Source organism: Oricola indica (assembly GCF_019966595.1).
GTDB lineage: Bacteria > Pseudomonadota > Alphaproteobacteria > Rhizobiales > Rhizobiaceae > Oricola > Oricola indica.
This window is the reverse complement of sequence record NZ_JAINFJ010000001.1, coordinates 567678-625348: the sequence shown is the minus strand read 5'-3', so window position 1 is coordinate 625348 and position 57671 is coordinate 567678. Positions and strand designations below refer to the sequence as shown.

Genomic DNA, 57671 nt, shown 5'->3' with positions numbered 1-57671 from the left:
GCGCAGCTTGCTGGTCAGCCAGTTCATGCCATGCGTGACCCAGATGAGGCCGAAAGTGTGAATGACGACCGTCAGCGAAATGATCAGCGTGCCGAGTACGAGATTTGCGATCATTGGCGGTTCTTATCCAAGCAGCATTGCAAGTCAATCTGACTTCGCATGCCCTGCGAAACCTTGCCGCAACGGAAAGAACCCGTTCACCATTTGCGGGTAGGCTTTGGCCGCGAATCCAAGGAGATCGCCATGCTACAGCGCCTATTTTCTCGCGGCGCGCCTCGTGAGCGCATCGAACACGCGACCGCGCACGGCGCCGAGACCGAGCAACAAGAGGTACTGCGCGAGCGCAGTACCGCGATTCTCGAGAGGCTCGAGCGCAAGCAGGAAGAGGCCGAGAAGGCCGAACTGGCGCGGCGGCTCGCGGAGCGTGAAGCCGCGGAACGTGAAGAGCATGAGGCGGCCGAGCATGAAGCCGCCGAGCGCGAGAACTACGAAGTTGCCGGGCAAGCGGCGCAGGATAATCAGTCCGAAGACGATGTCGATCGCGACGACGCGGTTGCGGAGACGGACGAGCAGGCTCCCGTTTTCGGTGAGGACGACGATGCACCGGCAATGATGGCTGACGCCATCGACGATGCGCCGGATGTGGCGTTCGACGACAGGCCACAGGATTTCGAGGCCGACCCCGAACCGGCAGAGCTGGACGCGGCCGACGGCGCCTTCGCCGGGCAAGAGGAACCTGTCGCCGAAACGGCGGCGCCGCCGGAAAACGATGCGGTTCCGGCGGAAAACCATCGCGAAACGGATGACCTGTTCTCGGACAGCGAGCCGCTTCGGCCGGTTATCCTGCCCCACACCATATCCAACCTGCCGGGCGAGGATGGAGCCGTGCATTCGCATGCCGGCCATGCCGCGTCGAGCGATGATCCGGAAGTCCATGAGCAATTGCGGCGCAAGGCCGAAGAGGCCAGGGAGCGGATCGCCAAGCGGCTGAAAGCCATGAAGGACGAGGAAGAGGCCAAGGCTGCGTCTGGCCGTCTCGATTTCGGCGAAGACACGCCGCCGATCGCGCCCGGTCTCGACGAGGACAACTGACATCCATCACATCGCACGGGGCGCTTGACGGCGGCAGTCTGCGGCTGTAAATGACCCGAACCGTACCGTACGGTACTTGTTTGGATTGCCGCGTATGCTTGCTCCGAAAACCATGGAAACGACTTCAGCCGACGACGGCGCGGAGAGCTTCGGCCCGCGCCAGACGGACGTGCTGCAAGCGGCGCTGGCGCTGCTTGTCGAGGGTGGCGACAAGGGGCTGACAACCGCGCGGCTGGCGCGGGCCGCGAATTGCTCGAAGGAAAGCCTCTACAAGTGGTTCGGCGACCGCAACGGCCTGCTCGAGGCGATGATCACCTATCAGGCATCGAAAGTGCGGATCGCGGCATTGCCGCGGGTCAAGCCGAGCGCGGAGGAGTTTCGCCACCAACTCGCCGGCTTCGCCAGCGATCTGCTGACCGTGCTGTCCGGGCCGACTTCGCTTGCCCTCAACCGGCTGTCGATCGGCGAGGCGGGGCGCGAAGGCGCGCAACTCGGCGGGTTGCTGATCGAGCGCGGACGCCGCGCCATCGAAAACCGCGCCATGCGCCTGCTGGATGCCGGCCGCGACGCTGGGCTGATCGCGTTCGACAATCGCGACGCGGCGTTCAATGCGCTTTACGGCCTGATCGTCGGCGACATGCATGTGCGCATGCTGCTCGGCGACGCCGTGCCGCTGATCGCCGATGCGTCGGCGCTCGATACCCAGGCGGCGCGTGCCGTCGACCAGTTCTGGCGGCTCTACGGGGTCGCGGAGGAGACTAACCCGAATACAAACTGAACACGTCAAGGGAAGGAACCGATCATGCGTGTCTATTACGATCGCGACGCCGATCTTAATCTCATCAAGTCGAAGAATGTGGCCATTATCGGCTACGGATCACAGGGCCGCGCGCACGCGCTGAACCTGAAGGACTCCGGTGCACAGAACGTGGCCGTTGCGCTGCGCGAAGGCTCGGCGACCGCGAAGAAGGCCGAGGCCGATGGCTTCAAGGTCATGTCCGTGGCGGAAGCCGCCGGCTGGGCCGACCTGATGATGATGGCAACGCCGGACGAATTGCAGGCAGGCATCTACAAGGAGCATATCGCGGCGAACATCCGCGACGGTGCGGCGATCGCCTTCGCGCATGGCCTGAATGTCCATTTCGGCCTGATCGAGCCGAAGTCGTCGGTCGACGTCGTCATGATCGCACCGAAGGGCCCCGGCCACACCGTGCGCGGCGAATACCAGAAGGGCGGCGGCGTGCCGTGCCTGATCGCCGTCCATCAGGACGCATCCGGCAATGCGCATGACCTCGCGCTTTCCTATGCCTGCGGCGTCGGCGGCGGCCGCTCCGGCATCATCGAAACCAACTTCCGCGAAGAATGCGAGACCGATTTGTTCGGCGAGCAGGTTGTCCTGTGCGGCGGTCTGGTCGAACTGATCCGCGCCGGCTTCGAGACGCTGGTGGAAGCCGGCTATGCGCCGGAAATGGCCTATTTCGAGTGCCTGCACGAAGTGAAGCTGATCGTCGACCTCATCTACGAGGGCGGCATCGCCAACATGAACTACTCGATCTCCAACACGGCCGAGTGGGGCGAGTACATGTCGGGTCCGCGCATCATCACCGAAGACACCAAGGCCGAGATGAAGCGCGTCCTCAAGGACATCCAGTCCGGCCGCTTCACCTCGGAGTGGATGCAGGAATGGCATTCGGGCGCGGCACGCTTCAAGGCCACCCGCCGCCTCAATGACGAGCACCCGATCGAGCAGGTCGGCGAAAAGCTGCGCGGCATGATGCCGTGGATCAAGTCGAACGCGCTGGTCGACAAGGAAAAGAACTAGGTCTCGCGCGAAGCGTGGCCTGAGTGCTAACAGACGGGGCCGTGGAGCGATCCGCGGCCCTTTTTCGATCTCAATGCCTGCCCGGAAGGTTTGCCATGACGATTGCCGACGATATCGAGATGCTGAAACGCCAGGAGGAGGCGCTGCGGTTCGACGCGATGAGCGACGAGGATGCGTGGAGGCTGGGCTCGCTGATGCGGTCGCGCGCGGTCGAGAAGGGATTGCCGCTGGTTATCGACATCCGTGTCGCCGGACGGCCGCTGTTCTATACCGCGCTCCCGGGCACGGCGCCGGACAATCCGGAATGGGTCAGGCGCAAGATCAATGTGGTGATGCGCTACCACAAATGCTCCTACCGGGTCGGACGCGAACTCGCTGCGAGCGGATCGACGCTCGACGAGGATCGCGGCGTGTTGCCGATCGAGATGGCGCCGCATGGCGGCTGCTTCCCGATCCATATCAAGGGAACGGGCATTGTCGGCACGGTCACCGTGTCCGGTATCCCGCAGCGTGACGACCACGGGTTCGTGGTCGAATGCCTGTGCGACTATCTCGGTGTCGATCCAGCGCCGCTGGCGCTCGGCCCGGAAGGCTGATCGCGCGACGGTTTTGCGGCGTCAGTTGGTGACTGCGTTCAGACGCAGCGCGGCGACGCCGACGGCGATGTTGATGCCCTGCTGCGACTGAAGGCTGACCGGCTGCAGCGCGAAGGATTTTTCCAGACCGCCGACGAGCACGTTCGCACCAAGGCCGACGACGAAGGAGGCCGAGGCGGTCGCGCCGCCATAATTGCCGGCAAGGGCGCCAGGCGCGTAACCGTTCACCGCGGGGGCGACGACCGCCCAGCGGAGTACCGCATTCTCCGTCGTGCCGAGATCGAGGCCGTATTTCTCGATGGTTCCCGTATATGTCTCGGGCGTCCGCGCTGTCGATGCCGGGGTGAAGGTGCATTGGAGATTGCTGGTCGAGGCTAGCACGAGATTGACGCCACCCTCGACCGTGCAGTCCAACATGCCGAGTTCGACCCGCGCGCCTGCCATTGCGGGAGCGGCGAGACCGGTCGCCAGCGCGGCGGACAGGATCAGCGATTTGGTGCGTTTCATTTGGTTGCCCTTTTGTGTTCGGTTGCCGTCCGTGTCTCGCAGAATTGTGGCGTTGTTGCGCCGGAAACCCGTGCGAAATATAGGTCAGCAATGTTGACATATATTGCGTGAAAGCGCATGGTCGCCTCCCCACCTCAGGAGACAGGGCCGTGACGCAACATTTCCGCTTCGCCGCGCGCGAAACCCGCATGAAGGCGTCCGAGATCCGCGAGTTGCTGAAGCTGCTCGACCGGCCGGACATCATCTCGTTTGCGGGCGGAATTCCGGATGCGGCGCTGTTTCCGGCCGACGATTTCCGGCAGGCCTTCGACGCGGCCCTTGCCGGCGACGCGGCGAAATCGGCGCTGCAATATTCGCCGAGCGAGGGCCATGCCGGCCTGCGCGCGTGGATCGCGGGCGAGATGGGGCGCATCGGCGTCGATTGCGGCCCCGAGAACATCCTGATCACAGCCGGATCGCAGCAGGCGCTCGACTATCTCGGCAAGCTGTTCCTGTCGCCGGGCGACACGGCGCTGGTCACATGGCCGACCTATCTCGGCGCCTTGCAGGCCTTCAATGCCTACGAGCCGACCTACGACCGGCTGGAGCCGATGGCCAATCGCGACGCGCAGGATTATGCCGACCGCGCGGCGGAGCAGGGCGGCGCGGTGAAATTCGCCTATATGTCGCCGGACTTCGCCAACCCGACCGGCGAGACGATGACGCACGAGCAGCGCGAACGGGTGCTCGACCTTGCCGACGCGCTGGACATCGCGGTGATCGAGGACGGGGCCTACCAGGCGCTTCGCTATGACGGCGATGCGATCCCGCCGATGCTGGCGCTGGAGATCGCGCGCAAGGGCGATATCGACGCTTGCCGGACGCTCTATTGCGGCTCGTTCTCGAAGACGCTGTCGCCGGGCCTGCGCGTCGGTTGGGTCTGCGCGTCCCGCGAGATCGTGTCGCGGCTGGTGATCCTCGTCCAGGCGGGTGGGTTGCATACGGCGACTCTCAACCAGGCGGCGGTCGACCTGGTGGCCCGGACCGTTTTCGACGAACAGGTCGCACAGGCGCGCTCCGTCTATGCGGCGCGGCGCGACCGGATGCTGGCGGCGCTGGCGCGCGAAATGCCCGACGGTGTCGAATGGACGAAGCCGGAAGGCGGCATGTTCATCTGGCTCACCCTGCCTGCGGGGATGGACGGCGCGGCACTGCTCGTCCGGTCGCTGGACAGCGCAGGCGTGGCTTTCGTTCCCGGAAGCGCCTTCTTCGCCGATGGCTCCGGCGCGAACACGATCAGGCTTTCGTTTTCCTGCGCCTCGGACGAGATGATTGATACGGGGATCTCGCGGCTGGCCGGGCTGATACGCGCGGCGTAAGGCCGGCGACGCGATGCGAAAAAGGGCCGCGGCGATAACCGCGACCCTTCCGGCGTCCGTGCCAGGGATTGAAAAGGACGCCTTATTCGGCCGGTGCAAGCGCCGCGGTGTCGTCGTGCCGCTCGGTCGTGATCAGCTTGCCGCTCAGCTGGAAGAAGACCTTGATGGTCAGCGCCTGCAGGACGACCAGCGGGGCATAGGCGACGAAATAGGCGACCGAGAACTTGTCCATCACGCCGATGCCGAGAAGGCCCGCATTGATCAGGAAGTTGGCGAAGACGAACAGCGCGACGCCGGGGCAGATCAGGGTGAAGGCGCCGGAAGACCGCTTTTCGCCGGAGACATACTGCTCGAAGTAACGGGCGCGCTTCATCACCGCGAAGCCGACAAGGCCGAAGACGAGCTGGATCGAGAACAGGGTCGCGAGCATGGCGAATTTGTCTCCGGCAGCCCATTCGGCGCCGAAATTGTGCTCCAGCGCCATCTTCATGCGATAGACGGCGATGCCGACCACCGTGACGAAGGGGATGATGATCCACAGCGTCGGGACGGTTTCCGGGTTGGCGCGATGCTCCATCATCGAGCGGAAGCCCATGACCATGAAGATCGCGGCGAACAGCACGGCGGCGACGAGGAAAAAGCTCGCGCCCATGAAGCCGACCACGGAGGTGACGGGATTGTGGCTCATGGCCGTGGCGGCGGAAAACCCGACGCCGATCATGGCGAAGGCGAAGACCGACAGCATGGTGGCCAGCGAGTTGTTGTTGGCGCAATGAAAACCGCCATCGACCAGCACACGGCTCATGAAGTCCGCGAAGAGACGCAGCGCGTAGACGCCGATCAGGGCGAAGGCGAGCAGCGCGGCCGGGAACAGGAATTCCACGATTCCCCAGAGGCCCGGAACGAAGACCGCGCCGATGATGAAGCCCACATTGACGCTCATCGCCAGCGTCAGCGGGATCGACATCAGCTGGGTTTCGGCATTGCCCGTGCGCAGCTTTTGCGCGGCTTCGGTCTGTTTCCACGCGTTGTAGCGCGAGAAGTTCCAGACGAGCAGGCGCACATGCAGCACGGAAAAGACCACGATGCCGGCAAGGGAAACCGCGATGAGTGCCTGCATGGCGAGCGAACCAGTCTGGAACGCGGCCATCAGGGTGGAAAAGGACGGGATGGGCTGACCCGCATGGGGCGTCATCCACATGATGTACATGAAGAACGACACGGCCAATCCGCCAGCGCCGAGCGCGGCGAGGAAATAAAGCGGATTGTACGGTGCCGGGGCTGCTTTCGATAACGACATGGTCGAACCTCCAGTTTGTATATTCGGTTTTGTTTATATAAGAGATTGCGCATATAAATTGATCCAGATCAAAATCAATGTCGCTTCGGCGCGGGTGCGTCAGTCTTACGCATCGGCTATGGAGGCTCCGGCGATCTGGAAAGGGTGGCGAGAATGCAAAGCGGGATCTTGAGGCCGGAAACGGTGCGCCTGGCGGTTGAAGGCGGAAGGCTCTCCTATGAGGCGCGAAACCGCGCGGCGATCGACGCCTATTGGGCCGATTGCAAGGCCGCCAATTCGCGGCTGTGGAACGGGCCGTTCTTCATGTTCGAGGAGGTGTCGGTCGGCGGGAGCGTGTTCTCCGGGCGGGGACGACGCACGGATTTCGCGACCTTTCTCCACTGGCGCGACCACGGCCGCCCGCCGGAGGCAGTGCATGTGACGGGGACATCGCTGCCGATGACGGCGGATGGCGCGCTTTTCGCGGTGCGCATGGCGGCTCACACGGCCAATGCCGGCGCGGTCTATTTTCCGGCGGGCTCCTTCGATGCGGAAGATATCGTCGATGGCGGGTTCGACGTGACCAGCAACATCGCGCGCGAATTGGCCGAGGAGACGGGCCTCGTCTTCGACGAGAGCATGGCCGAAGGCGCGTATACGGTGGTGGCCGACCGGGGGGCCTTCCACGTTGCGCGGCGCAGCCGGCTGCCGGGCGATTTCGATGCCTGCCTCGATCTCATGCGGCGTCACCAGGCGCGGACGGGCGACGATGAACTCGAAACCGCGATCGCCGTGCGGGCCGGTGGCGAGGGCGCGGACCTGCTCAAGCCCTATGCGCGCATGCTGGCCGATTGGCACTTCGAAAACGCGGCATTTTCCTGTAGCGGATAGGCAGCTTCAGGGAGAATCGCATGGCAAGGCGCTACGCAATCTACGATGTCTTCACGGACCATGCACTGGCGGGCAACCCGCTGGCCGTGGTCTTCGATGCCGAGGGGCTCGACGACACGGCGATGCAGGCGATCGCGCGCGAGTTCAACCTGTCCGAGACGGTTTTCATCGGCCCGGCGGATAATCCGGCGCATGCGGCGCGGCTGCGCATCTTCACGCCGGGGCGCGAATTGCCGTTCGCCGGGCACCCGACGGTCGGCGCGGCGATCGCGCTCGGGTCCGAGGCGTCTGACGATGCCGGCGACCGGCGGCTGATGGTGCTGGAGGAGGCGATCGGTCCGGTCCGCTGCGCGCTGCGCATGGATGACATCCCCTATGCGGAATTCGACCTGCCGGCCTTGCCCCGACAGCTGCCCTTCGAGATCGACAAGGCGGCGGTCGCGCTGGCGCTCGGCATTGATGCCGACGAAATCGGCTTCGAGAACCACCATGTCAGCGTCTGGTCGGCGGGCAACAGCTTCGTCTTCGTGCCGCTGGCGGGGCTGGGTGTCGCCGAGCGGATACGGATCGATCCGGCCACATGGCTCGATATCGCGCCGGCGGTGGACGGACACAAGGCATCACTCTACGCCTATTGCCGCGAGACGATCCGCCACGACTGCGCCTTCCATGCGCGCATGTTCGCGCCGGAGATGGGGCTTGCCGAGGATCCGGCCACCGGATCCGCCGTGGCCAATTTCGCCGGGGTGATCGCGCATTTCGATGGGCTGGCGGAAGGCCCCTCCGCGTTCTTGATCGAACAGGGCGTGGAGATGGGACGACCGTCGCAGATCCGCCTCGAGATCGACGGTCGCGGCGGGGCGATCCACGCCGCGCGGATCGGCGGCCATGCCGTCAGGGTCGCCGAGGGAACACTGACGCTCTAAGGCCCTTTACAAACGGCCGAAGCAAGACTAGATAGCGCGCTCCGGCGGGTGTGTAGCTCAGATGGTAGAGCAGCTGACTCTTAATCAGCGGGTCCACGGTTCGAGCCCGTGCTCACCCACCAATTTCTTCAAAAGAATCAATAATTTGTATGGACGGACGTCCATACTCATTATTTGCGAAATAGTAATATAACGAAAATTGGCGTTCGTTCCCTAGAGGGCGACTTGCGGCACCTAAGCGCTGGAAGTTAAGAATCGCCAATGGCCTATCTGAAGAACCAGCACTTCGTTCCCAAAGCTCATTTCAAACCTTTTAGTTTAAATGGGGAGGCCAACTCAATTAATATTTTTAATATTCGTTCCCGGCGCGTAATTAATAACGCTTCCGTATCAGGTCAGTGCTCTAAGAATTATTTCTATGGCAAAGACAGAAATATTGAGAAGGCTTTTAATTCTATCGAAGGTAGATACGCCACGATAATTCGTTCTTTAGAGCTTGGGGATTCTGTATTTGAGAAAGGCTACCTTCGCGATTTACGTAGCTTTATGTTCATACAGTTCCTGAGGACAGAGCAAGCTCTAAAAAGAACAGGTCAGTCAAATCGCGAGATGGCTGACGTTGTTTTTAGAGATGTCGATAAAATGGAAAGACCTCCGCTTTTAACAAAGGAGGAGATAATAGCGATTTCTATGTCCATTTTTATCGAGAAGCACGATATCTTAGATGACTTGAAAATGGTGATAGTTCGCAATAATACTCCTTATGAATTTTATACATCAGATGATCCTGCCGTTATTACAAATAGATATCACATCAGGGAGAATAATAGGACGAATTTTGGGCTAACGAATTCCGGCGCCATTTTTGTTTTGCCGCTGAGCCCGGATAAATTGTTCCTTTGCTATGATGGATTTGTCTACACAATCCCAGGAAAGAGTGGGATGTTTGTAGAAATAGACAACACGGAGGATTTAGATGCTTTCAACCAACTGCAGATACTTAATTCAAGTCAGAATATATATTTTAAGGATCCTTCAATGGGCGAGCGCGTGAGTGAGCAATATCGACAGTGGAGCGTGCATCGTGAAGAGCGGAGATTTGAGATCAACCAGTTTGTCCCAGACGATGAAGTGCCGGGCCGCTATAAGATCGGAACAGAGGTTGAGGTAAGCGAAGCTCGTGAAACGATGCTCGTATCATCGCAAGTCCGATTTCGGCCGACTATTTGGCCAAGAATTTTAAAGTGGCGTAATCCGCCCCGAGTGGTCAAAACCGGAACTGGTCTTGGGACGATAAGGCCGGGCACACGCGATTTCGGCTAGAGACGTATCATCGCCGTAAACGTCCCCTCAGTAGGGCGGACCTTCTCCGTGCCCCGCAAAACCGCTCCCTCGTCATTGTCGAGAAATGCACCGACCGCATCGCTGACGGACACTAGCCCAAAGTCGCTATGAACGAGTACGGTGTTGCCGTCACCATCGTCTGACGGTTTCACCTCGAATTTACGGCCCTGCCGAAATAGCGCCGCGCCGCGCAGCAGCGTTTTCTTGACGCCCGGCCGGATCAGATCGGCGCGGATCGTTCCTCGGTCTTCTCTTTGTGAAGGCGGGCAATTTCAGCATCCGCTGCCGCCACGCGCCCATCGAAGTCGACTTTGAGTTCGTCCCGTTCCGCAACGTTTACCTCTACAACGCCCGGAACTGGCTCGTCGCCCTGCCAGTCAATGCGTTCCTGTCCGGAATCTGGCCGATCGACCCGCTAATCCTGCACTTGTTATTCCGACACCAGCACGTAATTGGGTTTCGACACGCTAAGCGCGATCGGCGGGCGAAGTGGAAAAGTGATCGAAAGCGGCGCGCCGGAGCAGGCCTTTCCTGACCCGGAGAACGCCTGCACTCGTTAGCTCGTTTCCTCGTTTCTCAGCTGTCGGGGCAAGCGCGCTCTGCCTCCTCTAATCGCCAGACTCGTCAGCATTGCAAGCGGGCGGCGGCTGCGATGAAGACGTCAGTTGATCTCGAAGGGCGTCTCGGCGATGCCGCTGGACTCCGTGCGAATCCTGAACAACGAGCCGGATAGCGGCGCTTCGCTGAGCCGTTGCGACGAGAGGCGGATGCGTGCGGAGGTGACGAACAGATCCTGAAGGTCGGGGCCTCCGAAGATGCAACTTGTGGGGCGGGGCACCGGCAGGGGAATACGTCTGTCGATCTTTCCGTCCGGCTGATAGCGATTGATCGCCCAGCCATCGTAATGCGCGATCCACAGAAAGCCGTCGCGATCCACTGTCAGCCCGCCCAGACGGCCTGCTTCCTGCGGGACCTCGATAAGGATGTCCCTTCGGCCGATTTCGCCGGTTGCCAGGTCGAACTCGTAGCGGAACACCTGGTTTCGGCCAGAATCGATGAAGTACATCAGCTTGTCGTCAGGGGACCAGGCGATGCCGTTGCTGATTGCGAAGCCCGTATCGACCGCGACTGCGGACCCGTCTCCGGTGATACAGTAGAGGCTTCCGTGGCCGGGCGTTCCGTCGATGGCCATGCTGCCCACCCACAGGCGCCCCGCGCGATCGACCTTTGCGTCGTTCAGCCGGTTCGAACTCAGACGTGGTTCGGGATCGGAGAAGGGCGTCAGTTGGTGCGACTGGAGGTCGAGCATCTGAACGCCCTTCTGTGTCGCGACGATCATGCGGTCGGTCTTCGTGTGCGCGACGGCGCTCAGCATGCAAGGGAAGCGGACGACCTTGTTGTGCTGGAGATCGGGGCTGAAGATGTTGAGCGAAGGTTCGAGGATGTTCACCCAATAGAGCGCGTTCTGTTCGGGAACCCAGAGCGGGCCTTCGCCCTGGATGGCCCGGGTCTCGTATGCGCAGGACACCTCGTCGGGAATGCTCTCCTTCGGGCGCGGCGGTGTCGAGACGGAGAAGGGCTGGGTGTACATGCCGGCATTGCCGGCAATGCGGCGCGCGGCGTCGATGAGGTCCCTGCCGATGGCGTCCAGCTTGTCCCAGTCCAGCCGGAACGAGGGACCTGTCACGGTCAGTGCCCCGACCGGCCGGTTGCTCGCGTCAAGGATAGGTGCGGATACCGAGGCGATACCCTGGACCCGCTCCTCCATCGACGTGGCGTAGCCTCTCGCAGTCACGAGGTCGATGTGGCGCCGCAGCTCCATCTCATCCGTGATCGTCGACGGCGTGAGTTGCTCGAGGTCGAGGCGGGAGAGAATTTCGGAGCTTTGAACCGGCTCCAGCTTGCTGAGCATGGCCTTGCCGGCGGAACTCGCATGCGCCGGGGCGCGGCTGCCGACCGCGCTGGCAACCCTGAGCTCGCTCGTCGCGTCGACCTGGTCGATATAAAGCACCTCATAGCCGTCCAGCACGGAGAGCCTTGTCGTTTCGCCCAGACGGTCGCGCAAGGCGATCAGTTCACTGGAGGCCGCGCTTCTCAGGTCGAAGCTCTCCCAGACCGTATGCGCCAGATCGAAGAGCTTCGTGCCCAGCAGATAGGACTGGTCGGACGGGTCGTGGCGCAGATACCGGCGATCGACCAGCGCCTGAAGAAGACGGTATAGCGTGCCCTTGGAAAGATCGGTCGCCGCAAGCAGATCGGTGATGCGTGGCGGCGTCCTCGATTCGGCGACGGCATCCATGACGCGGAATGCCTTGTATAGAAGCGCAACACCGGGGACTTCCCGATCCTGTTTCGTGGTTTTGCTCGATTCCTTGCTCACGTCGAATGCCTCGGCAGGTGGCTATGGTCGTTTTCACAGTCTTCACGGAATCGGACTTGCCCCGATGTTTCCCGAGAGTGGCATAATATGGAAGCTTTGACCAAATGTCAGCCAGTCGTTTCATGATGTTGAAATTGCTGCCGTAGCTTCCAGAGTCCGTGCATTTGCTGCATTTCTCCATCCCCCATCGCGCCTTCATGTGGAGCCCTAGCATGCGCGGAATGAATGGAGGCTGAATTTTGTTTCTCAAACTATGGACATGTCGTCCATATTATGCGATTTCGAATTATGCGCTTCCGATGTTTGTGGCCGGCGTGGTTCGGCCGGCATGGGAATGTGCAATTGTTCGGATGTTCGACCGGAGTTCCCGATCGTGCCCGAGCCTGGCTAACGAGCGAACGGGAGGTTTTCGCCAATGAAACAGCTACTCGCAGCAACCTGCATAGCGGCACTCGCGCATATTGGAGGTGTTGTCGCCCCTGCGTCAGCAGCGGATGTCACCATCCGCGCGGCGCATGTGTTCAACACATCTTTCTCGTCTCACCTCGGTGTGGTGGACTTCGCCGAGCGGGTCGCAGACAAGACAAACGGCGCGGTCGAAGTGAAAATCTTCCCGGATGGTCAGCTCGGCAACGAGCGTGAACTGCTGGAAGGCGCGACGCTCGGCTCGCACGACATCTCGCTGACCGGCGCCGCCGGCTGGGCGATCATCAATCCGAAGCTCGGCACGTTCGAGTTGCCCTTCCTCTATCGCGACATGGACCACCAGCAGAAAGTCTTCAACGGCGATCTGCGCGGCGCGGTCGATGAGATGTTCGACGAGAAGGGGCTCAAGTTTCTCGCCTATTTCGCCTACGGCTTGCGCAGCACGCTGACCGCCGATGCGCCGGTCGATACGCTGGAAAGCTTCAAGGGCCTGAAGATCCGCGTTCCGGAAGTGCCGATCTTCGTGAAGACCTTCGAGGCGCTCGGCGCCAACCCGACGCCGATCAATTTCGGTGAAATCTACACAGCGCTGCAGTCCGGCGTCGTGCAGGCGGTCGAGGGGTCTCCCGAATCGATGCTGGCGCAGAAGTTCACCGAGGTGACCAAGTACTTCTCCCTGACCCAGCACCAGTCTCCGCCGATCCTGGTGGCGATGAACAAAGCGGCGTTCGAACGTCTGAGCCCGGAGCATCAGGCTGCTGTTCTCGAGGCGGCGCAAGAGGCATCCGACGCCCTGTTCGACAAGGTCGTCAAGGCCAATGCCGATGCGGTCGAGGCCATGAAGGCCGACGGTGTGGAAGTCGTCGAGGTCTCGGATGCCGAGCGCGAAAAGATCAAGCAGGCCGTCCAGCCCGTCTATGAAGAGCTCGGCGCCCAGTACGAAAGCGGCGAACTGCTCGGAAAGATCGCAGCGGTCGAATAAGCTCCTCCCGGAGCCGCCCGGCACGCATCAGATCGCTGCGTGCCGGGCAATCGGGAAACTCGTTCAAGGAATTCGGAAATGACCTGGTTTCATTCGTTCGCTTCTGCGGTGGTCGCCGCAGTGGAATGGATCGTTGCGATCCTGTTTGCGATCTTGATCGGCCTGACGGGCATTCAGGTTTTCAATCGCTTCTTTCTCAATGACTCGGTCGCCTGGGCGGAGGAGGTCTCCAAGATCCTCCTGTTCTATATCGTGTTCCTTTCGGGGTCTCTTGCCGTTCAGCGCAAGGCTTTCTCGGCCTTCGATACCTACCGGTCCCTGCCTGCGAAGCTGCATGTCGCCGCGCTCGTTGGCATCAACGTGATCATCCTGGCCTTTCTTTCGGCTGCGCTGTTCTTCGGCGTGAAGATCGTCTCGCTGACGATGACACAGATCACGCCGGCGCTCGAACTGCCGCAGGCCATCGTCTACGGCGCTGTTCCGCTCGGAATGACGTTCATGATCGTCGTCACCATTGACCGCATTATCGCCGTCCTCGACGGACGCGAAGAGGCGTAACCGTCATGCTGTTTCCTCTCTTTGGACTGTTCTTCCTGCTCACGCTGATCGGCTTGCCGATCGTCTTCGCCATCGGTGTTGCCGGGGCGGGCACCTTCCTGTTCTTCTCCGGGCAGCCCGGTTTCGTGGTCGCCCAGAAGATGATCGGCGGGATCGACAGTTTCCCCTTTCTGGCCGTCCCATTCTTCGTTTTCGCAGGCATCTGCATGGAAGCGGGCGGCATTTCGCTGCGCATCGTGAATTTCGCCAACTCGCTTGTCGGCGCCATTCGCGGCGGCCTTGCGCAGGTTGCGATCGTCACCAGCATGATCTTCGCGGGCATTTCGGGGTCTGGCGTCGCGGATGCGTCCGCTGTCGGGTCGGTGCTGATCCCGTCGATGCGCCAGAAGGGATTCAACCCCGCTTTCTCGGCCGCACTGATCGCTGCGGCAGGCTCGATCGGCATGATCATTCCGCCAAGCATGCTGATGATCGTCTATGGCAGCCTCACCGGCGTATCGATCGGTGCGCTGTTCGTGGGTGGCATCGTCCCGGGCGTCCTGATCGGCCTTGGACTGATGATCTACTCCTATTTCTACGCAAAGAAGGAGAACTATCCGGTTGAGCCGTCCGCGAGCTTCGGCGAGTTGTGGCGCAGCTTCCGGTCCGCGTTCTGGGCGCTACTGACACCGGTGCTGATCGTCGGCGGTATCCTGGCTGGCGTCTTCACGGCGACCGAGGCGGGCGCTGTCGCGGCGATCTACGCCTTCGTCATCAGCGCTTTCGTCTATCGCGAATTGCCGCTTGGGGAGCTGAAGGAAATCTTCGTCAAATCGGCGGTCGTCACGGCATCGGTGCTGCTCGTGATCTCGTTTGCAGCGATCTTCTCCTACATCATGGCCATCGAGCAGGTTCCTGCAGCGATGCGCGGCTTCCTGTTTTCCATTTCCTCGAACAAGTTCGCCATTCTGGGACTGATCGTCGGCATGCTGATCATTCTTGGCTGCGTGATCGAGACGATGGTGATCATCATTATCCTGGTGCCGGTGCTGGCGCCGATTGGAGCCGCCGTGGGGTTCGATCCGGTGCAGTTCGGCGTCCTTATGGTGATTGCGCTCAATCTGGGCGGCATCACGCCTCCGGTCGGCGTGCTGCTCTTCCTCACCAGTTCGCTCGCGGGAACGGGGCTTGCACGGACGAGCCGGCATATCGCGCCGATGATTCCGATCTTCATCATCGTGATGGCTTTGATCGCCTTCGTGCCGCAGACCGTCACCTACCTGCCCAGCGTGTTCATTCGGTAGGGGCGGGGAGATGTTTCACAGCGGCGCCAATGCCCTCAGATTCAATGGTGATTTCACCTACAAGGGCTTCCGGCTCTCCATTCTGGAGAACGAGCACTGGCGGGTTTCGGTGATGCCGGAACGCGGGGCGGAGATCGTCTCGGCCTGTTACAAGCCGAGAGACTTCGAGGTGTTCGGGCACATGCCCGAGCGCATGGCCGACCGCCACGGTTTTCCGCCTTCGGCGACACCGGCCGGTTCCGCCTTCGTCAACGGCTTCGCCGGCGGCTGGCAATCGGTCTTTCCCAATGGCGGCAGTGCCTGCAGCCATGATGGCGCGGCCCACGAGATGATGGGCGAGGGATGGCGGCTCGATTGGCGTGTTACGGAGTGTTCCAATGACGGCGACAGCCTGAGCGTGTCATTCGAGGCGGCAACGTCGCAGACGCCGTTCAGCCTTGTTCGCACGGTCCGGCTGCGAGACGGAGACCCGGTCTTCGACGTGGTCGAAACGGTGACCAATACATCGCGCCAGTCGATGGATTTCATGTGGGGGCAGCACCTGACTTTTGATGCCGAGCGCTATGGAGACGGCGACTGGGCGCTCGATGTCGCGGCGACGCGTGCGGAAACGAATACGGGCTCCGTACTCGATCCCGATGCCCGGCAACCGGGCATGCGCCGGAACATGTTTCCTGTCGGTGGCGACTTCGCCTGGCCATCGCTGGAAACGGCCGGCGGAGCACAGGTCGATGGATCGCGGATACCGCGCTCCGGGACCACCGAGAACTGCGACATGATCTACTTGCACGGCAATGACGGCTGGTTCGCCCTGATGAACCGTCGGCAGGCCTGCGGGCTCTACATGCGCTGGCCGGCGGCGCAGTTGCCGTATCTCTGGTACTGGCAGAATTTTCGCGGCTCGTACGGATATCCCTGGTTCGGGACCGGCAACATCTTCGCGCTCGAACCCTTCACCAGCTACCCGGCTTACGGTCTCGCCGAGGCCGTGAAGAGGGGCGTTCACTACACGCTCGATGCGGGGGAGACGGTCACGTTTCCGATGAATCTCGGCTGGATCGAGGGGCATTCACGCATTTCCGACGCGGGAGATCTTCCCAAGCCTCGCGCACACACTTCCCTTATGGAGAATTGATCACATGAAAATCACAGAGGTTCGCCCGATCCTTCTTTCGCAGGTCTACACCGATGACGAGGTGTGGGGCTGGTCCGGCGGCGAGGTTCGGGTGTGGAACAGCACGCTGGTGCAGGTCTTCACCGACAAGGGCGTCTACGGTCTCGGCGAGATGGGCACGGGTCATTATCTGCCGGAAGCCGCCAAGGCGATCTGCGACTCGATTTCGCCGATGCTGATCGGCAAGGACCCGTTCGAGATCGAGGTCCTGCAGCGCAAGCTCTACAAACTCGGCGCGAATTGGGGCCGTCGCGGCCTCGCGATGGGCGTTATCAGCGGCATCGAGAACGCGCTCTGGGACCTGAAGGGCAAGGCGCTCGGTGTACCGGTGCACAGCCTGCTCGGCGGCAAGCATCGCGATCGGATCCGCGCCTATGCCAGCGGCGGCATGACCCAACCGCTTGAATCGCTGAAGGAAGAAGTGGCGAGTTATCGCGAGCGCGGCTTTACGGCCGTGAAGGTTCGGGGCGGCATTTCCGCGAAGAGGGACGTCGAGATCGCTCGCGCGACACGCGAGGCCGCAGGGCCGGACATGGATGTAATGCTAGACGCGGGGCAGGGCTACGTGCCCGAACCGTGGACCGTCCTGGAAGCAATCGAGGTTACCAAGGCGCTCGCTGAAATCGACCTGTTTTTCCTCGAGGAGCCGGTGCGGACCGACGAGATCGACAGCTATGCGCAAGTGCGCGCGGCCAGCGCGGTCCCGGTAGCGGGCGGCGAGAACGGCTGCTCGATCTACGAGTTCAAGGCGCTGGTCGATGCGAACGCTGTCGATATCCTGCAGCCGGACGTGACCCATGCCGGCGGCATCAGCGAGGTGAAGCGCATTGCCGAATACGCGGCGCTCTATGGCAAGCCGATTGCGCCGCATGTCTTCCGCACGGGCGCTTCGCTGACCGCGCACCTGCATCTTCTCGCGGCAATCCCGAACGCGCTGATCTGCGAATACCAGCAGATCGCCAATGGTCTGCGGGAAGACCTTCTGGTGGAGCCGATCGAGATGGTGGACGGCAATCTGATCGTGCCGGACAGCCCCGGTCTCGGCATCCACATCACCGACGAAATCATCGAGAAATACGCCTACAAGCCCGGTCATATCCAGCGCTTCAAGGTCGAGTCGGACTGATCGTGCGATGACCTGCGAAATTACTCCCCTGTCCTTCGCCGAGATCGAGGCGAGCGAGGCCGTGCTGTTCGAGGGCGGCGCGCCCTCGACGCTGCGACCCATCGGCTGTTTCTGCTGGCTGCTCAGGGCACCGGACTTCACCGCGCTGGTGGATACCGGGATCAGCGATTTCGGGGTCATCAACGCGACAGTGAAGACCAATGGACGCTCATGGCAGGCTGCGGGCCGGCGGCCAATTCAGGCGCAACTGGCGTCGGCCGGCCTTTCGCCCGACGATATAGACGCGGTCATCCTGACGCATCTTCACTACGACCATGCGTCGAATGTGGATGTTTTCGGACGAGCGCGCTTCTTTGTCGGCGAGCGGGAATGGGGCTGGGCGCGGGGCGAAGGCGCACGGGCCGCTCTGCCGCAGCTTGCAGGAGCGCTGGCGTTCCTCGAGGCATTGCCCGCGGATCGCCTTTCGCTGCTGCCGGACAGCGCCGAACCGCTGCCGGGCGTACGTACCCGCCATGTCGGCGGTCATACGCCGGGAAGCATCATGGTCGAATGTGAAACGGATGCCGGGCGCGTGATCATGCCCGGCGACGCGATCTTCCTGCTGGACAATCTCAGGCGGAAAACCGCGATCGGGCTGACGTCGTCGCCCGAGGAGTCACGGGCAGTGATCGACCTGCTTTCGGATTTCGACGGCATCGTGCTGCCAAGCCACGATCTCGATGCCGCGCGGCAAATCAACGGAACGGGAGCGCAATCATGCTGATCGATCTTTCGGGCAAGACCGTGCTGGTGACCGGCGGTTCATCGGGCATCGGGCGGGCGATCGCGAAATCCATGCTGGATGCCGGCGCACGGGTCTTCATCACCTATCTGAGTCAAGCGAACGATGCGGCCGGCTTCGTGGAAGATGCGCGGGCGCGGGGCCGCTCCGCGGAGGCTTTCGCGCTCGATGCGGGGAACACGGAGGCGATCCGCACCCTCTTTGCCGAACTCGATCAGGAGAAGGGCGGCGTCGACATCCTCGTCAACAATGCCGGCATCGTTTCCTATGTCGACTTCCTGACGCTGGAAGAGTCCGAATGGGACCGCATGCTCAACGTCAACCTGAAGGCGGCAATGTTGTGCGCGCAGTTGACGGCGCAATCGCTCGTACGTCGCGGCAAAGGCGGCCGGATCATCAACATTTCCTCGATTTCCGGCCGGCGCGCCGAGCCGCGCCGGACGCATTACTGCGTGTCGAAGGCGGGAATGGACATGCTTACGCGCGGTCTCGCCCTTGAACTGGCAAGCTACGGGATCACCGCGAATTCCGTCGCGCCGGGCACGATCCGCACAAACATGACCGAGACGGCGCTCTCCGATCCGGATCGCCACGACACGATCGTTTCGCGCACACCAATGGGCCGTATCGGCATACCTGACGATTTGGCGGGCATCGCGACGTTCCTGGCTTCGGACCACGCCGCCTTCATCACCGGTCAGGTGATCCATGTCGACGGCGGCCAACTGCTTTAAACCATACAAGGAGAATGAAATGGACGAACCTTTCCAGGGCGTTTGCCCGGTGCTCAACACGCCGTTCAAGGACAATGGCGATGTGGACCACGAAGGTCTGGTTAACATCGTCGATTACGCCATCGACAAGGGATGCCGGAGCCTGTCGATCTTCGCGATGAACAGCGAGCCGACGAAGCTGACGCCAAGCGAGAAGATCGAAACGCTCGACACCTTCATGAACGCTGCCAAGGGACGCGCGCACACTGCTATCGGTGTTATCGAGGATTCGGTCAAAGGCGCACAGGAAATGGCGAGGCTGGCGGAGGAAAAGGGTGCCGATGCGCTGATCCTGTTTCCGCCCGGCCGAGTGCCGCCGCAGGGCGAGCGTTTTGCAAAGTTCCTGGAAGCGATCGCCGGTGAAGTCTCGATCCCGGTCATGTATCAGGACGCGCCGCGGACGACGGGTGTTTCGGTCTCCACCGAATTCCTGATCGATCTGACGCGACGCATCCCGAATCTGAAATATTCGAAGGTGGAATGCCCGGTGCCGGTACGTCGCATCGACGAATTGCAGGAAGCGACCGGCGGCGCGCTGCGCTGCATGTCGGGCAATGGCGGCATCTACACGGTCGATGCTTTCCGACGCGGCGCATGGGCGGTGATGCCGGGCGTGGCGGTCGTGGACCGGTTCGTCGAACTGTACCGTAATTTTGCGGCAGGCAATCTCGACGGTGCGCGTGACATCTTCGAGAACATGATGCCGCTGCTGTGGTTCGAGGACCAGTCGCTCGAGTTCTTCATTGCTTGCGAAAAGCAGATCCTTTTCGATCGCGGCGTGATCGGCAGCACGCATGTTCGCGAGAATGGCCTCAGGCTGAATGCGTTCGATCTGGATGAGCTGCGGGCGCTTGTCGGACGGCTGCAGGGCGCTTCCGCACCAGCCGCCGCTGCATAAGGAACGACAGGATGAACAGAATTGATCTTTCCGGCCAGGTCGCAATCGTCACCGGAGGCGCGCAGGGGATCGGTTTCGCTGTCTCGAAACGCATCGTCGACAGCGGGGCCAGGGTTGTGCTGCTCGACATGGACGAGAAGCTGGCCGGTGAAGCGGCGGCAAGCCTCGGAGGGGCCGCGACCGCGAAATGCGGCGACATTACCGATCTCCCCGCGCTGGAACGCATCCATGCCGAAGTGGAGGCGGAAACCGGCCCGGTTTCGCTGCTGGTGAATTCTGCCGGGATCGCGGGCAGCAACGCGACGTTGCAGGACTATGATCCGGTCGAATGGCGCAAGATTGTGGACATCAACCTGATCGGCACGTTTCACATCAACCGGGTGGTCCTCCCGGGCATGATCGCGCGCGGTTATGGGCGCATCGTCAACATTGCGTCGATCGCCGGCAAGGAGGGCAATCCAAATGCTTCGGCCTATTCGGCCTCGAAGGCCGGCGTGATCGGGCTGACCAAGTCACTGGGCAAGGAATTGGCGGGGCAGGATATTGCCGTCAACTGCATCACGCCAGCGGCCGCGCGCACGCGCATTTTCGACCAGATGTCACAACAGCATATCGACTACATGCTGTCGAAAATCCCGCGCGCTCGTTTCCTCGAACTCGACGAAGTCGCGTCAATGGTGGCCTGGCTGCTGTCGCGGGAGAACTCTTACACCACCGGCGCGGTCTTCGATCTGTCCGGCGGCCGGGCGACTTACTGAATTCCATTAGGATAGAACCTCATGAAACTTCTGCGCATCGGCGCCAAAGGCGCCGAGAAACCCGCCATCGTTCATTCCGACGGGACGATCCGCGACCTGTCCTCCGTCGTTGACGATATCTCCGGCGATGCCCTGACCGATGAGGGGCTGGCGACAATCGCCGCGGCCGATCCCGCCGCACTGCCCGTGCTCGATGCGGACAGCCGCATCGGGCCCTGTGTCGGCCATGTCGGCAAGTTCATCTGCATCGGCCTGAACTATGCCGATCATGCCGCCGAAAGCGGCATGGCGGTGCCCGAGGAGCCGATCATCTTCTTCAAGGCGACCAGCGCGATCACCGGACCGAACGATCCTGTCATTATCCCCAAGGGCAGCGAAAAGACCGACTGGGAGGTCGAACTCGGCATCGTGATCGGCAAGGCGGCCCGTTACATCGGCGAGGACGCGGCGATGGACCATGTGGCCGGCTACTGCCTCGTCAACGATGTCTCCGAACGCGCCTTCCAGATCGAGCGGGCGGGCCAGTGGGTCAAGGGCAAGAGCGCCGACAGTTTCGGCCCGATCGGCCCATGGCTGGTGACACGGGACGAAATCGCCGATCCCCAGAACCTCGCCATGTGGCTGGAGGTCGACAGACACCGCTACCAGGACGGCTCGACGCGCACGATGGTGTTCGGCGTGGCGCATCTCGTCAGCTACCTGTCGCAGTTCATGAGCCTGCATCCGGGAGACATCATCTCGACGGGCACCCCCCCGGGCGTCGGCATGGGGCAGACACCGCCGGTCTATCTAAAAGCAGGCCAGACCATCCGTCTCGGCATCGAAGGCCTCGGCGAACAGACGCAAACGACCGTCGCGTGGGACGCGAAAATCTAGGGCTGTCACATGAGGCTGGATCAGGCGCTGACGATTGCCGACCTGAAGGACATGGCGCGCGCCAGGGTGCCGCGCATGTTTTTCGACTATGCGGACAGCGGATCGTGGACGGAGGGTACCTACCGGGCGAATAGTGACGATCTCGGGTCGATCCTGTTCGAGCAGCGGGTGGCCGTCGATCTGTCGAACCGCACGACGCGGAGCGAGATGGCGGGAAGGGACGTTTCCATGCCCGTCGCGCTCGCTCCGACCGGGCTGACGGGCATGCAGCACGCTGACGGCGAGATTCTCGGCGCGCGCGCTGCCGCCCGCTTCGGTGTTCCTTTCACGCTTTCGACCATGAGCATCTGTTCGATCGAGGCGGTTGCGGCGGCCACGGATGCACCGTTCTGGTTCCAGCTCTATGTGATGCGCGACCTCGATTTCGTCGATAACCTGATCGAGCGCGCCGATGCTGCGGGATGCGACGCGCTGGTGCTGACCCTTGATCTCCAGATCCTCGGCCAGCGACACAAGGACATCCGTAACGGGCTCGGCGCGCCGCCGAAACTCGGTTTGAGCAGCTTTCTGCAGATGGCGAGCAGACCACGCTGGTGCGTGGACATGCTTCGGACACGCAACCGGTCATTCGGCAACATTGTCGGTCATGCGAAGAATGTGAGCGATTTGTCGTCGCTTTCGTCATGGACCGCGGAACAGTTCGACCCGGAACTGAACTGGGGAAAGATCGCCCGCATCCGGAACAAGTGGCCGCGCAAGTTGATACTCAAGGGCATCATGAACGCCGATGACGCACGAATGGCGGCGGAAAACGGCGCCGATGCGATCGTCGTCTCCAACCATGGCGGTCGCCAGCTTGACGGCGCGCCATCATCGATCTCGGTTCTGCAGTCCATCGTTGACGCTGTCGGAGACCGTGTCGAGGTGCATTTCGACGGCGGTATCTCTTCCGGACAAGACGTGCTGCGGGCGCTCGCACTCGGCGCCAAGGGCACATATATCGGCCGTTCCTGGCTCTACGGGCTCGGCGCTGGCGGCGAGGCTGGCGTCAGACGTGCGCTTGAGATTATCCGCAATGAACTGGATCTGACCATGGCGTTCTGCGGCGAGCGCGACATCCGCAATGTGGGGCGCCACATCCTTCATTCTGTCGCGGAACAGGCTGCTTGAGGCGAAGCGGGAGGCGCGCGCGAATTCCAATATGGACCCTGCGCCCTTCGAATTTGCTCCGGACGTCGGGCCTTGCGGGCGGATGGTCCGCGCTTGACCGGTCGAAAACTCCCATCATAATTCGGGCATCAAGACGACAGAGTATGCCGTCATCGACATCTCGACGGACGGGACACTGATCGTGAATTGCCATCCGCGCCTTTCGAAAACGAAAGCCTCTCACGCCGCGACATGTCGTGGCGGCGGGATCTGGCATGACGGGTGAACGTCTGGTCATCCGGGGGCAGGTACAGGGCGTCGGTTTCCGGCCCGCCGTATGGCGGCTGGCGCGTGAACTGGGCCTTGCCGGCGATGTGCGCAATACGGGCGATGGTGTGGAAATCCGCCTGTGGGGCGAAGGCCGCGCCGTGTTTGTCGAGCGTCTGAGGGCGGAGCTGCCGGCCCTTGCCGAAATCGAGGCGCTTGAACGGACGCCGATCTCCGGGCCCGCGCCGGCGGGCTTCGATATCCTGTCGTCGGCAAGCGGTCGGATGCGATCGAGCGTCACGCCCGACGCCGCGACCTGTCCGGATTGCCTCGAGGAAATTCGCGATCCGCGCGCGCATCGCTTTCGTTATCCCTTCACCAACTGCACCAATTGCGGCCCACGCTTTTCCATCGTCCGGGGTGCGCCCTATGATCGTGCTCGTACGACCATGCGCGACTTTTCGATGTGCGAAACATGCGCGGCCGAATATGGGGATCCGGCCGACCGGCGGTTTCATGCCCAGCCGATCGCGTGTGCGGTCTGTGGGCCGGAAGTCTGGATCGAACGGTTGGGCGACCACGCAGTGCCTGGTGAAAGGCTCGAAACGGAGGACGCTCTGGGAGCCGCCTGCGATGCGATCCTGGAAGGCCGGATCGTGGCGGTGAAAGGGATTGGCGGGTTCCATCTCGCCTGCGACGCCACGCGGGCCGATGTAGTTGCGCTTCTGCGCGAGAGAAAGAGGCGGAAAAGCAGGGCATTTGCGATGATGGCGCGGGATCCCGATGTCATCCGGCGCCATGCGCATGTCGGCGCGGAGGAGGAAGCGCTTCTGATGTCGCCCGCCGCGCCGGTCGTGCTGCTTCGGGCGCGGGGCGGGACTTTGCCCGACGCGGTGGCGCCGGGGCTGGACCGGCTCGGTTTCATGCTGCCCCACACGCCGATGCATCATCTGATGCTGCAGGAGATGGATCGCCCGGTCGTGATGACTTCCGGCAATATTTCCGGCGAGCCGCAATGCACCGCCAATGACGACGCACGAAAGAGGCTTGCGGGCGTGGCGGGCCTTGCGCTCATGCATAACCGCGATATCGCCAATCGGATCGACGACAGCGTCGCCGTCGTGGTCGCGGGCAAACCTCGCATGCTGCGCCGTGCACGGGGGTATGCGCCGAAGCCGATCGCACTGCCGGACGGGTTCGACGATACGGTCCAGGTGCTGGCGCTCGGCTCGGAACTGAAAAACACGTTCTGCCTGATCAAGGACGGGCAGGCGGTGGTGAGCCAGCACATGGGCGATCTCGAGAATGCGGCGGTCCACGCCGATGTGGAGCACAATCTGGCGCTCTACGGAGACCTCTACGAGCACACGCCGACGGTCTTCGCGGTCGATAGCCATCCCGACTATCTCTCGACCAAGCGCGGCCATGCGATGGCAGGCGATGGCCAAGTGATCGAGGTTCAGCACCATCACGCCCATATCGCCGCCTGCATGGCGGAAAACGGTCTGCCGCTCGATGCGGGGGCGGTGCTCGGGATCGCGATGGACGGTCTCGGGCTGGGCGATGACGGCACGATGTGGGGCGGCGAGTTTCTCGCCTGCACCTATCGCGGCCATGAACGCCTTGCGTCTCTGAAGCCCGTGGCCCTGCCGGGCGGCACCGCAGCCGTCCGCGAACCCTGGCGCAATCTTTACGCACAGATCATGGCGGGCATGGGCTGGGCCGCGTTCGCCGGCCAGTTTGCCCGCCTCGATGTCTTCGCAACGCTGGACGCCAAGCCGCGCGACACGCTGGACGCGATGATACGGACCGGCACCAACAGTCCGTTGTCGTCATCCTGCGGCCGGCTGTTCGATGCCGCGGCCGCGCTTGTCGGATTGTGCCCGGAGCGGCAGGACTATGAGGGGCAGGCGGCGATACTGTTCGAGGCAGCGCTCGACCCGGCGGCGATGGATGAAGAGGCCGGATACGCCTATCCGTTTGCGATCGCGCCGCGTGGCGAGAAAGGCCTTCCGCAGATCGATCCGGCCGCTGTATGGCGCGCCATGCTCGGCGATCTCGCGTCGGGCACGCCGGTCGGCATCATCTCGGCGCGGTTTCATCGCGGCCTGGCCAAGGCGATCATCGCCATGGCCAAACAACTCGCAACCGGGACGGAAATCGGCACAGTCGCGCTTTCCGGCGGGTGTTTTCAGAATGCGATCCTGTTAACACTGGTGGAGGACGGCCTGAAGGACGCGGGTCTTCACGTGATCAGCCATTCGAAAGTGCCGGCCAATGATGGCGGGCTGTCGCTTGGTCAGGCCGCCGTCGCAGTCGCCATGTTGTCCGAACAGGAGAAGGCTCATGTGCCTCGGAATTCCCGGACTGATCGTTGAGATTTCTGATGCCGACCGCAAGCTGGCGGTTGTCGACGTGTCGGGTGTCCGGCGCGAGGTCAATGTCGCGCCGATCATCGAGGATGACGCGATGGAGGACCTCGTCGGCGTGTGGACGCTGGTCCATGTCGGCTTCGCGATGAGCCGCATCGACGAAGAGGAGGCGGCGAAGACTCTGGAAGTGCTGCGCATGTTCGGCGAGGCGCAGGAAGAGATCGACGCGATGATGGCGTCCGAAGCGATGCTTGCCGGCGACACGCCGGAGGCCGCCGAATGAAATATGCGGACGAATTCCGCGATCCGGTGGCGGCGAGGGGGCTTCTCGCGAAGATCGAGGCGATCACCGACGCGATCGGCGCGACGGCGGACAAGCCGCTCCACATCATGGAGATATGCGGCGGTCATACGCACGCGATTTTCCGCTACGGGCTCGACAAACTGACCCCGCCGGGTATCGAGTTCATCCACGGGCCGGGATGTCCGGTCTGTGTGCTGCCGATGAGCCGGGTCGACGAATGCGTCCAGATCGCGGAGCAACCGGGTGTCATCCTGTGCACTTTCGGCGATGCGATGCGCGTGCCGGGCACCCGGAAATCGCTGATGCAGGCCAAGGCCGATGGCTGCGATATCCGCATGGTCTATTCGCCGCTCGACGCGCTGGAACTTGCGCGGCGCAACCCTGCCCGCGAGGTTGTGTTCTTCGGTCTCGGCTTCGAGACGACCACGCCGTCGACGGCGTTCTCGATCCAGCAGGCGGCGAGCGAGGGCTTGGAGAACTTCACGGTGTTCTGCAACCACATCACCGTGCCGCCGCCGATCAAGGCGCTGCTCGACGATCCGGAGATGAGGCTCGACGGTTTCGTCGGTCCGGGTCATGTCTCCATGGTGATCGGGGTTCGCCCGTATGATTTCATCGCGCGGGACTATGGCAAGCCGATCGTCGTCGCGGGGTTCGAGCCGCTCGACCTGCTGCAATCCGTTCTCATGGTTCTCGAGCAGATTCGCGACGGGCGGGCCGAGGTAGAGAACCAGTATGCGCGTGTCGTGCCGGACGAGGGCAATCCCGCCAGCATCGCCGCTTGCGACGATGTCTACGAGAAGCGCGATCGCTTCGAATGGCGCGGGCTGGGCGAGATCGACGCTTCGGGGCTGAAGATCCGGGAAAAATATGCCGCTTTCGACGCGGAGCGGAAATTCGGCATCGGCTACGGCGCATCGGGCCGGTCGGTCGAGGAGCCGGAAGGGTGCCGTTGCGGTGACGTGATGACCGGCCGCATCAAGCCGTTGCAGTGCCCGCAATTCGGCGCCGGGTGCACGCCGGAAACGCCGCTGGGCGCGTTGATGGTTTCGTCCGAGGGCGCATGCGCGGCCTATTACCAGTATGGCGGCGCCCGGCTCGAGGCGGCGCAATGACGCTGCAATCCGGCCTGGCGACCGCCCGCGCCGGCCGCAAGCTCAAGGCGGACACGATCACGCTGGCCCATGGTGGTGGCGGCAAGGCCATGCGCGACCTGATCGAGGATGTTTTCACCTCTGTCTTCGAACCGGCGGATATGGAGGATCAGGCCCGGCTGACCGACGCGGCCCTGCGCGAGGATGGCGCGACGCTGGCCTTTACCACCGACAGTTTCGTCGTCGATCCGATCGAGTTTCCGGGTGGCGACATCGGCAAGATTGCCGTGTGCGGGACGGTCAACGATCTTGCCGTTGGCGGGGCGAAACCGCTCTGGCTGTCCGCGGCCTTCATCATCGAGGAAGGTGTCGAGATTTCGCTGCTGCGCCGGGTCGTGGCGTCGATGCGGGCGGCGGCGGACGAGGCGGGGGTACGCATCGTCACCGGCGACACGAAGGTGGTCGGCAGGGGATCGGCGGACAAGCTCTTCGTCACCACGTCGGGTGTCGGGGTCATTCCGGCGGGCCGCGATCTCGCGGCGCGCAATGTGCGTCCGGGCGATGTCGCGATCGTCAATGGCGTGCTCGGCGATCACGGGGCGGCAATCCTGGCGGCACGCGGCGACATGGCGTTGTCGGCCGAAATCGAGTCCGATTGCCGGCCGCTCAACGCGTTGATGGAAGCCGTCATCGCGGTGGCGCCAGATGTGCGCTGCGCCCGTGACGCGACGCGCGGCGGGCTGGCCTCGGCGCTCAACGAGATCGCGGATGCTGCCGGTATCGGTATCGAGATCGACGAGGCCGGCATTCCGTTGCGCGCGGAGGTGAAAGGGGTTTGCGAGATCCTGGGTCTCGACCCGCTCTACCTCGCCAATGAAGGCACGCTGGTGCTTTTTGCGCCGCCGGAGAAGGTCGATGCTGTGCTCGCCGCGATGCGCTCGACGCCGGCGGGCCGCGATGCTACGATCATCGGCAAGGCCGTCGATAGCCATCCGCGCATCGTGGTGATGCAGACGCTGTTCGGCGGAGGCCGCATCGTCGACATGCTGGTCGGCGAGCAGCTTCCGCGCATCTGCTGATCCTTTTCGATTCCTGCCGACCGGGCAGGCTCTCCGGCGCTTTCTCTGACTTTCACGGGCCCGACGGGAACTCCGTACGCTTGCAATTCGATTTTGCTTTCGCTATGACACCGATGTCATGACATCGGTGTCATAAGGCCGATGGATGAACGGGAGGAGCGTTTGGCGACCATCTATGATGTTGCCAGGAAGGCCGGCGTATCGCCGAAGACCGTGTCGCGCGTCATGAATGGAGACGCGCCGGTCAATGTGCGTACGCGCGACGCCGTCAAAGCTGCAATGGGCGAGCTCGGCTATGTGCCATCCCGCGCGGCGCGCGCCATGCGCTCCAACAAGACCGGCCTTGTCGGCCTGATCACCGGCGCCATCAGCACCAGCCCGTCATCGCCCGAATCCTCCGGCCTTCCGGACCTGATTATCGTGCAGGGGATCCAGCGGGTCCTCGCCGAAGCCGGCCTGACGCTGCTTATCTCGGATACCGGCGGCGATCCGGCGAAGATCGGCGAATTGACGCGCACCTTCGCGCAGCATCGCGTCGAGGGGCTGATCTACGTTGCCGATTACCACCGCGAAGTCGTCCTGCCGGACAGCGCGCGGGGCGAAACCATGATCCTCGTCAACTGCTTCGACAAGACGGGGACACCCTGCGTCCTCCCGGACGACCGGCTCGGTCAGCGCGCGCTGGTCGCGCGGCTGATCGAGGCCGGCCACCGCCGTATCGGGTTCCTGACGCTGCCGGAGGACCTCGTCGCTTGCGGTTTGCGCAATGCGGGCTATCGCGACGCGCTGGAGGAAGCCGGGATTGCCTATGATCCGGCACTGGTGGTCGCGGCCGGCCTGCATCACAGCGGACCGCGCGAAAACGTCCTGATCGGTGAGGCCATCGACCGGATGATGCAGTTGGAGGAGCCGCCGACGGTCCTGTGCTGTGGCAATGACCGCATGGCGCTGCAGGTCTACGGCATCCTGCGCAGCCGGGGCATCGCGGTCCCCGACGACATCTCAGTCGCCGGCTTTGACGACTACAAGCTTATTTCCGAAACGCTTTATCCGCCGCTCACGACGGCGGTGCTTCCCTATCAGGCAATGGGCGAGACGGCAGCGCGAATGCTGCTGCAGCGCCTGCGCACGGAGGGGCCGGTCGAACCGGATTCCCCGCCACTGATCAGCGGTCCGGTTGTCTGGCGCCAATCGGTCACCGTGAGAGACGAACGCGCCTCTGCGGGATGATTTCCCGTTTCTGTCACCGAGGAGGAGTACTCATGAGAAAGACATCCATTTTCGCCACCGCATTGCTCGCATCCGTGTCGCTGTCGCACGCGGCGCTCGCACAGACCGAATTGAGCATGTGGTATCACGGCGCCGGCAACGAGGTGGAATCGAAGCTGATCAACCAGATCGTCGACGACTTCAATGCCAGCCAGGAAGACTGGGAAGTCGTTCTGGAGAGCTTCCCGCAGGGATCCTACAACGACTCCATCGTCGCGGCGGCGCTGGCCGGCAACCTTCCCGACATCATCGATGTCGATGGGCCGATCATGCCGAACTGGGCTTGGTCCGGCTATATGCAGCCGCTTCCTATCGACGAGAGCGCAATCGCGGACTTCCTGCCGGGCACCAAGGGCTACTGGGACGGCAAGCTCTATTCCATCGGCCTTTGGGATGCCGCCGTGGCGCTCTATGCCCGCGAGTCGACCCTCGAAGAGCTTGGCCTGCGCCGTCCGACGCTGGACGAGCCTTGGACCGGCGATGAGTTCATGGCCGCGCTCAAGGCGGCCAAGGACAGCGGAAACTACAAGTTCGCCCTCGATCTCGGCATGAACGACCAGGGCGAATGGTATCCGTATGCCTTCGCGCCGTTCCTGTGGTCCTATGGCGGCGGCATCGTCGATCGCGAGACCTACCAGACCGCCGAGGGCGTGCTGAACGGCGATGCCGGACTGGCATTCGGCGAATGGTGGCAGTCGCTGTTCACAGAAGGCTATGCGCCCGGCACCAGCGAGGACCCGGCCGACCAGCAGCGCGGCTTCATCGAGGGCGATTTCGCCTTCCAGTGGAACGGCAACTGGCGCGCGGTGGCGACGCTCGACGAAGTCGATGACGTCGTCTTCCTGCCGGCGCCCGATTTCGGCGAGGGCAACAAGATCGGCGGCGGTTCCTGGCAGTTCGGCATCTCGGCGACCTCCGAACATGCGGACGGCGCGGCACAGTTCATCGAGTTCGCGCTGCAGGACGAGTATCTCGCCGCGTTCTCCGACGCGATCGGCCTGATCCCGTCCACGCCGAGCGCCGCCAAGATGACCAAGAACTACGCGGAGGGCGGACCGCTCGAAGCATTCTTCGCGCTTTCCGAGGAGCAGGCCGTCCTGCGTCCGGTGACGCCGGGCTACGTGGTTCAGTCCAAGGTCTTCACGAAGACGCTCGCGGACATCGCCAATGGCGCTGACGTGGCCGACACGCTGGATGCCGCCGTCGACGAGATCGACGCCGACATCGAGAAGAACAGCGGCTACGGCCACTAAGCCGATGCGATGGCGGGCCGCGTTTCCCACGCGGTCCGCCTGACTTTCAAGCGCGGAGGACGGTCATGGCATCGAAACTGACGACATCGAACCGCACGGGCTGGCTGTTCGCGCTGCCGGCGGTCGGTCTGATCGCGCTTTTCATCATCGTGCCGTTCTTCCTCGCCTTCGGATTTTCCCTGACGAACCAGCGGCTGATCTCGCCCAATCCGACCGAATATGTCGGCTTCGAGAACTATGAGAGCCTGCTCGGGCTTGCCGTGATCACGCTCGAACCGGAGCGCGATGACGGCGGCAATATCTTGCGCGACGAGGAAGGGCAGCCGGAGTATCCGCGCGTGCGCACCATCACGCGCAGCGACGACTATCCGCAGTATCGCGGCATGCGCGAATGGTTTCGATGGCAATCGGGCGACAATGCGCGGGTGGTGATCGCCGGCGACGTGATTTTCATGAAGGCGCTGGTCAACACGCTGACCTTCGTGTTCGTCGTGGCGCCCGTGCAGGGCGGGCTGGCGCTTTGCCTGGCACTGCTGATCAATCAGAAACTGCGTGGAATCAATGTCTTCCGAACGGTTTTTTTCATGCCGGTCGTGGTGTCGATCGTGGTCGTTTCGCTGCTTTGGCGCTTCATCTATGACGGCAATGACGGGCTGTTGAACAATATCCTGCAAGGGCTGACCTTCGGATTGTTCGAGCCGGTGGACTGGCTCGGCAACACCGACACGGCGCTGGGGTCGATCATCGCCATGTCGATCTGGCAGGCGGTCGGGTTCCACATGGTGATCTGGCTGTCCGGGCTTCAGACCATCTCGCCGACGCTCTACGAGGCGGCCGAGATCGAGGGCGCGTCGAAGTGGCAGGCATTCCGCTACGTGACATGGCCGGGGCTGCGCAACACGGCGGTTCTCGTGCTGATCGTCATCACCATGCAGTCCTTCGCGGTCTTTGCGCAGGTCGATGTGATGACCAATGGCGGTCCGCTCGATTCCACACAGACGCTGGTCTTCCAGGCCGTCGAACGCGGCTATGGCAAGCAGGACATTTCAGGCGGATCGACGATCTCGGTGATCCTGTTCCTGGTCGTTCTCGCCATCTCGCTGCTGCAGCGCTATCTGACGCGGGAGAAGGCGTAATGGCTATCGTTACACAGGACAATCACGGCCTGCGGCTGGCCGTGCGCTATCTGGTCCTGATCCTGGTCGCGCTCGTCTTCATGTTCCCGCTGGTGTTCATGCTGGTTTCGTCGCTCAAGCCGACGGCGCAACTTCTCAGCGACACCTCGTCGTTGCGCGCCTTCCTGCCGGTCGGCGACATCAGTCTCGAAAACTATGCGGCGGCCTTCCGGCGCGCGCCGATCGGCCTGTTCGTCTTCAATTCGATTTTCATCACCTTGGTGACCGTCTGCGCATCGCTGTTCTTGTGTTCGTTGGCGGCGTTCTCGTTCACCTATCTCAACTGGAAGGGGAACGGCATCGTCCTTTCGGTTATTCTGGCGACGCTGATCATTCCGTTCGAGACGATCGCCATTCCGCTTCTTTTGTGGGTGTCGCGGCTGCCATGGGTCGGCATGGAGGGGATCGAGTTCGGCTGGCTGAACACCTATCACGTGCAGATCGTGCCGTGGATCGCGGATGCGCTGACGGTCTTTCTCTTTGTGCAGTTTTTCAAGGACTTGCCGCGCGAACTGATCGAAGCGGCGCGTGCAGAGGGGGCGTCGTGGTGGCAAATCTATCGCCGTGTGGTGATGCCGCTGTCCGGCCCGGTGCTGGCGACCGCGGCGATCCTGAAATCGCTGAAGATGTATAACGAGCAATATTTGTGGCCGCTGATCGTCGTCCAGGACGAGGCGCACCGGCCGATCATGGTCGGGCTCGGCTATTTCTTCCAGCTCAACGTCGCCTGGGGCGAGGTGATGGCCTATCTCTCGGTGATCACCATACCGGTGCTGGCGTTCTATCTCGTCCTTCAACGCGCCTTTATCGCCTCGATCGCATCGACCGGCGTCAAGGGCTGACGCTTACCCGAAAGGAAACACGTTCAATCATGGTTTTGGCGCTCGACGACAAGTGGATCTGGGACAGCTGGTATGTTCGCGACGGCGATAGCTGGCACGCCTTCTTCCTGCAGGCGGACAAGGCGCTCGAAGACCCGGATTTGCGGCACTGGAATGTCAGCCAGGGCCATGCGACCAGCACGGACCTGTCGAACTGGTCGCATCTGGGCACCTGTTTCGCCCCGGCGGACAGGCCGGCCTGGGACGATTACACGACATGGACGGGCTCGGTCGTGCGCGACGATGAAGGGCTTTGGCACCTGTTCTACACCGGCACCTGTCATGCCGAGGACGGCCTGATCCAGCGCATCGGTCATGCTACGTCGCGGGATTTGCACAGCTGGAAACGGGTTGGCGACGGCCTGTGCCTCGACTTGGCCGGACCGACGGCGGAGGCCTATGAGGTCGATCACGCGCAGGGATTCTGGCACGACCGCGCGATGCGTGACCCGTGGGTGATGCGCGATCCGGCGGGAGACGGGTGGCTGATGTATTTCACCGCGCGCGCTCCCGGCATCGCGGAGCCGAATGGCGGTGGCGCGATCGGTTTCGCCACTTCGCCCGATCTCCATCAATGGACATTGCAGGAGCCGGTCTTCATCGGCGGTTTCGGCCAGTTGGAGGTGCCGGAGGTCTTCGAAAAGAATGGCCGGTGGTACTGCCTGTTCTGTACGGCGGCGGAGCATTTTTCCAAGGACCAGGCGGAGGCCACGCCGGGCGGTCCGGTCACGGGAACGCATTACCTGATAGCCGACGATCCGCGCGGGCCCTGGCGGATCGCGCCCGGCCCGTTTCTCGACGGCGCGCGGCCATGCCGGCGCTACGCCGCGCGAATCGTTCATACCGATACGGGCATGATGATCATGGGTTTTGCCGACCGCCCGGAGGGCAAGGGCTTCGTCGGCCATATCATGGATCCGGAGCCGGTCATCATCGACGAAGACGGATTGTTGAAAGTGGTCTCGCCGGCCGGTCCGGCGGCCTGAGGAGGAAGTCATGGCGGACGTATCGCTGAAACAGGTGCGCAAGAGCTACGGCAATGTCGAGGTCATCAAGGGCGTCGACATCGAGATCGAGGACGGCGAATTCGTCGTCTTCGTCGGGCCGTCGGGCTGCGGGAAATCGACCTTGCTGCGCATGATCGCCGGGCTGGAGGATATCACGTCGGGAACGCTGGAAATCGGCGGCCGGGTGGTCAACGACGTACAGCCGAAGGATCGCGGGATCGCGATGGTCTTCCAGACATACGCGATCTTTCCGCACATGTCGGTGCGCGAGAACGTCGCCTTCGGCCTGACCATCGCCGGCGCCTCGAAGGAAGAGAAGGATCGCAAGGCGCTGGAAGCGGCGCGCATTCTCCAGATGGAGCATCTGCTCGACCGCCGGCCGTCGCAATTGTCCGGTGGGCAACGCCAGCGCGTCGCCATCGGCCGTGCGATCGTGCGCGATCCCGAGGTCTTCCTGTTCGACGAACCGCTGTCCAATCTCGACGCCGCGCTGCGGATGGACATGCGTATGGAGATCGGCAAGCTGCACAAGCATTTGAGTGCCACGATGGTCTATGTCACGCATGACCAGGTCGAGGCGATGACGCTGGCGGACAAGATCGTTGTGCTGCGCGACGGGATCGTGCAGCAGATCGGCGCGCCGATGGATCTCTATCACAATCCGGCGAACCTCTTCGTTGCCGGTTTCATCGGCTCTCCCGCGATGAATTTCATGGATGTCGAGGTGCTGGACCAATCCGCCGATGGTGTGACCGTGAAGGCGCCGGCGCTCGATCCGGTCAAGCTGCCGGGGGTGGGCGAGGCCTTTACCGCCAATTCGAAAGCGAAGCTGGGGATTCGTCCGCAATACCTTTCCGTGGCGCCCGACACCCATGCGGGCGCACTGCACGGCAAGGTCGCGCTGGTGGAACGGCTGGGCACCGAAACCGTCGTCAATGTCGAACTGACGCGGGGCGGGCGCATCGTCGCGGCTTTGGCCGAAGACCGGCCGCTTGAACTGGGCACCGATATCGCGCTGGGTTTCGATCCGGGACAGGCGCATTTGTTCAATGAAACAAATACTTAAGCCAAGCGGTTCCGGCCGCGGGGCCATTGCATGAAGGCAATATTAACGCCTGTGTGATACGTGTTGGCGAGAGGGGTTCACCATGCGCAACCCAGCTTTACTGAATGCGCATAGTTTTTCCCGGAATTATGCTTGAAATGGCGATTTGAATGGCATAGGTGCCGGGGAGAACGATGACCTCCCATTCCCGAGCCGGTAGGAGATTGAAATGCTGACACGCGACGATCTTATCCGCGAATATCGCAACCGCAGTGGGAGTCTGCCTGCATTGGCCATCGTGTATCTCGCCATCGTTGGAACGATGGCCGGCACGGCAATGGCCATCATGTGATTTGCCGGCCGCCGAAGCGGCCGGATCAATCCCACTTTACCGAACGAATTCCGGCACCGCGGACGTCAAACGTCCGCGGCGTCTCCGATGTTGTCGACACCGCGCTCTTCGAGCAGGGTGGTCAGCCAGTTCGGGTCCATCTCCGGCACCGACGAGAGAAGCAGGTCGGTGTAAGGATGATGCGGCGGCGTGAACATCTCTTCCTTCGGCCCCTGTTCGACCACCTTGCCGTTCTGCATCACGACGACTTCGTCGGCGATTGAACGCACGGTCGCGAGATCGTGGGTGATGAACATATAGGCGAGGCCGAGTTCCTTCTGGAGCCTGTCGAGAAGCTTCAGGATGCCTTCCGCCACCAGCTGGTCGAGTGCGCTGGTCACCTCGTCGCAGATGATGAAATCCGGTTCGGCCGCAAGCGCCCGGGCTATGCCGATACGCTGTTTCTGGCCGCCCGAAAGTTCCGGCGGATAGCGGTTGTAGAACTTCGCGGGCTCGAGTTCGATCAGGTCGAGCAGTTCATCGACCCTCTGCTTGAGCGCCTGTCCCCTGAGACCTGAATAGAACTGCGCGGGCCGCCCGATGATCTCGTTGATCCGCACCTTGGGATTCAAGGCGGTATCGGCCATCTGGTAGATCATCTGCGCCTGGCGGAGCTGGTCGCGCTTGCGGTCCTGGTAGCGCGGCGGCAGCGGTTCGCCCTTGAACAGGACTTCGCCGCTCGACGGCGGAAGCAGGCCGGTAATCACGCGCGCGGTGGTCGATTTGCCCGAGCCGGATTCGCCGACGACGGCCACGGTCATGCCCGGATAGACGTCGAACGAGACATCGTCGAGAACCTTGACGCCGCCCGTATAGGCCGCATCGACATTCTTGACCGAAATGACCGGCAATGTGCCGTCGGTAGGGCGCGACTTCTGCGGCCGCTGGAAGCTGCGCACCGCCCACAGGCTCTTGGTGTAGTCTTCCTGCGGGTTGTCGAGCATCTGCTCCGTCGGAGCCTCCTCGACTTCCTCGCCGCGGAGCAGCACCTTGATCGTGTCGGCCATCTGCGCGACGACCGCCAGGTCGTGCGTGATGTAGATCGCCGCCGTGTTGAACTGGTCGACGATGTCGCGGATTGCGGCCAGAACCTCGATCTGCGTCGTCACGTCGAGCGCGGTCGTCGGCTCGTCGAAAATGATCAGGTCGGGCCGGCAGGCCATCGCCATGGCGGTCATCGCCCGCTGAAGCTGGCCGCCCGACACCTGGTGCGGGTAGCGGAAGCCGATTTCCTGCGGGTTGGGCAGACGCAGGCGCTCATAGAGCTCCATCGCGTCTTCCTGCGCTTCCATCCGTTTCTGGATCCGGTAGTGGACCGGCGCTTCGGTGTGCTGGTCGATGATCTTGTGCGCGGGGTTGAACGACGCGGCGGCCGACTGGGCCACATAAGCGATCCGGGAGCCGCGAAGGGCGCGCCTTTCCGACTCGGTCGCCGTTGTCAGTTCCATGCCGTCGAACTCGATGGAGCCGTCGGAGATCCGCGTGCCGTCACGGGCATAGCCCATGGCGGCAGCGCCGATCGTTGACTTGCCGGCACCGGATTCGCCGATCAGCCCCATCACTTCGCCGCGGTGCAGCGTCAGATCCACGCCCTTGATGATGGGTACCCAGGTCTCGTCCGAGTAGCCCTCGATTTTCAGGTCCCGGATCTCGAGAAGGACATCCTTGTCGGAAAATTTGGTCATCTTATTGCTCCTTCAGGCCAGAGGACCGGAACAGCATCCAGTCGACCACGAAGTTCACGGCGACCGTCAGCAAGGCGATCGCTGCCGCGGGGATCAGGGGTGTGATGTCGCCGAACGAGATCAGCGTCGCATTCTCGCGCACCATCGACCCCCAGTCGGCGGTCGGCGGCTGGATGCCGAGGCCGAGGAAGCTCAGACCGGCGATCAGCAGGAACACGAAGCAGAATTCTAGACCGAACTCGGCCACCAGAGGCGCCGTGGAATTCGGCAGGATTTCCCGTCGGATCAGGTACCAGTCTCCTTCACCGCGCAGCTTTGCCGCCTCGATGTAATCCATCACGACGATGTTGCCGGCGACGGCGCGGGTGAGGCGGAACACGCGGGGCGAGTAGATAACCGCCACGACGATCACGATCACACCGAGATTGGTGCCGAAGATCGACAGCATGAGCAGCGCGAAGATGAGCGAGGGAATCGACATGATGACGTCGGCGAGGCGGCCCATCAGCTGGTCGAACCAGCCGCCCTTGACCGCTGCCATCAGCCCGGCGAACGCGCCCATGAAGAAGGCGAGGAGCGTTGCAACGAGCGCGAGCCCGACGGAGTTTCGCGCGCCGTAAATGATACGGCTGAAGATATCGCGTCCAAGCTGGTCAGCGCCGAGAAGCATGTTCTCGTCCGGCGGTGCGAATGCCGAGGAGATGACCTCGGATTCGCCATGCGGCGCGATCCACGGGGCGAAGATGGCGGCGATCGCATAGGTGAAGATCACGAACATGCCGAACGAGGCGGTCAGCGGGGCCGTGCGAAGCTCCTTGGCCAGCGCCGGTTTCGAGATCAGGATCAGGAACTCCTTGAAGGCGTAGGACGTGCCCGCCGCCAGAGCCAGTGCGCCGGCGAAGGTGGTGACCGCGCGAAGTGCCGGAACGCCGCCGATGATGCCGATAATGAACGACACGAGCGTCAGCGAGAACAGAAGCATGAAGGCACCATGCTTCTTGTAGTAGGCCGCGAGGCAGGAGGCCGCGATCAGCGCAGCGTAGTATCCAATAACAAAAATGCTCATTTCGCCGCCCTCACTTCGGATGCCGCAGACGCGGGTTCGTCAGGATTGCCCCGACATCCGCCATAAGGTTCAAAAGAATGAACGTCGCCGCGAAAATCAGGCAGCAGGCCTGCACGATCGGGAAATCGCGCTTGGCGACCGCGTCGACCAGAAGCTGGCCGATCCCAGGATAGACGAACACGACTTCCACGAGCACGACACCCGTGATGAGATAGGCCAGGTTCAGCGCCACGACGTTGATAATGGGCGCCCAGGCGTTCGGCAGGGCGTGTCTGACGATAACCTTCCAGGGCGGCGTGCCCTTGAGCCGGGCCATCTCGATATAGGGTGACGCCAAAAGGTTGATGATCGCGGCACGGGTCATGCGCATCATGTGCGCGGTCACCACGAGCACGAGCGTGAGCGCCGGCAGGAACGTTCGGTGCAGAAGTTCGAAAAAGCCCATATCGCTCTTCAGACTGGCGAGAGCCGGGAACATGCCGGTCTTCACCGAGAGGTAGAGGATCAGGATGTAGCCGAGGAAGAACTCCGGCGACGAGATCGACGTCAGGGTCAGCACGTTCGCGACGCGATCGAAAAGCGTATTGCGAAGCAGGGCGACGACAACGCCGAGAACGATCGATATCGGAACGGCGATGGCCGCCGCGTAGGCGGCGAGGAACAGCGTGTTGATGAAACGTTCGCTGATGGCGGAGCTGACCCGGTCTCCGGAAACCAGGGAGACGCCGAAATCACCCTGAACAGCGCCGGCAAGCCAATCGAGGTAGCGCACGGGGGCAGGGCGGTCGAGGCCAAGCTGCTGGCGCATGGCGTTTACGGTTTCTTCCGTCGCGCCTTGTCCCAGAACCGCTTGCGCGATGTCTCCGGGCAAGAGTTCGACCGCGAAGAAGATCAGGATTGAAACGACCAAAAGCGTTAACAATCCCAGCCCCAGTCGCTTAAAGACCAGGCTAGTCAAATCCCCCATCTGTCCCTCCAGACATAATTTCCGGCTGAGTTTGCCGGTTATACTCTATTCGATCGCATGACGGACGGATAGCCGCCGCAATGCGTCTGCTCATGACCCTGCTGAAACTGTTTTCCCGGATCGGCCACAAGCGGGTCGGCCCGGCGCGTCGTCGCGCCGGGCCGTAGCTTGTCAGTCGTTGAACCACCAGCGGCTCGCCGCGCGCGCGCCGTCGCTTTCCCAGCTTGCCGCCAGGTTTTCCGGTGTTCCGACATTGGCGCGAGCGCCGTAGACGAAGTTGTTGAAGAACGGAATGATCGTGCCGCCGTCGTCGCGGGCCAGCATCGCCATTTCGCGGTACATCTCGGCACGCAGCGTGTCGTCAAGTTCCGACTTCGCCTGAAGCAGAAGCTCGTTGAAACGCTCGTTCTGCCAATGGGACTCGTTCCACGCGGCGTCGTCCTTGTAGGCCAGCGTGTACATCACGTCCGGCGTCGGGCGCGCGCCCCAGGAGACAAGGCAGAACGGCTTCTTGAGCCAGACATCGGAGTAGTATCCGTCGTTTGGCTCGCGCACCACATTGATGGTGATGCCCGCGGCCTTTGCCTGCTCGGCGTAAAGCACCGCCATGTCGACAGCGCCGGCGCTGACGCTGTCGGCTGTCGAAATGCTGACGGTGAGGCCTTCGGCGCCCGCCTTCTTGAGCAGCGACTTGGCCTGGTCCGGATCGTATTCACGCTGCGGAATGTCGTCGGGCCAGTAGGGCTGTGCCGGCGAATGGTGGAAGTCGTTGCCCTTCGTCGCGGCGCCGAACAGGATCTTCTCGATAATATCGTCGCGATCGATCGAAAGTTTCAGCGCGTTGCGGACGTCGACATTGTCGAAGGGCGCGGTGTCGCAGAACATCGGCATGGTGATCGCACCCGCGGACGGGACGTTGAGCACGTTGATGTTCGGATCACGCTGCAGCAGCGCCATCGTCTTCAGATCGACCTGCGACACGGAATCGACGTCGCCGGTGACGAGCGCGGTCTGGCGGGCGTTCGGATCGTTGAGCGTGATCATCTCGACCTTGTCGAAATACGCGCCTTCGCGATGCCAGCCGTCATGCCGGCTCAGGCTGAACTGTACGCCGAACTCGCCATTGTCGATCTTGTAGGGACCGGAGCCATCGCCCGATTTCCAGTCGATCGTGCCGTCGTCATTGGCCGGACAGATCGCCAGATGATAGTCGGTCATCAGCCACGGGAAGTCCGCATTGCCGCGGCTCAGCGCGACCTTGACGACATAGTCGCCGTCCTTGGTGATGTCGGTCACGTCGGTCAAAAGCGCTTTGGCCGCCGAAGTGGTATCGTCGCCGCGATGGTGGTTGAGCGAGGCGATGACATCGTCCGCCGTGACCTTCTTGCCGCTGTGGAAGCTGGCGTTCTCGGTCAGTTTGAAGGTCCACTCCGAAGCGTCTTCGGACGCTTCCCAGCTGTCGGCCAGATCCGGTCCGAGCGAGCCGTCGCCATTGATCATCGTCAGATAGGAACGATGGGTATGGGCGAGGAAGATCATGACGCGGGTCAGATAGGTGCCCGGGTCGTGGGTGTCGGAGGTGTTGCCGTCATGGATGCCCCAACGAAAAGTGCCGCCGCTCTTGGGTTGAGCTGCGGCACTGGTGGTCCAGAGGCCTGTCGCAGTCGACGCCGTAAGACCGGCGGCAACCGAATAATGCATGAAATCCCGGCGCGAAATTCGACCCTTGCGGGCTTCCTCGGCGATCCGGTCGATAAGATTCTGGTTCTTTTTCGACATGTGTTCTCCCTAAATCACATCGTATCTTTGGTCATAAACGTGTGGTTTCCCAATCAAGAGCGTCACCCGCTCACCGAATTGACGAAAGCCTGTTTACGACATGCATTTAGCAAAACACGAAGTCGGCGACTGATCCACCCCCAAAAGGCGGCGTTTTTCAATGGCATTTGCGACAAGGTATAAAAGTTGTTTTGAAGTGCTGTATGTAATTCTCCAGTGGTGAAACATGTAACTGTCTCGTAGTTCCAGAATTTGCTTCGCTTCAAGATACGCCGGAAAATTCCGGCTTTTCACGGTGTGCGGCGCCGATCTTCGTCGGAGGAGGCGACGCGAAAGGACGTGATTCCTGTGGCAAACGGTTCAGATGACAACGCAAATCTCGAATATGGTTCCGATCGATGGTGGAAATCGCGCGCGCGTCCCACCCGGATGGGTTGTGCCGGACTGGCTGGATGAAACCATTCCAATCGCGACAAGAATATTCTACCCTCCTGTCGCAGCGAGACAAAAGTCAGGCGGCACGCACATTTCGTGGCGGGCCGCCCGCATCTTTCGATCGCCGAAATCAGGGAGAAATCATGAACACGTCAAGCAATCCAACTCTCAAGCATGGGCCGACGCGCCGTACGGTGCTCGCCGGCGGCGTGGCACTCACCGGCCTTGCGGCCACGGGCCTCGGCATGCAGCCTGCGCGCGCCCAGAAACGCGGCGGCACGATCCGCGTCGCGAAGGGCCACGGGCAGAGCAACGACACGCTCGATCCGGGCACGTTTATCAACGGCTTCACGGTCGCGCTTTCCTACGGCATGCACGGCTTCCTGACGGGCGTCGGCACCGACGGCTCGGTCGAACCGTCTCTCGCCGAAAGCTGGGAAGCGAGCCCGGACGCGAAGTCGTGGAGCTTCAAGATCCGCAAGGGCGTCGTGTTTCATTCCGGCAAGCCGCTGACGCTCGAAGACGTCGTCGTTTCGATCAATCACCACCGCGGAGAGGATACGACGTCCGCGGCCGCACCGATCGTTGCGGGCATCACCGGCATCCGCACTGAGGGCGATGACACGGTCATCTTCGATCTCGAAAGCGGCAATGCCGACTTCCCCTTCGTCTTCACCGACTACCATCTCGCGATTCTTCCCGCGAAGGACGGCAAGGTGGACTGGCAGGCCAAGGATGGCTGCGGCCCCTACAAGCTGGTCGAGTTCAATCCGGGCGTCGTCGCGCGCTTCGAGCGCCATACCGAAGACTGGACCGACGAGCGCGGCTTCTTTGAAGCCGTCGAGATGCTCTCCATCGTCGACCTGAATGCGCGCACCACGGCGCTTGTTTCCGGAGACGTCCATTCCATCGACAAGCTCGATCTCAAGACGGTCGGTTTGCTCGGGCGCAAGCCGGGCATCGAGATCAATTCGGTGGCGGGACCGCAATATTACACCTTTGCCGCGCACACCAACACGGCGCCGTTCGACGACGTGAATGTGCGGATGGCGCTGAAGCATTCGATCAATCGCGAGGAAATCGTCGACAAGATCCTGTTCGGCCACGGCACCGTCGGCAACGACAACCCGATCGGACCGAGCTATCGCTTCCACAACCCGGATCTCCCGCAGATCGAGTTCGATCCGGACAAGGCGAAGTTCTACCTCAAGGAAGCCGGGCTCGACAGTCTCAGCGTGCGGCTTTCCGCGGCCGATGCCGCGTTCCCGGGCGCCGTGGATACGGCGGTCCTGTACCAGAACTCGGCCAAGTCGGCGGGCATCACCATCGATGTGAACCGCGTGCCGAATGACGGCTACTGGGCGGATATCTGGCTCAAGGACCCGTTCTGCGCGGTCTATTGGGGCGGTCGGCCGACCGAGGACCAGATCTTCTCCACGGCCTATGCCGACGGTGCGGCCTGGAACGAGACCAAGTGGTCCAACGATCGCTTCAACGAGCTTCTCGTGTCGGCGCGCGCCGAACTCGACGAGGACAAGCGCCGCGCGATGTATTACGAGATGCAGGAACTCGTCACGATGGATGGCGGGTCGATCCTGCCGATGTTCGCGAACTTCGTCTTCGCGAATTCGGACAAGATCGTGCATGGCGACATGGCGTCGAACTACGACGTTGATGGCGAGCGCTGGATGGAGCGCTGGTCCTTCGCCTAATGGCTTGCGCGCGGGGTCTTTGCGATCCCGCGCGCCTCTCTATCTGGCCACCACCGGTCCTCGGCGGCCGCCGCGGCGTTTCCTACTATTTTAATCGAGCCGGTAGGTTCTGACGGCGTTGTCGTGAAACAGCCTGGCCTTCTCGTCGGCCGAAAACCCCTCGACGATGCGCTTGAAGGCGTTCCAGATCGTCACATAGGAACAGGATTCCTTGTCGACGGGGAAATTGCTCTCGAACATGCAGCGTTCGGTGCCGAAGGTTTCGAGGCACCACAGGAAATAGGGTCGCATCGTTTCGGCGAGTTCGCCGGATGAGGGCGGAGCGGGGCGGGTGTGCCAGTCGAAACCTCCGATCGGCATGCCGAGGCCGCCGAGTTTCACCACCACGTTCGGGCATTCGGCCAGCCTGCTGATATAGTGTTTCCAGTAGTTGAAGACGCCTTCGCGCAAAGTCGCGAAGGCACCGACCCCGAGCGGCCCGCCGATATGGTTGAGGATGATGGTGGTGTCGGGGAAACTCCGCGCCAGATCGAGCAGGTCCGGCAGCTGGTGGTGATAGAGCCACGCCTCGTAGCTCAGGCCGTATCCGGCGAGACAGGCGAAACCGCGGCGAAAGTCTGCGTCCAGCAGCAGTCCGGGCGGGACCGGATTGCGATGCCACAACTCGCTATTGGTGTCCCAGGCGGCGATCTGACGGATGCCGCGAAAGCGCGTGGGGCTTGCCTCCAGATGCGCCTCGAGCAGCGCACGCACGGCTTCGCCCTGCCTGAATTCGGCGTATCCGACGATTCCGGCCACGATGGCCGAGCCGTCGATTGCGTGCCGCCGTTCGCTTTCTTTCGCAATTGCCTCGACAAACTCGGTCTCGCCGGCCGGACGCAGGTTTTCCGGCCCGCTATCCCGGTAATGCGACCCGCACTCGATGAAGACCGTCTTGGCGATATTGTGCCCGGACGCGGTGTCGCGCAGCAATTCGTCGAGCAGGTAGTGGGGATAGGCGTGGTTGTCGTCCGCGCGGTTCCACAGGTGATGGTGTGGATCGCAGATTGGCAGACCGGGGTCGATCGCCTCTTCCCGTGTCAGGGCAAGCCAGTCTTCGCCTTTGCCAGTCATGCCTCCTCCGCTCCGGACATCAGACATACCCCATCAGGCCGGGCAACCACAGGACGACTTCCGGCACGAAGACGGTAAGCAGGAGGACGAGGATCAGGAAGCCGACCCAGGGCAGGATGTCCTTCGACATGCGCTCGATGGAGACATTGGCGATGCCGCCGGTGATGTAGAGGGTCGGGCCGACCGGCGGGGTCAGGAGCCCGATCACCAGGTTGAGCACCACGACAAAGCCGAAATGGATGGGATGGAGGCCGTAGCTCATGGCGACCGGCTCGAAAATCGGCACGAGCATGATCATTGCCGGTATCGGCTCCAGGATCATTCCGATCGCGAGGAAGAACGCGGTCGCGCAAATCAGGAAAACCCATTTGTTCGAAGTGAATTCGAGGAACCAGTTCGCCACCGCATCCGGGATGCCAAGAACGGTCAGTTCGAAGGCGACGACGGTGGAGGTGCTCAGGATGAGGAAGACCACGCTCATCAGCACGGCCGTGTTGATGAAGGCAGGCACGAGGTCCGATATTTTGAGTTTGCGGGTCAGCAGGAAGCCGGCGAGGAAAACATAGAGGACGGCGATCGCCGCGGCCTCCGTCGCGGTGAATATGCCGCCGACGATGCCGCCGATCACGATGATCGGCATCAGCAGGATCGGAAGGCTGCGCAGGAAACTGCGGCGAAGTTCGGCGAAGCTGGTCTTCACCTCCGTCACCGGATGCTTGCGTCGGTGGCTGTAGATGCCGCTCATGACGAGTAGCCCGATCCCGATGATCAGGCCGGGAACGACGCCGGCGATGAATAGCCCGATGACAGAGACATTTCCGAGCAGCGCATAGAAGATCATCGGAATGCTCGGCGGAATGATCGGGCCGACGGTGGAAGACGCGCCGGTCAGGCAGGCCGCGAAGCTTGGATCCTTGTATTCGCGCGAGATCATCGGGATCATGATGCCTCCCGTCGCGCTCGCATCCGCCACGGCCGAGCCGCTGGTCCCGGAAAAGACCATGCTTCCCAGGACATTGACGTAACCCAGCGATCCGCGGAAGCGGCCGACCAGCAGATTGATGAATTTCAGCATCTCTTCCATGATCCCGGCCGGGCGCATCAGTTCGCCGGCGAGGATGAAGAGCGGGATCGCCAGCAACAGCGACGATTGCTGCGCGATGAAGAGTTTCTGCGCGAACACCATCGGCGGGAAGCCCTGGATGAAGATCATCACGAGGCTGGCCAGCCCGAGGCATACGGCGATCGGAATTCCGGCCATCAGGGTGATTGCGAATAGCCCGAGCATCAAAGCCATGGCGGGTCTCCGAGAGGGTTAAAGCGCCGGCGTTTCGCCGGGATGGTGCTGGATTTCATCGTCATCGCGCGGACCGGACCGGATCTGCAGCAGTATGATGCGGGCGACCTGTAGCATCATCAGGACACCGCTGACCGGGATCGCCATGTAGGGGATGCCCTTGCTGATGCGCAGGGCAGGGGTCTGCTGCGCCCAGTTGGAGATCGCGAGGTCCGCGCCGAAATAGGTCATGATCCCCAGAAAGACGATGACGACGATATTGTTCAGGATCGTGATCCGGTGGCGGTTGTTTCTGCCGAAGGCGCTGACCACGACGGTAAAGGCGACATGCGCCTTTTCGCGAAACGCGACGGCCGCGCCGAGGAATGACGCCCAGATCAGGGAATAGACGCTGAACTCTTCCGACCAGATGATCGAGAAGTTGATGACGTAGCGAAAGAAGACATTTGCAATGACGGTGACCGTGATCGCCGCCATGAGGATGACGATCAGACGCCGCGTCCATACATCGAAGACGTCGGCGAGGCCGACGATTGCCGTTGTCAGACTGCCCATAAATCCGTTCCGTTTTTCCGGCCGGAGGGCGTGATGTTGCCCCGACAACGGCCGCATTTCATCGACGCCGACTCAAAGGCCGGGCGTGAAGCCCGACCTTGAAGTCGCCGTGTACGAGATTGTTATCCCTTGAAAATCTCGTCGATGGAACGGTCCTGCATCTCGAGGATCTGTTTGACGAGCGCCGGGTCGGCCTCGCCTTCCTTCACATTGTTGTCCCAAACCGGCTTGGTCGCCTTGACGAAGAGATCCATTTCCTCGGCGGTCGGCGTGTAGCGCTCAATGCCTTTCTCGCCCATGATCTTCCAGGCCTCTTCGACCGCCTGGGTCGCCTGTTCGCGCTGCCAGGCGACGGTCTGGCGGCTGGCTTCGTCGATGACGTTCTGGAAGTCGGCCGGAAGGCCGTCATAGGCGTCCTTGTTCATGACGAGGTTGTTGTAGGTGTACATGTACTTGGTCTCGGTCGCGTATTTGAGAACCTCGTACTGGCCGGACGCCTGGATGAGATCGTCGGCATTGCCCGTGCCGTCGACGACGCCCTGCGCCAGCGACGGGATCACCTCGGCCCAGGACACCGGCGTCGGGTTGGCGCCCTGCGACTCGATGATCGCGATCTCGATCGGGCTGTAGGAGGTGCGGACCTTCTGACCCTTCATGTCGGCCGGCGTGTGAACCGGGCGGACATTGTTGAAGTAGTTGCGGAACCCGTAGTCGTGGACCTGCAGCAGCTTCAGACCGACCTTCTCGACCTCGCCGGAAATGTACTGGCCCGGCGCGCCGTCGATCGCGCGGTAGGTGTCTTCTTTCGTGAGGAAGATGTAGGGCAGTTCCGTCGCGCGAAAGGCACTGGTGAAGTTGGAGAAGTTGGTCGCGGCGCAGGTTGCGAACTCCCACAGACCGTTGACGCAGCCCTCCGTTCCCGGGACATCGACGCCGCCGAGCGACCCGCCGGCAAAGGGCTGGATTTCCATTTCGCCGTTGGTCATTTCCTTGACCAGATCCGGGAAATACGAAAACGCCGCGTCGGTCGAGTGCCAGCCACGCTTGGTGGAGATGCTCAGGCGCATCTTGATCTTCGGCGCCGACCACGCCCGCCGGGACGACGTGAGAACGCCGCCGCTGATGAGTGCTGCCGTGCAGAGCGTCGATGAGCCCTGCGTCAGGAAACGCCTGCGGCTGATGGACGACGCCGTTGCGGCACCGGTCTTCTTGCTATGCTTCATGGTTCAGTCTCCTCCCTGTCATGATGCGATACGGTTTGCGGCCCGTATTCGGCGGCGCAACCGTTTGATGATGTCGAGATACTTCGGTCTCCGGATCGGCTGTTCCCATCGCGAAACGATGCGTCGGGACGCATCGGCCATGGCGCTAGGATCGGGGCCTCATGCATGGCGCTGCCCGTCGTGACGATCACGAAGCGCCGTGCAGCAGAGCTCCTCTTTTCCTCAATGGTCGGCTGAAGGAACCTCCGGAAATGCAATCACTATGTCTTATATAAGATATAAATCTACAAGAATTGTCAACTCCCCAGCACCCGGTGTGAACCGACACATGCAAGCCGGTTTCGGCAGGAAAAAATCCATCGCCTTCATGGCCTCCGGCGGTGACGAAAAGCGGTGGTTTTCCAGTTCACGCGCGGTGTAGGCTGCATTGGCCGGTTTGCGATCTGGAGGAGGTTCGATGGTTGGCCAGGCAATTTCCGTTGACGAATATGACTTCGTTGTCGTCGGTGCGGGGTCGGCGGGGTGCGTGCTGGCCAACCGGCTGAGCGCCGATCCGGCCAACAAGGTGCTGCTGCTGGAAGCAGGCGGTTCCGACAACCGTTTCTGGGTTCATGTGCCTGTGGGCTATCTCTATTGCATGGGCAATCCCGCCACCGACTGGTGCTACAAGACGCAGCCGGAAGACGGGTTGAACGGGCGCGCGCTGAATTATCCGCGCGGCAAGCTGCTCGGTGGCTGCTCGTCGATCAACGGCATGATCTACATGCGCGGCCAGGCGCGCGACTACGACCAGTGGCGGCAAATGGGCAATACGGGCTGGGGCTGGGACGACGTGCTGCCCTGGTTCCGCAAGTCCGAACGTCACTACGGCCCGGCCGACGATTTCCATGGTGTCGACGGCGAAATGCGGGTCGAGAAGCAGCGCCTGAACTGGCCGATTCTGGAAGCCGTTTGCGATGCGGCCGAGGAGATCGGAATCGCGCGGACCGAGGATTTCAACAGGGGTGACAATGAAGGGGCCGGCTATTTCCCGGTGACCCAAAAGGGCGGCGTGCGCTGGAACGCGCGCAAGGCGTTTCTCGAACCGGCGCGCAAACGCCCCAATCTGCGCGTCGAAACGAATGCGCATGTCGAGCGGCTGGTCCTCGACGGCAGGCGGGTGAGCGGTCTCGTCTTCTCGCAGAATGGCGAAACGAAGCGGATCGCGGTCCGGCGCGAAGTCGTCATGGCCGCCGGCGCGATCGGAACGCCGCAGATATTGCAGCTTTCGGGACTTGGCCCCGCCGACGTGCTGAGGCAGCACGGAATTGAGGTTGTTCACGAATTGCCGGGCGTCGGCGAAAACCTGCAGGATCATCTGCAGATTCGCACCATCTTCCGGATTTCGGGCGCCCGGACACTCAACGAGATGTCGCAGAGCCGGTTCGGGCAGGCGCGGATCGGGCTCGAATACCTGCTCAGGCGTTCCGGGCCGATGGCGATGGCGCCGAGCCAGCTCGGCATCTTCACGAAATCCGATCCGTCCTTCGAAACGGCGAACATAGAATATCACGTCCAGCCACTGTCGCTCGACACGTTCGGAGAACCCCTGCATGCCTTCCCGGCGATCACCGTCTCGGTGTGCAATCTGCGGCCGGAAAGCCGCGGGACATGCCATGTCGCGAGCGCGGATTTCCGCGAAGCGCCGGCGATCAAGCCCAATTACCTGTCGACGCAGACGGACCGCCGCGTGGCGGCCGATTCCATTCGCCATGCCCGCCAACTGATGGCGACCCGTCGCATGGCCACCTACGCGCCGTCGGAGATCAAACCGGGGGCCGCGATATCCAGTGACGAGGATCTGGCGAGAGCCGCGGGCGACATCGCCACGACGATCTTCCACCCGGTCGGAACCGCCAGGATGGGATCCGATCCAATGGCCGTTGTCGATGACCGGCTAAGGGTTCACGGGATCGCGGGACTGCGCGTCGCGGATGCATCGATCATGCCGACCATCGTCTCCGGCAACACGCATGCGCCGGTGACGATGATCGCCGAAAAGGCCGCGGACATGATCCTCGATTGAGGGGGCGAGCGGAAAACAGCGCTTCGCCCAAGCGATTCTCGCTCTGTCTACGAGGCTGACATGTGCCTGAGCTGCTAGAGACGCAATTTCGGGTGCCGGTTGACGTCCTTGTAGAGGAGGTAGCGGAATGGTCCCGTGCCGCCGGCATAGCAGGCCTGCGGGCAGAAGGCGCGCAGCCACATGAAGTCTCCGGCCTCCACCTCGACCCAGTCCCGGTTGAGCTTGTAGACGGCCTTTCCCTCCAGCACATAGAGGCCGTGCTCCATGACATGGGTTTCCTCGAAGGGGATCACGCCGCCGGGGCGAATGGTGACGATATTGACGTGCATATCGTGGCGCAGATCCTCCGGATCGACGAAGCGCGTGGTTCCCCATGCGCCCTTCGCACCCGGCATCGGATCGACCTCGATATCCTTGTCGTTGGCGACGAAAGGTTCCGGCGCGTCCAGCCCCTCGACCGCTTCATAGGACTTCCTGATCCAGTGAAAGTTGACGGGTTCGCTGCCCCGGTTGACCACGCTCCAGCGGCATCCGGCGGGCAGGTAGGCGTAACCGCCGCCGGTCAATGCGTGCTCCTGTCCCTCGATCGTGAGGGACAGTTCCCCATCGAGAACGAACAGCACCGCCTCGGCACCGGGATCGGGTTCCGGCGTCTTGCTTCCGCCACCCGGCTGCGTCTGAACCAGATATTGCGCGAAGGTCTCGGCGAAGCCGCTGAGCGGGCGCGCGAGAATCCAGACCTCGGTCTTGTCCCAGAACGGCAGTTTGCTTGTCACGATGCTGCTCATGACGCCGCGCGGGATGACGGCATAGGCATCCGAAAAGACCGCGCGTCCGGTCATCAATGCGGATTGCGGCGGCAGGCCGCCATCCGGTGCGCGATATAGTCTCTCTTCGGCCATCTGATGTGTTTCCAGTTTGTTTTGTTTTTGTCAGGGGCGTTGCCGGCGCATCGTCGTCGCGGCCGGTCCGGCTTTCCGCTCGGTGTGGCGGGTACGGGGCCGTGGACTATGCGGGCGCGGTAACCCGTTCTCCGCTATAGGTTTCAGGCGTTCGGCACAAGCCGGGCAAGCACCTCGCGACGTGCGTCGTCGACGGGCGCGGGCCTGCGGGTCGCGGCATCGACATAGACATGGACGAAGAAACCTTCCGCCGAGGCCGTGTCTTCGTCATTGCGGAAAAGGCCTATTTCGTAGCGCACGGAACTCGTGCCGAGCCGCGCGACGCGGATGCCCGCCGTCACGATGTCGGGAAACGCCATCTCCGCGAAATAACGGCAGCCGGTTTCGACGACCAGGCCGATCGTCTCGCCGGCATGCGGATCGAGTACGCCGTTTTCGATCAGCCAGCCATTCACCGCCGTGTCGAACAGCGAGTAGTGAACCACATTGTTCATGTGGCCATACATGTCGTTGTCCATCCAGCGGGTGTGGATGGTGCGGAATTCCCGGTAGTCGCCGCGCGTGGATGGGGTCGGGCGGTCGCTCATCACCATGCCGCCTTGTAGATCGTGAGCGCGTCCGCCTCGGACAGTTCGCGCGGATTGTTGACCAACAGGCGCTGCTGCAGCATCGCATCGGCGGCCATCCTGGGCAGCGCATCCTCCGGTATCGAAACCTCGCGCAGACGCGTCTGCATGCCGAGCCGTTTCGACAGGCCGGCAAGTTCCTCGATGAAATCGGCGCACAGCGCCTGGTCGCCCGTCTCCCGTTCCAGATGCGGAAAGGCGTCATGGGCGATCTCGGCATAGAGCGACGCGGCGGCGGGTGCGTTGAAGCGCAGCACATGCGGCAGCACAAGCGCGTTGGACAGGCCGTGCGGAACATGGAACGTGCCGCCGATCGGATAGGCCAGCGCATGGACGGCGGCGACCGGCGAATTTGCGAAGGCCTGACCGGCGAGCATCGAGCCGAGAAGCATCGCGCCGCGCGCTTCGACATTGCCGCCGGTCGATACCGCCGTTTCGATGTTTGCGCCGAGTAGGCGCAGCGCCTCGCGGGCCAGAAGCTTCGACAGCGGATTGTTGTTGGCGCTCTTCGAGGCATAGGCCTCGATGGCGTGGACCATGGCGTCGACGCCCGTTGCCGCGGTAATCGCGGGCGGCAGACCGAGGGTCAGGTCGGCGTCGAGCACGGCGATGTCGGGCAGGATGACGGGCGAGGAGACGCCACGTTTTTCCTCCGCGCCGACGGTGATGATGGAGACCGGCGTGACCTCCGATCCGGTGCCGGCAGTGGTCGGCACGAGCACCAGCGGCAGGCGAGGGCCCTTCGCATTGCCGACGCCCCATGCGCCGTCGATATCTTCGCCCGAGCCGAGCAGGAGGGCGGATAGCTTGGCGATGTCGAGCGACGAGCCGCCGCCGAAACCGACAACGCCCGTGACGCCATTCTCGCGACCCGCCTCGACAGCGTCCATGAGTGTCGCGAGGCTCGGATCAGCTTCCACTTGGTCAAAGACCGTCACCGCGATGCCGGCTTTCTCGAGCGAGGCGATGGCGGGATCACAAAGGCCGAGGCCGCGCAAACCGGGATCGGTGACGAACAGGCATGTCCTGCCGACAAGGCTCCCGGCGATTTGAGCCAGTTCCGCCGCCGCGCCGGGCCGGAAGACGATCGATTTCGTCGTGTTGAAAATGAAAGGTTCCATGGGCTTCCCGCCGTGCTTGACCCGCCATCGACCGCGGCGGTTTCAGGGCCATGTTTTACGAAGGGGAACGGGTGAGCGGCAAGAAAAAGCTTCCGGGCTTTCTCCGGGCGGGAAATCCGCTAGTTTCCCCGCAACACTCAAATTGGAGGAGATCGGCATGAAAGCCAGGACGATCGTCATCGAGGAAACCGGCGGACCGGAGAAGCTGAAACTCGTCGAGCGGGAACTGGGCGAGCCGGGGCCCGGCGAAATCCTGATCACGCATACGGCCTGCGGGGTCAACTTCATCGACGTCTATCATCGCACCGGGCTTTACCCGATGGAGTTACCGGCGGCGATCGGCATGGAGGGCGCGGGCACGGTCGAGGCCGTGGGCGCGGGTGTGGAGCATCTCAAGCCCGGCGACCGCGCCGCCTATGCCGCACAACCGCCCGGCGCCTATTGCGACGCGCGCATCATGCCCGCATCGCATGTTTGCCCGCTTCCCGATGGCGTCACCTTCGAGGATGCCGCCGCGCTGATGTTGAAGGGGATGACGGTGGAGTACATGTTCCACCGCACGACGCCGCTTTCCGCCGGCGACACGGTACTGTTCCACGCGGCTGCCGGCGGGGTCGGCACGATTGCCTGCCAGTGGGCGAAATCGGAAGGGATCACGCTGATCGGCACTGCGGGCTCGGAGGAGAAATGCCGGATGGCGCTCGAAAACGGCGCGAGCCACTGCATCAACTACCGCACCGAGGATTTCAAGGAACGGGTGCGCGAACTGACCGGCGGGCGTGGTGTCGATGTCGTCATGGACGGCGTCGGGAAGGATACGTTCACCGATTCGCTCGACTGCCTGCGGCCGCTCGGCATGATGATCTCGTTCGGCAACGCGTCCGGACCGGTACCGCCGGTCAGCCTGCTCGATCTCGCCGCGAAGGGATCGCTGAAGCTCACCCGGTCGACGCTTTTCACACACATCGCCGACGCCGATACATGCCAGGCGATGGCGCGCCATGTCTTCGACAAGGTGGTCGCCGGCGACATCCATGTCCGGGTCGATCAGCGTTTCCCGCTCGAGCAGGCAGGCGACGCGCACCGCGCGCTCGAAGCCAGGAAGACGACGGGATCGACGATCCTCGAACCCTGAGCCGGCGCTAACGCGCCAGCAGTGCCTCGATCTCTTCGCGCATCGGCATGGAATTGGCCGCGCCGGGCCGTGTGACGGACAGGCCTGCCGCCGCCGATCCGAACCGCACGGCATCGACCGGATCATCGCCGCGCGCCAGAGCCGTTGCGAAGGCGCCGTTGAAGGCGTCGCCGGCCCCCGTCGTCTCGTGGACAGGTCCGGCATCGAAGGCCGGAACATGCACCGAGCGTTCGCCGTCGTGATAGAGCGCGCCGCGTGCGCCGAGCGTGATGATGGCTGCGCCCGCGCCGGCCGCCATCAGGCCGTCGGCGGCGCGGCGGGCGTCGTCGAGCGACGTTACGGCGATCCCGGTCAGGCCTTCCGCCTCGGTCTCGTTCGGCGTTACGTAGTCGCAATAGCCCAGCATGCCATCCGGCAGGCTGGCGGCCGGGGCCGGATTGAGGATCGTCGTGGTGCTACCCTCGCGCGCCACGCGCAGGGCGTGGAAGGCCGCGTCCATGGGCTGTTCGAGCTGGGTCATGAACACGCGCGCCGAGGTAATCTCCTGTGACCAAGTGTCGATATCGGCCGGCGAGATCGTTTGCGCGACGCCGGGACAGATGATGATCGCATTGTCGCCGGTGGCTTCCTCGACGAAGATATAGGCCGCGCCGGTGTAGGCGTCGTCATGCTGCGTGATGACCGGCGTTACGCCTGCATCCGCCCAGGTCTTCAGCGCCATTTCGGCGAAAGTGTCGCGGCCGAGCCTGGTCAGGAAGCGCGCATCGCCCCCGGCGCGCGCGGTAGCCACGGCCTGGTTCGATCCCTTGCCGCCGGGGCCGAGCGCGAAACTGTTGCCGAGCAGCGTTTCGCCCATATTCGGCGGACGGTCGGCGCGAAAACAGGCATCGGCGACGAAGACGCCGAGAATAACAATCGAAGCGGTCAACTCATTCCTCGCTCAAGCGTCGCATCCGCGACCGGGTGTGTGGAGCATCGCTTCCCGGACTAACGAGGTCAATCGGCGCAGACAAGCCGCATGATCGTTTCCATGTTGAACCGCAGGCGTTCGTCGAGAGCTTCCGGGCTCATCAGGTCGCGTTCGTAGATGATCGTGCCGGTGAAGCGGTTGGTGAGATAGTAGTAGCCGATCGCCGCGATGGTGATGTTGAGCTGGACGGCGTCGATGCCGGAGCGGAACACGCCCTCCTTTTCGCCGCGTTCGAGCAGCCGGGCGACCATGTCGACGAAACGCTGGCTCAACTGGTGGACCAGTTCGGATTTCTTGAGGTGCTTCGCCTTGTGGAGGTTTTCGCTGTTGACCAGCGTGATGAATTCCGGGTTCTTCAGATAGTAGTCCCAGGTGAACCTGACGAGCGTTTCGAGCGCCGCCTTCGGATCCATGTGATCGAGGTCGAGCTTCTGCTCGGCGGTGCGGATGTCGCTGTAGGCGTCTTCGAGGACCCGCTGGAACAACTCCTCCTTGGAGTTGAAATAGTGATAGATCATGCGCTTGTTGGCTTTGGCGCGTTCGGCGATCACATCGACGCGCGCGCCACCGAGGCCGCTCTTGGCGAACTCCTTCTTGGCGGCGGAGAGAATCCGCTTCTGTGTCGCGTCGGCATCGCGCGCTTTCGGCTTTGCTTTCGGGGCGCTGGTCATTGGGTCTCCTCGGGCCGTATGGGCAAAATACCCCGGTTTTTCTCGATTTGGGAAGTTTCGCGGCTTTGTCCCCGTCTGTTTTTCCCGATTTTCGGCCCCACCTCCCGGAGGCCTTCGGCTCTCGATAACATTACTAACCAGATGGTTACATAGCAATTTGTCGCGTGCTTCACGAGCCTTGCCGTGCGCGGTTCGGGACAGGATACAAAATCTTCTGGACATAAGTAACTAGATAGTGCATTAACGAACAGCCCCGGATGACGCGGAAATTGTTTTTCCGGGAGCGGAGATCAAGCCGGACCAAGGCGTCCCGGCGGTCAACTCAAGGGAGTGAGGCATGTCATTCATCAAGAAATTCATCGAGCGCGAAACGCTCAATCGGCGTAATTTCCTGCTGGCTTCCGCCTATGGAATGGGCGGCGTGGCGGCACTTGGTGCGTTCGGTCCGGGCGTGGCGCGGGCGGCCTACAGCGATCCGACGATCGCGTGGAGCTACCGTAACCGCACGAACCCGTACTGGAACGAGATCGTTTCGGGCGGCGAGGCCTTCGTGGAAAGCCTCGGCAAGTCGAAGGACGCGCTTACGCACCTGATCAATGAAGGGTCGTCGGAGAAGTCTCTGGCCGACGTCAAGGCGCTTCTCGCCAAGACGAACGGCGAACTGGCGCTTGCCATCGACACGAACGATGCGCCGAACTGCCGTCCGATCGTCGAGGCGGTCGCGGGAGCCGGCGGCTATGTCTCCACGATCTGGAACAAGACCGACGACCTGCATCCCTGGGATTTCGGCGACAACTACGTCAGCCACATGACCTGGTCGGACGAGGGGCCTGCCGAGCAGACCGCGCGCATCCTGCTGGACGCGATCGGCGGCAAGGGCGGTATCGTCCATCTCGGCGGCATCGCGTCGAACAACCCGGCCATCGAGCGCCTGAACGGGCTGAAGAACGCGCTGAAGGATTATCCGGATGTCGAGCTTCTGGACGCGCAGCCGGCCGACTGGGACACGCAGAAAGCCAACCAGATCATGTCGTCCTTCCTCACGCGCTACGGCGACGAGATCAAGGGCGTGCATTGCGCCAACGACACGATCGGCTACGGCGTTCTCGAAGCGCTGCGCGCCGAGGGCATGTCGATCCCGATCGTCACCTATGACGGCAACCCGCAGGCGGTCGAACTGGTCGCCAAGGGCGAGATCCTCGCAACCGTCTTCACCAACCCGCATTGGGGTGGCGGCATCACGGCCTCGCTCGCCTATCACGCGGCGACCGGCGCCTTCAAACCGTCGGAAGAGCCCCATGAGCATCGCGAGTTCTACGGCCCGACCATCCTGATCACGCCAGACGACGCGGTGGAGTTCAAGAAGAACTACATCGAGAGCGTGCCGACCTACGACTGGACCGACTTCTGGGGTCCGGCTGGCGGCCAGATCATGTACAAATGATCTCCCGGGCGGCCGCCGCGACAGGTGGCCGCTTCGCCCGGGATCCGCAAGCCGGCATCTCGGGCCGATTGTTTCTTGCTACGCCCTGGAGGAAAGCGTGCGCAGCTACCTGACCCGGGACGCCCTCGTAAAATGGGCTCCCGTCATCGTCCTGATCGTCCTGGTCCTTTTCTTCGCCCTGATGGAGCCCCGCTTCTTTTCGGTGCGCAATTTTGCGCGCATCGGCATCAGCTCGGCGCCGGCCCTGATGATCGCGCTTGGCGTGACCTTCATCATCATCATGGGATCGATCGACCTCTCCATGGAGGGAACGGTCTCGGTCTGCGCGGTGGCATTCGCATTCGCCTTCATCGCCATGGGCGGGACCCTGGCGAGTTACGCCTGGCTGGCGCTGCCGCTGGCGCTCGTCGTTGGAGCCGCGGTCGGGCTGATCAACGGGCTGGTGCATGTGAAGCTGCGAATACCTTCCTTCATGGCGAGCCTCGCCATGGGGTTCGTCGGCACCGGCTTCGCGCTGTTGCTGACTGGCGGCGACCGCATCCGCGTCGAGGACGAGCTGTTCCGCTCTCTCCTGACGGTCCGGTTCCTGAATTTCCCGATCATGGTCTATGTCGCGCTCGGCTTCCTGCTGATCGCCTGGTTCATCCAGAGCCGCACGACGCTGGGGCGCAATTTCTACGCCGTCGGCGGCGGTGAGGAACTCGCCCACTCATCCGGCCTCAACGTGAATCGCGTCCGGCTTATGGGTTTCACGCTCGCCGGCATGTTCTATGCCGTCGGCGCGCTGCTGGCCGTCGGTCGGATCGGTATCGCCGAGACCGCGACGGGCAACAATTTCATGTTCGTTTCCATCACCTCGGTGGTCGTTGGCGGCACGGCGCTGTGGGGCGGCATCGGCGGGGTCTGGAACACGCTGGTCGGCGTGCTGATCGTCAACGTGATCAATAACGGCATGGTCGTCATCGGCCTGCCCGGATACGTGCAGGACGGCGTGCTCGGCATCCTCGTCATCATTGCGGTGGTGCTGTCCACCGACCGCAAGTCCGTGACCTTCGTGAAGTAGGGGCCGGACAATGTACGAACTGCGAAAGGTCGAAAAGAAATTCCCGGGCGTTCACGCGCTCAAGACCGTGGATTTCAAAATCGGAAGAGGCGAGATCGTCGGTCTCGTCGGCGAAAACGGCGCCGGCAAATCGACGCTGATGAAGGTCATCTTCGGCGCCTATCAGCCCGATGACGGCGCCATCACGATCGACGGCAAGACGGTGCGGTTCCAGAACCCTCGCCAGGCCATGGAACACGGCATCGGCATGGTGTTCCAGGAACAGTCGCTGATCACCAACCTGACGGTGATGGAGAACATCTTCCTCGGTTACGAACAGCAATTCGTGAAGATGGGCGTCATCAACTGGAAGGCGATGGCCAGCGCGGCGCGCATGCAGTTGCAGAAGGTCAAGCTCGACATCGATCCGGCGACCGTGACCTCGAAATTGTCCTTCGCGCAGCGCCAGCTGGTCGAACTCGCCAAGGTGCTGACGCTCGAGGAACGCATCGACGGCGACCTGGTCATCCTGCTCGACGAACCGACATCGGTGCTGTCGAAGGAGGAGGTGGAACTTCTCTTCAAGCTGGTGCGGGAACTTCGCTCTCGCGCGTCCTTCATCTTCGTTTCGCATCGCCTCGACGAGGTGATCGATCTGAGCGACCGGATCTATGTGATGAAGGATGGCGCGGTGGTCGATGTGGTGGAAACAGACAATGCGGATGTCGATGCGATCCAGCACAAGAT

General features: G+C 62.4%; 53 protein-coding genes and 1 tRNA gene (2 of these 54 cut by a window edge). 37 read left to right on the top strand and 17 right to left on the bottom strand.

Features of this window, described 5'->3' with window-relative positions:
• Positions 1-114, bottom strand: partial view of a potassium channel family protein gene (locus LC343_RS02945; RefSeq protein ID WP_223475596.1) — the beginning only. 318 nt of this gene lie to the left of the window's left edge; the window shows 114 of its 432 coding nt (coding positions 1-114); its start codon is at positions 112-114; the stop codon falls past the left edge of the window.
• A gap of 129 nt (positions 115-243) precedes the next feature.
• Between LC343_RS02945 and LC343_RS02940 the strand changes: the two genes are divergently transcribed.
• From LC343_RS02940 to LC343_RS02925, 4 genes are all read left to right on the top strand, one after another.
• A complete protein-coding gene (locus LC343_RS02940; protein ID WP_223475595.1) occupies positions 244-1092 on the top strand; it encodes a hypothetical protein in 849 nt (282 codons plus the stop codon).
• A gap of 94 nt (positions 1093-1186) precedes the next feature.
• Positions 1187-1870 carry a TetR/AcrR family transcriptional regulator gene (locus LC343_RS02935; protein WP_223475594.1) on the top strand — a complete coding sequence of 228 codons (684 nt, stop codon included), beginning with the start codon at positions 1187-1189 and terminating at the stop codon, positions 1868-1870.
• A 24-nt stretch (positions 1871-1894) separates the two neighbouring features.
• Positions 1895-2914 carry a ketol-acid reductoisomerase gene (gene ilvC / locus LC343_RS02930; RefSeq protein WP_223475593.1) on the top strand — a complete coding sequence of 340 codons (1020 nt, stop codon included), beginning with the start codon at positions 1895-1897 and terminating at the stop codon, positions 2912-2914.
• A gap of 95 nt (positions 2915-3009) precedes the next feature.
• Complete coding sequence (locus LC343_RS02925; RefSeq protein ID WP_223475592.1) at positions 3010-3510, top strand: heme-degrading domain-containing protein; 501 nt, start codon at positions 3010-3012, stop codon at positions 3508-3510.
• A gap of 21 nt (positions 3511-3531) precedes the next feature.
• Here the strand turns inward: LC343_RS02925 and LC343_RS02920 are convergent, their stop codons facing one another.
• Positions 3532-4017, bottom strand: a complete 486-nt coding sequence (locus LC343_RS02920; RefSeq protein WP_223475591.1) for a DUF992 domain-containing protein — start codon at positions 4015-4017, stop codon at positions 3532-3534.
• Positions 4018-4205: 188 nt separating this feature from the next.
• Between LC343_RS02920 and LC343_RS02915 the strand changes: the two genes are divergently transcribed.
• Positions 4206-5375, top strand: coding sequence for an aminotransferase-like domain-containing protein (locus LC343_RS02915; protein WP_223476098.1), 1170 nt, complete (start codon positions 4206-4208; stop codon positions 5373-5375).
• A gap of 82 nt (positions 5376-5457) precedes the next feature.
• Here the strand turns inward: LC343_RS02915 and LC343_RS02910 are convergent, their stop codons facing one another.
• A complete protein-coding gene (locus tag LC343_RS02910; protein WP_223475590.1) occupies positions 5458-6675 on the bottom strand; it encodes a TsoY family (seleno)protein in 1218 nt (405 codons plus the stop codon).
• Between the two features lie 153 nt (positions 6676-6828).
• On the opposite strand from LC343_RS02910, the gene LC343_RS02905 reads away from it, so the two are divergent.
• The 4 genes from LC343_RS02905 (at position 6829) to LC343_RS02890 (ending at position 9794) form a co-directional block, all read left to right on the top strand.
• Positions 6829-7545 carry a hypothetical protein gene (locus LC343_RS02905; RefSeq protein ID WP_223475589.1) on the top strand — a complete coding sequence of 239 codons (717 nt, stop codon included), beginning with the start codon at positions 6829-6831 and terminating at the stop codon, positions 7543-7545.
• Positions 7546-7565: 20 nt separating this feature from the next.
• On the top strand, positions 7566-8471 hold the full coding sequence (locus LC343_RS02900; protein WP_223475588.1) for a PhzF family phenazine biosynthesis protein: 906 nt from the start codon (positions 7566-7568) through the stop codon (positions 8469-8471).
• Positions 8472-8517: 46 nt separating this feature from the next.
• Positions 8518-8593 (top strand) — tRNA-Lys (locus tag LC343_RS02895).
• 139 nt (positions 8594-8732) lie between these two features.
• Positions 8733-9794: a DUF4238 domain-containing protein gene (locus LC343_RS02890; protein WP_223475587.1), complete on the top strand. Its 1062-nt coding sequence runs from the start codon at positions 8733-8735 to the stop codon at positions 9792-9794.
• Between the two features lie 682 nt (positions 9795-10476).
• Here LC343_RS02890 and LC343_RS25205 read toward each other — a convergent pair.
• Complete coding sequence (locus tag LC343_RS25205) at positions 10477-12195, bottom strand: SMP-30/gluconolactonase/LRE family protein (protein WP_223475586.1); 1719 nt, start codon at positions 12193-12195, stop codon at positions 10477-10479.
• Between the two features lie 415 nt (positions 12196-12610).
• Between LC343_RS25205 and LC343_RS02880 the strand changes: the two genes are divergently transcribed.
• The 22 genes from LC343_RS02880 to LC343_RS25085 all read left to right on the top strand — a co-directional run bounded on the left by LC343_RS02880 (position 12611) and on the right by LC343_RS25085 (position 35077).
• Positions 12611-13603, top strand: coding sequence for a TRAP transporter substrate-binding protein (locus tag LC343_RS02880; protein WP_223475585.1), 993 nt, complete (start codon positions 12611-12613; stop codon positions 13601-13603).
• A 78-nt stretch (positions 13604-13681) separates the two neighbouring features.
• Positions 13682-14161 carry a TRAP transporter small permease gene (locus tag LC343_RS02875; protein ID WP_223475584.1) on the top strand — a complete coding sequence of 160 codons (480 nt, stop codon included), beginning with the start codon at positions 13682-13684 and terminating at the stop codon, positions 14159-14161.
• Between the two features lie 5 nt (positions 14162-14166).
• Positions 14167-15444 (top strand): TRAP transporter large permease, encoded by a 1278-nt coding sequence (locus tag LC343_RS02870; RefSeq protein WP_223475583.1) that lies wholly within the window; start codon positions 14167-14169, stop codon positions 15442-15444.
• Positions 15445-15454: 10 nt separating this feature from the next.
• Positions 15455-16579: an aldose epimerase family protein gene (locus LC343_RS02865; protein WP_223475582.1), complete on the top strand. Its 1125-nt coding sequence runs from the start codon at positions 15455-15457 to the stop codon at positions 16577-16579.
• Positions 16580-16583: 4 nt separating this feature from the next.
• A complete protein-coding gene (locus LC343_RS02860) occupies positions 16584-17744 on the top strand; it encodes a mandelate racemase/muconate lactonizing enzyme family protein (RefSeq protein WP_223475581.1) in 1161 nt (386 codons plus the stop codon).
• 7 nt (positions 17745-17751) lie between these two features.
• The gene (locus tag LC343_RS02855) at positions 17752-18507 is read left to right on the top strand and encodes an N-acyl homoserine lactonase family protein (RefSeq protein ID WP_223475580.1); all 756 of its coding nucleotides are present in this window, start codon (positions 17752-17754) and stop codon (positions 18505-18507) included.
• Complete coding sequence (locus LC343_RS02850; RefSeq protein ID WP_223475579.1) at positions 18501-19259, top strand: SDR family NAD(P)-dependent oxidoreductase; 759 nt, start codon at positions 18501-18503, stop codon at positions 19257-19259. Before LC343_RS02855 ends, LC343_RS02850 begins: the two co-directional genes overlap by 7 nt.
• Before the next feature lie 19 nt (positions 19260-19278).
• Positions 19279-20196, top strand: a complete 918-nt coding sequence (locus tag LC343_RS02845) for a dihydrodipicolinate synthase family protein (protein ID WP_223475578.1) — start codon at positions 19279-19281, stop codon at positions 20194-20196.
• 11 nt (positions 20197-20207) lie between these two features.
• Positions 20208-20954, top strand: a complete 747-nt coding sequence (locus LC343_RS02840) for an SDR family NAD(P)-dependent oxidoreductase (protein ID WP_223475577.1) — start codon at positions 20208-20210, stop codon at positions 20952-20954.
• 21 nt (positions 20955-20975) lie between these two features.
• The gene (locus tag LC343_RS02835) at positions 20976-21830 is read left to right on the top strand and encodes a fumarylacetoacetate hydrolase family protein (RefSeq protein ID WP_223475576.1); all 855 of its coding nucleotides are present in this window, start codon (positions 20976-20978) and stop codon (positions 21828-21830) included.
• Positions 21831-21839: 9 nt separating this feature from the next.
• Positions 21840-23000 (top strand): alpha-hydroxy acid oxidase, encoded by a 1161-nt coding sequence (locus LC343_RS02830; protein WP_223475575.1) that lies wholly within the window; start codon positions 21840-21842, stop codon positions 22998-23000.
• 254 nt (positions 23001-23254) lie between these two features.
• Complete coding sequence (hypF, locus tag LC343_RS02825) at positions 23255-25624, top strand: carbamoyltransferase HypF (protein ID WP_223475574.1); 2370 nt, start codon at positions 23255-23257, stop codon at positions 25622-25624.
• The gene (gene hypC, locus LC343_RS02820; RefSeq protein WP_223475573.1) at positions 25593-25901 is read left to right on the top strand and encodes a HypC/HybG/HupF family hydrogenase formation chaperone; all 309 of its coding nucleotides are present in this window, start codon (positions 25593-25595) and stop codon (positions 25899-25901) included. The genes hypF and hypC overlap by 32 nt, the downstream gene beginning before the upstream one ends.
• Positions 25898-27037 (top strand): hydrogenase formation protein HypD, encoded by a 1140-nt coding sequence (gene hypD / locus LC343_RS02815; protein ID WP_223475572.1) that lies wholly within the window; start codon positions 25898-25900, stop codon positions 27035-27037. The genes hypC and hypD overlap by 4 nt, the downstream gene beginning before the upstream one ends.
• Positions 27034-28095, top strand: a complete 1062-nt coding sequence (gene hypE, locus LC343_RS02810) for a hydrogenase expression/formation protein HypE (protein WP_223475571.1) — start codon at positions 27034-27036, stop codon at positions 28093-28095. The genes hypD and hypE overlap by 4 nt, the downstream gene beginning before the upstream one ends.
• 162 nt (positions 28096-28257) lie before the next feature.
• A complete protein-coding gene (locus tag LC343_RS02805; protein WP_223475570.1) occupies positions 28258-29325 on the top strand; it encodes a LacI family DNA-binding transcriptional regulator in 1068 nt (355 codons plus the stop codon).
• Between the two features lie 32 nt (positions 29326-29357).
• The gene (locus LC343_RS02800; RefSeq protein ID WP_223475569.1) at positions 29358-30617 is read left to right on the top strand and encodes an ABC transporter substrate-binding protein; all 1260 of its coding nucleotides are present in this window, start codon (positions 29358-29360) and stop codon (positions 30615-30617) included.
• Between the two features lie 65 nt (positions 30618-30682).
• Positions 30683-31753 carry a carbohydrate ABC transporter permease gene (locus LC343_RS02795; protein WP_223475568.1) on the top strand — a complete coding sequence of 357 codons (1071 nt, stop codon included), beginning with the start codon at positions 30683-30685 and terminating at the stop codon, positions 31751-31753.
• Positions 31753-32634 carry a carbohydrate ABC transporter permease gene (locus LC343_RS02790; protein ID WP_223475567.1) on the top strand — a complete coding sequence of 294 codons (882 nt, stop codon included), beginning with the start codon at positions 31753-31755 and terminating at the stop codon, positions 32632-32634. The genes LC343_RS02795 and LC343_RS02790 overlap by 1 nt, the downstream gene beginning before the upstream one ends.
• A 29-nt stretch (positions 32635-32663) precedes the next feature.
• Positions 32664-33659: a glycoside hydrolase family protein gene (locus LC343_RS02785; RefSeq protein WP_223475566.1), complete on the top strand. Its 996-nt coding sequence runs from the start codon at positions 32664-32666 to the stop codon at positions 33657-33659.
• Positions 33660-33669: 10 nt separating this feature from the next.
• On the top strand, positions 33670-34746 hold the full coding sequence (locus LC343_RS02780) for an ABC transporter ATP-binding protein (protein ID WP_223475565.1): 1077 nt from the start codon (positions 33670-33672) through the stop codon (positions 34744-34746).
• Positions 34747-34954: 208 nt separating this feature from the next.
• Positions 34955-35077 carry a hypothetical protein gene (locus LC343_RS25085; protein WP_274384718.1) on the top strand — a complete coding sequence of 41 codons (123 nt, stop codon included), beginning with the start codon at positions 34955-34957 and terminating at the stop codon, positions 35075-35077.
• Between the two features lie 65 nt (positions 35078-35142).
• On the opposite strand, the gene LC343_RS02775 is transcribed toward LC343_RS25085, so the two are convergent.
• The 4 genes from LC343_RS02775 to LC343_RS02760 all read right to left on the bottom strand — a co-directional run bounded on the left by LC343_RS02775 (position 35143) and on the right by LC343_RS02760 (position 40613).
• Positions 35143-36801, bottom strand: a complete 1659-nt coding sequence (locus tag LC343_RS02775) for an ABC transporter ATP-binding protein (protein WP_223475564.1) — start codon at positions 36799-36801, stop codon at positions 35143-35145.
• Position 36802: 1 nt separating this feature from the next.
• Positions 36803-37867 (bottom strand): ABC transporter permease, encoded by a 1065-nt coding sequence (locus LC343_RS02770; RefSeq protein ID WP_274384717.1) that lies wholly within the window; start codon positions 37865-37867, stop codon positions 36803-36805.
• A 10-nt stretch (positions 37868-37877) separates the two neighbouring features.
• Positions 37878-38834, bottom strand: coding sequence for an ABC transporter permease (locus LC343_RS02765; RefSeq protein ID WP_223475563.1), 957 nt, complete (start codon positions 38832-38834; stop codon positions 37878-37880).
• Between the two features lie 171 nt (positions 38835-39005).
• The gene (locus tag LC343_RS02760; protein WP_223475562.1) at positions 39006-40613 is read right to left on the bottom strand and encodes an ABC transporter substrate-binding protein; all 1608 of its coding nucleotides are present in this window, start codon (positions 40611-40613) and stop codon (positions 39006-39008) included.
• Positions 40614-41191: 578 nt separating this feature from the next.
• Between LC343_RS02760 and LC343_RS02755 the strand changes: the two genes are divergently transcribed.
• The gene (locus tag LC343_RS02755) at positions 41192-42760 is read left to right on the top strand and encodes an ABC transporter substrate-binding protein (protein ID WP_223475561.1); all 1569 of its coding nucleotides are present in this window, start codon (positions 41192-41194) and stop codon (positions 42758-42760) included.
• Positions 42761-42850: 90 nt separating this feature from the next.
• On the opposite strand, the gene LC343_RS02750 is transcribed toward LC343_RS02755, so the two are convergent.
• From LC343_RS02750 to LC343_RS02735, 4 genes are all read right to left on the bottom strand, one after another.
• Positions 42851-43873 (bottom strand): amidohydrolase family protein, encoded by a 1023-nt coding sequence (locus LC343_RS02750; RefSeq protein WP_223475560.1) that lies wholly within the window; start codon positions 43871-43873, stop codon positions 42851-42853.
• A gap of 19 nt (positions 43874-43892) precedes the next feature.
• Complete coding sequence (locus LC343_RS02745) at positions 43893-45170, bottom strand: TRAP transporter large permease (protein WP_223475559.1); 1278 nt, start codon at positions 45168-45170, stop codon at positions 43893-43895.
• An 18-nt stretch (positions 45171-45188) separates the two neighbouring features.
• Positions 45189-45725: a TRAP transporter small permease gene (locus tag LC343_RS02740; protein ID WP_223475558.1), complete on the bottom strand. Its 537-nt coding sequence runs from the start codon at positions 45723-45725 to the stop codon at positions 45189-45191.
• 122 nt (positions 45726-45847) lie between these two features.
• Complete coding sequence (locus LC343_RS02735; RefSeq protein WP_223475557.1) at positions 45848-46948, bottom strand: TRAP transporter substrate-binding protein; 1101 nt, start codon at positions 46946-46948, stop codon at positions 45848-45850.
• A gap of 457 nt (positions 46949-47405) precedes the next feature.
• On the opposite strand from LC343_RS02735, the gene LC343_RS02730 reads away from it, so the two are divergent.
• Positions 47406-49013, top strand: coding sequence for a GMC family oxidoreductase (locus LC343_RS02730; RefSeq protein WP_223475556.1), 1608 nt, complete (start codon positions 47406-47408; stop codon positions 49011-49013).
• A 74-nt stretch (positions 49014-49087) separates the two neighbouring features.
• Here LC343_RS02730 and LC343_RS02725 read toward each other — a convergent pair whose 3' ends face one another.
• From LC343_RS02725 to LC343_RS02715, 3 genes are all read right to left on the bottom strand, one after another.
• A complete protein-coding gene (locus tag LC343_RS02725) occupies positions 49088-49915 on the bottom strand; it encodes a bifunctional allantoicase/(S)-ureidoglycine aminohydrolase (protein WP_223475555.1) in 828 nt (275 codons plus the stop codon).
• A gap of 143 nt (positions 49916-50058) precedes the next feature.
• Positions 50059-50502 carry an acyl-CoA thioesterase gene (locus LC343_RS02720; protein ID WP_223475554.1) on the bottom strand — a complete coding sequence of 148 codons (444 nt, stop codon included), beginning with the start codon at positions 50500-50502 and terminating at the stop codon, positions 50059-50061.
• Positions 50502-51662 (bottom strand): iron-containing alcohol dehydrogenase, encoded by a 1161-nt coding sequence (locus LC343_RS02715; protein ID WP_223475553.1) that lies wholly within the window; start codon positions 51660-51662, stop codon positions 50502-50504. The genes LC343_RS02720 and LC343_RS02715 overlap by 1 nt, the downstream gene beginning before the upstream one ends.
• 157 nt (positions 51663-51819) lie before the next feature.
• Here LC343_RS02715 and LC343_RS02710 point away from each other — a divergent pair, with 157 nt between their 5' ends.
• Positions 51820-52797 (top strand): quinone oxidoreductase family protein, encoded by a 978-nt coding sequence (locus tag LC343_RS02710; RefSeq protein ID WP_223475552.1) that lies wholly within the window; start codon positions 51820-51822, stop codon positions 52795-52797.
• Between the two features lie 7 nt (positions 52798-52804).
• Here LC343_RS02710 and rbsK read toward each other — a convergent pair whose 3' ends face one another.
• Both rbsK and LC343_RS02700 read right to left on the bottom strand, forming a co-directional pair.
• Entirely contained in the window at positions 52805-53725 is a 921-nt protein-coding gene (rbsK, locus tag LC343_RS02705; RefSeq protein WP_223475551.1) for a ribokinase, read from the bottom strand.
• A 68-nt stretch (positions 53726-53793) separates the two neighbouring features.
• Positions 53794-54438 (bottom strand): TetR/AcrR family transcriptional regulator, encoded by a 645-nt coding sequence (locus tag LC343_RS02700; protein ID WP_223475550.1) that lies wholly within the window; start codon positions 54436-54438, stop codon positions 53794-53796.
• 337 nt (positions 54439-54775) lie between these two features.
• Between LC343_RS02700 and LC343_RS02695 the strand changes: the two genes are divergently transcribed.
• From LC343_RS02695 to LC343_RS02685, 3 genes are all read left to right on the top strand, one after another.
• A complete protein-coding gene (locus LC343_RS02695) occupies positions 54776-55882 on the top strand; it encodes a sugar ABC transporter substrate-binding protein (RefSeq protein ID WP_223475549.1) in 1107 nt (368 codons plus the stop codon).
• Between the two features lie 97 nt (positions 55883-55979).
• Positions 55980-56945, top strand: coding sequence for an ABC transporter permease (locus LC343_RS02690; RefSeq protein ID WP_223475548.1), 966 nt, complete (start codon positions 55980-55982; stop codon positions 56943-56945).
• Between the two features lie 10 nt (positions 56946-56955).
• Positions 56956-57671 carry the 5' end (the start) of a sugar ABC transporter ATP-binding protein gene (locus LC343_RS02685; RefSeq protein ID WP_223475547.1) on the top strand. Its footprint extends 790 nt past the window's final position, so 716 of the gene's 1506 nt are visible here — the first part of the coding sequence; its start codon is at positions 56956-56958; the stop codon falls past the right edge of the window.

Excerpts from the sequence above, each read along its gene's own strand:
- LC343_RS02745 (WP_223475559.1), bottom strand. The coding sequence starts at position 45,170 with ATGGCTTTGATGCTCGGGCTATTCGCAATCACCCTGATGGCCGGAATT.
- LC343_RS02850 (WP_223475579.1), top strand. The coding sequence starts at position 18,501 with ATGCTGATCGATCTTTCGGGCAAGACCGTGCTGGTGACCGGCGGTTCA.
- LC343_RS02835 (WP_223475576.1), top strand. The coding sequence starts at position 20,976 with ATGAAACTTCTGCGCATCGGCGCCAAAGGCGCCGAGAAACCCGCCATC.
- LC343_RS02920 (WP_223475591.1), bottom strand. The coding sequence starts at position 4,017 with ATGAAACGCACCAAATCGCTGATCCTGTCCGCCGCGCTGGCGACCGGT.
- LC343_RS02910 (WP_223475590.1), bottom strand. The coding sequence starts at position 6,675 with ATGTCGTTATCGAAAGCAGCCCCGGCACCGTACAATCCGCTTTATTTC.
- LC343_RS02735 (WP_223475557.1), bottom strand. The coding sequence starts at position 46,948 with ATGAAGCATAGCAAGAAGACCGGTGCCGCAACGGCGTCGTCCATCAGC.
- LC343_RS02790 (WP_223475567.1), top strand. The coding sequence starts at position 31,753 with ATGGCTATCGTTACACAGGACAATCACGGCCTGCGGCTGGCCGTGCGC.
- LC343_RS02730 (WP_223475556.1), top strand. The coding sequence starts at position 47,406 with ATGGTTGGCCAGGCAATTTCCGTTGACGAATATGACTTCGTTGTCGTC.
- LC343_RS02795 (WP_223475568.1), top strand. The coding sequence starts at position 30,683 with ATGGCATCGAAACTGACGACATCGAACCGCACGGGCTGGCTGTTCGCG.
- hypD (WP_223475572.1), top strand. The coding sequence starts at position 25,898 with ATGAAATATGCGGACGAATTCCGCGATCCGGTGGCGGCGAGGGGGCTT.
- LC343_RS02830 (WP_223475575.1), top strand. The coding sequence starts at position 21,840 with ATGAGGCTGGATCAGGCGCTGACGATTGCCGACCTGAAGGACATGGCG.
- LC343_RS02765 (WP_223475563.1), bottom strand. The coding sequence starts at position 38,834 with ATGGGGGATTTGACTAGCCTGGTCTTTAAGCGACTGGGGCTGGGATTG.
- LC343_RS02800 (WP_223475569.1), top strand. The coding sequence starts at position 29,358 with ATGAGAAAGACATCCATTTTCGCCACCGCATTGCTCGCATCCGTGTCG.
- LC343_RS02700 (WP_223475550.1), bottom strand. The coding sequence starts at position 54,438 with ATGACCAGCGCCCCGAAAGCAAAGCCGAAAGCGCGCGATGCCGACGCG.
- LC343_RS02780 (WP_223475565.1), top strand. The coding sequence starts at position 33,670 with ATGGCGGACGTATCGCTGAAACAGGTGCGCAAGAGCTACGGCAATGTC.
- LC343_RS02710 (WP_223475552.1), top strand. The coding sequence starts at position 51,820 with ATGAAAGCCAGGACGATCGTCATCGAGGAAACCGGCGGACCGGAGAAG.
- LC343_RS02785 (WP_223475566.1), top strand. The coding sequence starts at position 32,664 with ATGGTTTTGGCGCTCGACGACAAGTGGATCTGGGACAGCTGGTATGTT.
- LC343_RS02940 (WP_223475595.1), top strand. The coding sequence starts at position 244 with ATGCTACAGCGCCTATTTTCTCGCGGCGCGCCTCGTGAGCGCATCGAA.
- LC343_RS02915 (WP_223476098.1), top strand. The coding sequence starts at position 4,206 with ATGAAGGCGTCCGAGATCCGCGAGTTGCTGAAGCTGCTCGACCGGCCG.
- hypF (WP_223475574.1), top strand. The coding sequence starts at position 23,255 with ATGACGGGTGAACGTCTGGTCATCCGGGGGCAGGTACAGGGCGTCGGT.
- LC343_RS02880 (WP_223475585.1), top strand. The coding sequence starts at position 12,611 with ATGAAACAGCTACTCGCAGCAACCTGCATAGCGGCACTCGCGCATATT.
- ilvC (WP_223475593.1), top strand. The coding sequence starts at position 1,895 with ATGCGTGTCTATTACGATCGCGACGCCGATCTTAATCTCATCAAGTCG.
- LC343_RS02890 (WP_223475587.1), top strand. The coding sequence starts at position 8,733 with ATGGCCTATCTGAAGAACCAGCACTTCGTTCCCAAAGCTCATTTCAAA.
- LC343_RS02875 (WP_223475584.1), top strand. The coding sequence starts at position 13,682 with ATGACCTGGTTTCATTCGTTCGCTTCTGCGGTGGTCGCCGCAGTGGAA.
- hypC (WP_223475573.1), top strand. The coding sequence starts at position 25,593 with ATGTGCCTCGGAATTCCCGGACTGATCGTTGAGATTTCTGATGCCGAC.
- LC343_RS02870 (WP_223475583.1), top strand. The coding sequence starts at position 14,167 with ATGCTGTTTCCTCTCTTTGGACTGTTCTTCCTGCTCACGCTGATCGGC.
- LC343_RS02770 (WP_274384717.1), bottom strand. The coding sequence starts at position 37,867 with ATGAGCATTTTTGTTATTGGATACTACGCTGCGCTGATCGCGGCCTCC.
- LC343_RS02720 (WP_223475554.1), bottom strand. The coding sequence starts at position 50,502 with ATGAGCGACCGCCCGACCCCATCCACGCGCGGCGACTACCGGGAATTC.
- LC343_RS02755 (WP_223475561.1), top strand. The coding sequence starts at position 41,192 with ATGAACACGTCAAGCAATCCAACTCTCAAGCATGGGCCGACGCGCCGT.
- LC343_RS02860 (WP_223475581.1), top strand. The coding sequence starts at position 16,584 with ATGAAAATCACAGAGGTTCGCCCGATCCTTCTTTCGCAGGTCTACACC.
- LC343_RS02725 (WP_223475555.1), bottom strand. The coding sequence starts at position 49,915 with ATGGCCGAAGAGAGACTATATCGCGCACCGGATGGCGGCCTGCCGCCG.
- LC343_RS02900 (WP_223475588.1), top strand. The coding sequence starts at position 7,566 with ATGGCAAGGCGCTACGCAATCTACGATGTCTTCACGGACCATGCACTG.
- LC343_RS02935 (WP_223475594.1), top strand. The coding sequence starts at position 1,187 with ATGCTTGCTCCGAAAACCATGGAAACGACTTCAGCCGACGACGGCGCG.
- LC343_RS02750 (WP_223475560.1), bottom strand. The coding sequence starts at position 43,873 with ATGACTGGCAAAGGCGAAGACTGGCTTGCCCTGACACGGGAAGAGGCG.
- LC343_RS02740 (WP_223475558.1), bottom strand. The coding sequence starts at position 45,725 with ATGGGCAGTCTGACAACGGCAATCGTCGGCCTCGCCGACGTCTTCGAT.
- LC343_RS02760 (WP_223475562.1), bottom strand. The coding sequence starts at position 40,613 with ATGTCGAAAAAGAACCAGAATCTTATCGACCGGATCGCCGAGGAAGCC.
- LC343_RS02925 (WP_223475592.1), top strand. The coding sequence starts at position 3,010 with ATGACGATTGCCGACGATATCGAGATGCTGAAACGCCAGGAGGAGGCG.
- LC343_RS02865 (WP_223475582.1), top strand. The coding sequence starts at position 15,455 with ATGTTTCACAGCGGCGCCAATGCCCTCAGATTCAATGGTGATTTCACC.
- LC343_RS25085 (WP_274384718.1), top strand. The coding sequence starts at position 34,955 with ATGCTGACACGCGACGATCTTATCCGCGAATATCGCAACCGCAGTGGG.
- LC343_RS02855 (WP_223475580.1), top strand. The coding sequence starts at position 17,752 with ATGACCTGCGAAATTACTCCCCTGTCCTTCGCCGAGATCGAGGCGAGC.
- LC343_RS02845 (WP_223475578.1), top strand. The coding sequence starts at position 19,279 with ATGGACGAACCTTTCCAGGGCGTTTGCCCGGTGCTCAACACGCCGTTC.
- hypE (WP_223475571.1), top strand. The coding sequence starts at position 27,034 with ATGACGCTGCAATCCGGCCTGGCGACCGCCCGCGCCGGCCGCAAGCTC.
- LC343_RS02695 (WP_223475549.1), top strand. The coding sequence starts at position 54,776 with ATGTCATTCATCAAGAAATTCATCGAGCGCGAAACGCTCAATCGGCGT.
- LC343_RS02715 (WP_223475553.1), bottom strand. The coding sequence starts at position 51,662 with ATGGAACCTTTCATTTTCAACACGACGAAATCGATCGTCTTCCGGCCC.
- LC343_RS02775 (WP_223475564.1), bottom strand. The coding sequence starts at position 36,801 with ATGACCAAATTTTCCGACAAGGATGTCCTTCTCGAGATCCGGGACCTG.
- LC343_RS02840 (WP_223475577.1), top strand. The coding sequence starts at position 20,208 with ATGAACAGAATTGATCTTTCCGGCCAGGTCGCAATCGTCACCGGAGGC.
- LC343_RS02905 (WP_223475589.1), top strand. The coding sequence starts at position 6,829 with ATGCAAAGCGGGATCTTGAGGCCGGAAACGGTGCGCCTGGCGGTTGAA.